Origin of the sequence: Acetobacter sp. DsW_54, assembly GCF_002153575.1 — a bacterium.
GTDB classification, from domain to species: domain Bacteria; phylum Pseudomonadota; class Alphaproteobacteria; order Acetobacterales; family Acetobacteraceae; genus Acetobacter; species Acetobacter fabarum.
The window spans coordinates 1-57,671 of sequence record NZ_JOPD01000031.1 but is presented as its reverse complement, the minus strand read 5'-3'; the positions used below and the strand labels follow the sequence as shown (position 1 = coordinate 57,671).

The window sequence follows — 57,671 nt, the reverse complement described above, 5'->3', positions numbered from 1 at the left end:
CTGCTTTTGCCGCCACAGCCGCGCCAGAAGCCGAAATTACGGTGGATCAGGCCCGCACGGCTCCTATCCCCATTATCATCCCCGATTTTGGGGGCGGTCTTGGCCAGCAGATGGCCGAAGTACTGACCAACGACCTGAACAACACGGGCCTGTTCAAGGTTATTCCCGGCTCGTCCACTGCCGCCAAACCCGACTTTGCCACCGCCAAGGGCCTTGGCGCGCATGCGCAGGTTACGGGGAGCGTTACGGGGAGTGGCGCATCCGTGCGGGTGGAAATCCGGCTGTGGGATGTGCTGAGCCAGCAGCAGATTCAGGGTACGGCCTACACAACATCTTCCGCCAACTGGCGGCGTATCGCCCATATTGTGGGCGATGTGATTTACGAGCGGATGCTGGGTGAAAAAGGGTATTTTGATACCCGTATCGCCTTTATTTCCCGTTCTGGTCCACGTGGGCACCAGCGCACACGGCTGGCCATTATGGACCAGGATGGCGCCAATGCCCGCATGCTCACGGCCGGGAACTGGCTGACGCTGACGCCCCGCTTCAGCCCCGCCAAGGATCAGGTCGCCTTCATGTCCTACGCCAATAACCGGCCGCGGGTGTATCTGTTCGACCTCAACACAGGTCGGCAGCAGATTCTGGGTGATTTTCAGGGGATTTCGTTCGCGCCGCGCTTCTCGCCCGATGGGCGTTCGGTCCTGCTGTCCGTCACCCGTAATGGTGGGTCGGACCTGTATTCGGTCGATCTGGCCTCGGGCGCGCGCAGGCAGCTTACGGCTTCGGGCGCGATTGACACCAGCCCGTGCTACAGCCCGGACAGCTCGCAGATTGTTTTCAACTCCGACCGGGGCGGCAGCCCGCAGCTGTACATCATGCCTGCAGGCGGGGGGAACGCGCAGCGCATTTCCTACGGGCAGGGCACTTATGGCTCCCCCGTATGGTCCCCCCGTGGAGACCTGATCGCCTTTACCCGCATTGCCGGGGGCATGTTCTCCCTTGGGGTCATGCAGCCTGATGGCACGGGTGAGCGGATCATGACCGAAGGCTTTACGGTGGAAAGCCCGAGCTTCTGCCCCAACGGGCGCGTGCTGGCCTATTGCCGCCAGAGCCGCGCCGGCGCGGGTGGGAGCGGATTCAGTTCCATTATCGGCATGGTCGATATTACGGGCTTTAACGACCGCGTTATTCCGACGCCAGAAGGGGCATCCGACCCGGCATGGTCCCCCCTGAACGGGTGAAGGATTATTCTCCCGCTCGGCTTTGGGGCGGGAGAAGTTTTCATAATTCCGCCCTAATTTTCTTTATAATTTCGTAATTTAGGGTTATTGTGCTTGGGGCCGGGGTGTGTTGTTTGGGTATCAGTCAAGGTATGGCTGGTATGAGAAACAGAGAACATGCTTGACCGGCCGCATAAGCTATGGCTTACGGCGGAATGGTCTCCAAAATTCGTCGGCTCTTCGAAGGGTTCGGAGGGGAGCAGAAGAATACGCGGAGATACAAGGTTATTAACTTCTTTTTCTCCGAATAGCCCTAAGGCTAATTCTCAGGATCCGACACATGAGACTGAAAGTTGTTGCTGCGCTTGGTATGGTTGCTCTTCTGTCAGCCTGTGCGCACGAAAATGCAAACACGGGTGCTTCCACCGGCGCGGCTGTTCAGCCGTCTGGCCCGGTGCCGGGCAGCGAAGCTGATCTGGTCGCCAACGTGGGGGACCGCGTATTCTATGACCTGAACAAGAGCGGCCTGAGCGCAGACGCCAAGACCACCCTGCAGAAGCAGGCTGACTGGCTTGCAAAGTATCCGCAGGTGAACGTTGAAGTTGCAGGCAACTGCGATGACCGCGGCACCGAAGAATACAACATTGCTCTGGGTCAGCGCCGTGCAAACGCCGCTCGTGACTATCTGGTGGCAAAAGGCGTGACCTCTTCGCGCATCTCCACCATCTCCTACGGTAAAGACCGCCCCACCGCTCTGGGCGACACCGAAGAAGCATGGGCACAGAACCGTAACGCCATTACGGCTGTGAAGTAAGATTTTCAGACATTATCTGAAATCTGACTGATTAAACGGAACAGGCCGGGCCCCAAAGCCCGGCCTGTTTTGTATTTCGTGTCTTGTTTTGCGGGACGGAATGATGGAATCCTTGCCCGTTTCTTATCGATGGGGTGAGGTTTTCAATGAAGTCCCGGGTTAAAGCAGTACGCGTTGTTCGCCATGGTCTGGTGCTTTCGGGCTTGGTGGCCGTGCTTATGGGCACAACCAGCCCCATGGGCCATGCACAGGATGTTACCAGCCGGGAAGGCATTGCCCTTCAGGACCAGATTCTTGCCCTCAAGCAGGCCATGAGCCAGATGCAGGCCTCCCAGAGCGAGGGCGGGGCACTTCCCCCCCCATCTGCCTCTGCGGGTGGGTCATCGGCTGTGAATGGGGATCTGGTCTCCCAGCTGCTGGAGCGGGTCAGCACGCTGGAACAGCAGCAGCGCGACATGCGTGGCGAAATTGACCAGTTGACCAATGACCTCCAGCAAAAAACAGCAGCCCTGTCCAAGCAGGTGGCGGATAGCCAGTTTGCCGCGCAGGCTGGGGCAGGGGGCAGTGCAGCCCCGGCAGCCGCAGCCTCTGCAGAGCCTGCGGCACGCCCCACTACGCCCGATGCCCTGCTGAGCGCGGGCAAGGCGGCCCTGCAAAAGCGGGATTACGATACCGCGCATGACAATGCCGAGGCCGCCCTTAAAAGTGCCAAAGGGGCATTCAAGGTGGATGCGCAGTTCCTGCTGGCCCAGTCCCTTGCCGGGCAAAAGCAGTATCGGCAGTCTGCCGTGGCGTATTACGATGCGTATCGTCAGTCACCCAAAAGCGCTCGGGCCCCTGATGCCCTGCTGGGTGTAACGGCCTCGCTTCTGGCGCTGGGGGACAAAAAATCCGCGTGTGAAGCACTGGGCAAGCTGAATAACGAGTTCCCATCCCCCGCACCCCGCGTGGCCCATGCGGCGGAAATATACGGGCGTAAGGGTGGCTGTAACTAATGCTCCAGCACGTACCCTCGGGTTATCGGGGGTAGGGGGATTGCCGGTCCGGTTTGAACAGCGCCCGGTTTTTTCTGACCAGCCGGTTCCGCCGCAATGGTTTGTGGCATTGCTGGACACCCTTGGCCCGTGGGGTGCGGATGCACCGGGGAGCCCCCCGGTTGCACTGGCTGTTTCTGGTGGGGGGGACAGTCTGGCGCTAGCATGGCTGGCCCGGCACTGGCGGCGCAATCTGCTGGCCCTTGTGGTGGACCACGGGTTACGCCCCGAATCCGGGGCAGAGGCCCGGCTTACGGTGGAGCGCCTGCACGCCATGGACGTGCCCGCCCGCCTGATAACCCTGACCGACCTGACCAAAGGCCCTGCCATGGCCGCACGGGCGCGCAAGGCCCGCTATGCCCGCATGGTGCAGGCCTGCCAGCAGGCTGGCTGTGTGGACTTACTCCTTGGCCATCAGGCGGATGATCAGGCCGAAACCGCATGGATGCGTTCCAACGCGGGGAGCGGGCCGGATGGGCTGGCAGCCATGGGCTGGATCAGCCACACGCCGGATGTGCGGCTGGTAAGGCCATTACTGGGCGTTTCCCGCGTGGCCTTGCGCCAGACATTGCGTGCGGCCGGGCTGGCCTGGGTGGATGACCCGTCTAATCAGGACCTGCGTGCCGAGCGTGTGCGGGTCCGCTTTGCCTTGCAGGAAAATGGCCTGTCCGAGCAGTTCTGGTGCCTTGCCATGGATGCAGGCGCGCAGCGCATGGCGCGTGAGAGGGTGCAGGCCATGGCACTGGCGCAGACCTGCGCATTTTACCCCCATGGCTGGGTTGGGCTTGGGCAAAACCTGCCCGAAGCGGCTACTTTGTCGGGGCTGATCCGCACGGTTGGTGCGCAGCAGTACCCCCCTGCACCGGCTGCCGTAGCGCGGCTGTACAAAAACGGGGGAGCGGGCACACTGGCTGGCACCCAGCTTGCCAGCTGGCGCGATGAGTGGTTTCTCATCCGGGAGCTCGCTGGTGTGAGCGCGCCGGTAGCGGCTAGCCCCGGCGTTGTATGGGATGGCCGCTTTGTGCTGCGCGCCCCTTCTGCCCTGCTGCGTTGCGGAGTATATGTGGGGGCTGCCGGTTACGGGCTGGCGCGCAAGGTCCGTGCCGGGTGGCCAGCCCTGTTCTGTGCCGGGCTGCCCGCCTTGTGGTGGCAGGGGCAGCGGGTTGCGGTGCCGCATCTGGGGTGGTGCAGCACGGCAGACTGGGCAGATGTTTTTTTTGAGTTCAGACCGCCTGTTCCCGTAACCGGAATGGGTGTGTACGGGTGCAAAAAAGTACACAACAAGGACTATGTGGGGCCTGTGGGCTAGGAAAACGGTTCAGGCATCCCATTTATAAGAGCAAAGGTTGCTTTTTTCCCCGGGCGCCGGGCAAGATGGCAGGACACTCCGGCGCTTTACGCACTAGAAGTATGGACACTCGGGCAAGATGAACAATTTAGGTCGCAATCTGGCGCTTTGGGTCAGCATTATCCTGCTACTGCTGTTACTGGTGAACATGTTCCAGCCGGGCACGGCGCAGCATGCCGCCCAGCAACTGGCATATTCCGATTTTGTGGCCGATATTGATTCGGGGCATGTCCGGTCTGTTGTCATGCAGAACCACAATATTTCCGGCACGCTGACCGACGGCACCGCGTTTGAGACCTATGCCCCCATGGACCCCTCCCTTGTCTCGCGCATGGTGGGTAAAGGGGTGGAGGTTGTAGCCAAGCCACTGGAGCAGGATGGTAGCCCGCTGCTGCGCTACTTCCTGAACTCCCTGCCCATTATCCTGCTGGTCGCGGCATGGCTGTTCATGATGCGGCAGATGCAGGGTGCGGGTGGTCGTGGTGCTATGGGCTTTGGCAAGTCCCGCGCCAAGATGCTGACCGAAAAGCATGGCCGCGTAACGTTTGAAGACGTGGCCGGCATTGATGAAGCCAAGGGCGAGTTGCAGGAAATTGTGGATTTCCTCAAGGACCCGCAGAAGTTCACGCGGCTGGGCGGCAAAATCCCCAAAGGTGTGCTGCTGGTTGGCCCCCCCGGCACGGGTAAGACCCTGCTGGCCCGCGCCATTGCGGGTGAGGCCAATGTGCCCTTCTTCACCATCTCCGGCTCCGACTTTGTGGAAATGTTTGTCGGTGTTGGCGCATCGCGTGTGCGGGATATGTTCGAACAGGGCAAAAAATCCGCACCGTGCATTATCTTCATTGACGAAATCGACGCCGTGGGCCGCCATCGTGGTGCGGGCATGGGCGGCGGTAATGATGAGCGCGAACAGACCCTGAACCAGATGCTGGTGGAAATGGATGGGTTTGAAAGCAATGAGGGCGTGATCCTGATTGCCGCCACCAACCGCCCCGACGTGCTGGACCCCGCATTGCTGCGCCCCGGCCGGTTTGACCGGCAGGTGGTGGTACCCAACCCCGACGTAAGCGGGCGTGAAAAAATCCTGCGGGTGCATATGCGCAAGGTGCCGCTGGCGTCCGACGTGGACCCGCGCATTATTGCCCGTGGTACCCCCGGCTTTTCCGGTGCGGATCTGGCCAATCTGGTCAATGAGGCCGCACTGTCCGCTGCCCGCCTTGGGCGCCGCACGGTGTCCATGCGCGAGTTTGAAGACGCCAAGGACAAGGTGCTGATGGGCGTTGAACGTCGCTCGCTGGTGATGAGCGAGGACGAGAAAAAACGCACCGCCTACCATGAGGCCGGGCACGCCATTACCGCCGTGCTGGTGCCCGAGAGCGAGCCCATTCACAAGGCGACCATTATCCCGCGTGGGCGTGCCCTTGGCATGGTCATGCGTCTGCCCGAGGACGACCGTCTCTCCATGAGCAAGATGAACGCCATTGCCCACCTTGTGGTGGCCATGGGCGGGCGTGTTGCCGAGGAAGTGGTTTACGGCAAGGACAACATCTGCAACGGCGCAATGGGGGACATTAAAATGGCCACCCGTGTTGCCCGCAGCATGGTGACCGAATGGGGCATGAGCGACAAGCTGGGCATGATCGCCTATGCGGATGAAGATCAGGGCAACAGCTTCTTTGGGGCTGCCCGCAATTTTTCTGAACAGACGGCGCGCGATATTGATGTTGAAGTCAAACGCCTGATTGATGAAGCCTACGTGCAGGCCCGCAACTACCTGCATGACCATGTGGACGAGCTGCACCGTCTGGCCGAAGCCCTGCTGGAATACGAAACCCTGACAGGTGAGGAAATCCGCCAGATCATGCGCGGCCAGCCGATTGAACGGCCGGAAGAAGCAGATGATGGCCCGGTTAACCGCCGCGCCTCCGTGCCGCAGGTTACGGGGGAAGCGCCAGCCCCCACCCCGGCGGAAGATGGCGGCGCTGTTCCCGCCCCCCAGGCCGGTTAATGGCAGGGTGCGGCAGTAAACGGATATGAAGCAGAAGAGGCGGCACCCGGTGCCGCCTCTTTTGTATGGTGGGGACAGTAAAAAAGGATAAGGCGATGTGGCACAGGCTGGTTGAACCCATGGGGTTCCTGTTTGGACCAATGGCGCAGGAGGCCATACGGCAAGGCGTGGCCCTGCCATTCCAGAACAGTACTGCCGCGTTTACAGCCGTTTTGCTGATTGAAGGGGATAGCGCTTCTGGCCCCGTGCCTGTGGGCGCTGTACCGCATGCGTGGCTACCTGTGATGCAGCGCCTTGTTTCCCCCGTGCCCGATGCCGGGTTGCCTGCGGGGCCGCTGGTTATGGGAATCCTGAATACAACACCAGACAGCTTTAGCTGTGCAGGCCAGCACTACCATGCAGGTTCTGCCCTACAGGCGGCCGAACAGATGGTGCGTGATGGGGCCGGTGTGCTCGACATTGGGGGTGAAAGCACACGCCCCGGTGCCGCTGTTGTCTCCCCCCAGCAGGAGTGGGAGCGGGTTGGCCCGGTGCTGGAGGGGCTGCGCCAGAGCATGCCCGATGTGCCGCTCTCGGTCGATACGCGGAACAGTCTGGTTATGGAGCGTGCACTGGCTGCGGGTGCGCGCGTGATCAATGATGTTTCCGCCCTTGGGCACGACCCGGCTGCCCTGCCTTTGCTGGCAAAGCAGCAGTGTGGCGTTGTGCTCATGCACATGCGCGGCACCCCCCAGACCATGGAGCAACACACCCATTATACCGATGTGGCCTGCGATGTAGTGCGGGAACTGGGGCAGAGGGTGGAGGCCGCGGTGGAAGCGGGCATTGCCCGTGAGCGGCTGATGGTGGACCCGGGGTTTGGCTTTGCCAAAACGCAGGAGCAGAATGTTGTTCTGCTGCGCCGTATTCTGCTGCTGGCCAATCTGGGGTGCCGTGTGGTGTGTGCTCTCTCGCGCAAACGCATGATTGGTACGCTAACAGGTGTGGCAGACCCCGCCTTGCGTGATAGCGGCACGGTGGCGGCCTCCCTTATGGCCATGCCCTTTGGTAACCCGTTGCTGCGGGTGCACGCTGTGGCCAGCATGGCGCAGGGGGTTCGGATCTGGCAGGGGGTGCAGGGTGGGTAAGCATGGTGCGCCAAAAATGTTTTTTGTGGCCTGAACACGGTTTCTTCCAACCCAAAACCGTTTTAGGAAAGAGCAGCAGGACAGGACAGAAGTTTCCGCCAGCAACGGCCAGAGTATTCAGGTCCATTGCCGATTGCGGAATGGAATGAGTATTATGAAGCGATTTTTTGGAACAGACGGTATTCGCGGCACTGCCAATGTTGCGCCCATGACGGTGGAAATTGCCCAGAAGCTGGGGCAGGCGGCGGGGCTGCATTTTCGGCGTGGGGACCACCGGCACTGCGTGCTGCTGGGCAAGGATACCAGATTATCCGGTTATATGATCGAGAGTGCTCTGGTTTCCGGCTTTTTGTCCGCTGGTATGGATGTCACACTGGTTGGGCCGTTGCCCACACCCGCCATTGCCCTGCTGACCCGCTCCCTGCGGGCCGATCTGGGGGTCATGATCTCCGCTTCCCATAATCCGTTTGGTGATAACGGGATCAAACTGTTCGGCCCCGACGGGTTCAAGCTCTCCGATCAGGATGAGCGCACGATTGAAAACCTGATGGTGACCGACCTGCATGCGGATATGGCAGACCCGGCCCAGATCGGCCGCGCCTCACGCCTGAATGATGCCGCAGGCCGGTATATTGAAAGTGCTAAATCCTCCTTCCCCCGCAAGTTGCGGCTGGACGGCATGAAAATCGTGATCGACTGCGCCAATGGCTCGGCCTACCGGGTTGCCCCCACAGCACTGTGGGAGCTGGGGGCGGAGGTTATTCGCATCGGGTGTGAGCCTAATGGTGTGAATATTAACGAACAGTGTGGCTCCACCCACCCCGAGGCGCTGTGCAAGGCCGTGGTGCAGCATGGTGCACATATTGGTATTGCTCTGGACGGGGATGCCGACCGTGTGCTGATCGCGGATGAAACCGGGCGTCTGATTGATGGGGACCAGATTCTGGCCCTTATCGCCCGCTCATGGACAGCGGAAGGGCGTCTGGTGGGCAATGCCGTGGTGGCCACGGTTATGTCCAACATGGGGCTTGAACGGTTTTTGGAAAAAATGGGCGTGGGCCTTGAACGTACCGCCGTAGGCGACCGCCATGTGGTTGAACGCATGCGGGAGCGTGGGGTGAATGTGGGGGGCGAGCAGTCGGGCCATATGGTGCTGACCGACTTTGCCACAACGGGTGATGGCCTGATTGCCGCCTTGCAGATTCTGGCCGTTCTGGTCGAATCCGGACGCCCGGCGAGCGAGGTCTGCCGTCTTTTCCAGCCCTTCCCGCAAAAGCTGCGTAATGTCCGTTACGCTGGAGCCTGCCCGCTGGATACGGATGAAGTGCGTGAACGCCAGCATGAGGTGGAACGTATATTGGCCGGTCAGGGCCGCCTGCTGTTACGCCGTAGCGGTACGGAACCGCTGGTGCGTGTTATGGCCGAGGCGGAAGATGCCGCCCTTGTGGATGAGGCCGTAAGCAAAATGTGCGCTGTGCTGGAAAAAGCAACCCAGCCAGCCTGAAGCCGGAAAGCCCCTCTGCATGACCCACCCCGCCCCCCAGCGCCCGAGAGTTCTGTCCATAGCAGGGAGTGACTCTGGCGGAGGGGCGGGTATTCAGGCCGACATCAAAACCATTACGGCGCTGGGTGGGTATGCCATGACCGCCCTAACCGCCCTGACGGCCCAGAACACACAGGGCGTGCAGGATATTCTGCCTGTGCCGCCACAGTTTATTCGCGACCAGATCCGCTGTGTTGTGGATGATCTGGGGGTGGATGCCATTAAAACCGGCATGCTGGGGGGTGTTGTGCAAACGCAGGCCGTGGCGGCAGAAATTGCCCGGACTCGCGACAATACCCCTGATCTTGTTGTTGTGGTGGACCCGGTCATGGTGGCCAAGGGGGGCGCTGCCCTGCTGGCGGAGGATGCTCTGGCCTGCCTGCGTACAACGCTCTTGCCCCTTGCAACCCTGATTACCCCCAACCTGCCTGAGGCGGAAAAGCTGACAGGGCTTACCATTCATACGGTGGAGGATATGAAGGCCGCAGCCCTATGGCTGCACCAGCATACGGGGGCGGCGATTCTGCTCAAAGGCGGGCATCTGGCGGGGGAAGCGTTGGTGGATGTGCTGCTGGATGGGGCGGGAACGCGCGAGTTTGTGGGGCAGCGTATTGCAACCCGGCACACCCATGGCACGGGCTGTACGCTGGCCAGCGCGCTGGCAACAATACTGGCGCAGGGACTCGCCATGCCAGATGCGGTCCGGCAGTCCTGCCAGTATGTGCATGATGCTATTGAGCAGGCCCCCGAACTTGGCAGGGGGGCGGGGCCATTATGGCATGCCCATGCCTGGTACCCTGCAACCCGGTCCTGAAGAATGCTGGCTCCCTATGGGAACATCCAGTGTGGAGCAGGTGGTTTATTAGTCCCCAACAGCCTGTAGCAGAGCAGGCTCGGGCAGCACAGGCCGGTGTGCAAGGGGGGCCATCAAGGGGGTGGGAACAGGCTGTGTCTGTGCCTGCGGGTCATGCAGAATGTACCCGCGGCCCCATACGGTGGAAATAAGGTCTTCCGCACCCACGGTCTGGAGTTTTTTGCGCAGTTTGCAAATAAAGACGTCTATAATCTTGATGTCTGGTTCATCCCGGCCACCGTATAAGTGGTTGAGGAATGTTTCCTTGGTCTGGGCAATGCCCTTGCGCAGCACCAGCAGTTCCAGAATGGCAAATTCCTTGCCGGTCAGGTGGATGGGGCGGTTGCCGACTGTAACCGTGTGGTTGTTCAGGTTCAGGGTCAGCGCGCCAACCTGGGCAACCGGGTGGGCGTATCCGTTGGAGCGGCGCAGAATGGCCTGTGTGCGGGCAATCAGTTCAGCGGATTCAAACGGTTCGGCCAGATAATCATCAGCCCCCAGTGTAAAGGCCCGTATCTTGGCGTCTGGCGTATCAACGTTGGAAAGAATGATAACGGGTGTTGTGATCTTGAGCGTGCGCAGGGTGTTGAGAATGGTGTACCCGTCCATGTCCGCCAGGGTCATGGTAATAATGGCAAGCCCATAATCGTAATTTCGCAGCAATTCTATGGTGTTTTGGCCAGAGCGGGCCAGATCCGCCGCAAAACCTGCTTTTTTCAGGGCGGAAAGAATGGCCCGGCTGGAGGTAAATTTGTCCTCGGCAAATAGAATGCGCATGACTGGCCTCACATAGCTGCAGGTATGGGGTGATACACCTTGAGGTTGTATTGGCTCGCTCTGATGATACTTTTACGTGTTTTTCTGAAAAAATAAACACAAATTCATATTATTTTTATTATTTCGATAATAACAGATATGTGACTGGCGTATAGCTTGACCCGACATATCGGAAAAAAAACATAGCGTTCTTTGGAACAGACTATACGGGCAAAAAGTTCCCTATGGGATAAATAATAAAGTATTATAAAGTAATTTTTTTGCGAACAATAAATAGTCATGTTGAGTGTATTTATTATTTCCTAACAAAATCTGTGTTTATAAAAAGTTTACAAATTCAGTGCTTCACTCTTCCCGCTTCCGGCTTGATATGGAAAAGGTCAGTCTTGGACCCGATGCATAGGGCACGCGCCCACCACGGAGCAGGAGCAGGAATCGGTCATGTTGCTGAAAACCGAAGCCGATACGGCACAACTGGCCAGAACTCTGGCAGGCCTTGCCCGTGCGGGGGATGCCATTTTGCTCTCTGGTCCGCTGGGGGCGGGCAAAAGCGTGTTCGCACGCGCGTTTTTGCGTAACTTCTGCGCCGCACCGGATATGGAGGTGCCAAGCCCCACCTATACGCTGGTGCAGGCCTACGACTCCCCCACAGCCACGGCCTACCATTTTGACCTGTGGCGTCTGGGCAGTGTGGAGGAGCTGGACGAACTGGGGTGGGATGATGCGTGCGAGGGCGTCATGCTGGTGGAATGGCCCGAACGGCTGGAGGACATGACCCCCCCCGATGCGCTGCACATCACCCTTATGGTCGGAGCGGATGGAAACCGCCGTGTCACTCTGGCTGGCTGGGCGGACCGCCTTCCCCCGCAACCGGCCACACTGCTGGAGCCCGGGGTATGAAGCTCGCAACCATTCCAGCACATCTGCCTTTTTTGGACCATCTGGCGGCGCGCTGGATAGAGGCCGCCGGGCATGACCCGGAGGCCATGGGCGAGGGGACCATTGTGCTCCCCGGCCGCCGGGCCGCGCGCGCGTTAACCGAGGCCTTTCTGCGGCGTATGGATGGGCGCAGCATGCTCCTGCCCCGCATCATGCCCATAGGCGCTCTGGACGAGACCGAACTGGGCCTGTCCGCCTGTGGTGGGGCAGAGGCGCTGGCGCTCCCCCCCGCCGTACCAGCCATGACCCGCCTGGCCGTGCTGACACTGTTTGTTTTAAAGGCGGATAACGCCTTTGGTACCCGCCCCACGCTGGATCAGGCATGGCCGCTGGCCCGCGCTCTGGCTGAACTGATGGACGAGGCGGAATGGGCTGGCGTCAACCTGCTCGAGCGCCTGCCCGATGCCGTGCAGGAGGATTACGCCCAGCACTGGCAGACCATTCTGGGTTTTCTGAACATTGTTACCGCACAATGGCCTGTGTGGTTGCAGGAGCAGGGGCTGATCAACCCCGTGGCCCGGCAGGTGGCCCTTCTGGGCGCACAGGCGCGGTTGTGGCGGAACATGGGGGAGCAGGGTTACACCGCTCCGCTCTGGGCGGCCGGGTTTACGCATGCCATGGCCCCCACGGCCAATGCGCTTCAGGCTATTCTGTCCTGTCCGGGGGGCAGGGTCGTATTGCCGGGGCTGGATACGCTCATGCCCGAGGAGGTGTTTGCCGCCCTGCCAGATAGCCACCCGCAGGCGGGCATGAGCCACCTGCTCGCGGCATTGCAGGCCCGGCGGGAGGATGTGCAGGTCTGGAACGCGCAAGGGGGTGAGCCTGAACGCGCGGCCGTGCTCTCCCGCGTGATGCTGCCTGCCGCAGCATTGGATGACTGGGCAAAGCCCGGCCCGGTCGCACTGGCCCATGTCAGCCGGTTTGAGGCCGCAGACCAGCAGGAAGAGGCCGTGGCCATCAGCATGGTCATGCGTAACGCCATCGAGCAGCCCGGCCACCGCGTGGCCCTTGTCACGCCCGACCGTGGGCTGGCGGCCCGGGTGGCCACAGAGCTGGAGCGATGGGGCATTCTGGCCGATGACAGCGCAGGCGCCACACTGGCGGATACGCCCCCCGCCGTGCTGCTGCGGCTGGTGGCGCAGATGGTGGATAGCCAGTTTGCGCCTGTTGCTCTTTTATCCGTGCTCAAGCACCCGCTGGTGGCGTGTGGTCTGGCTCCGGGCGTCTGCCGTGCCTCGGCCCGCCTGCTCGATCGTGTGGTGCTGCGTGGTCCTTCTCCCGCTCCGGGGTTTGCGGGGCTTTGCGCCGCCGTAAGGGATAGGCTGGAACCAAAGCGCGAAAAAGACCGCCAGCGCATGACGCAGGGCGAGAGCGCGGACCGCCCCTTTGGCCCCGAACCCCTGCCGGCCTTTATGGAGCGTCTGGCCCATTGTCTGGCCCCTGTTCTGGGCTGGGAGCAGGCCGAAGGTGCGGTGCTGGCCGGGGGGGAGGGGGCGCGGCATCAGGCCAGCGTGCCCGACCTGCTCGAAGCCCTGATTGCCACGGTGGAACGCCTTGCCAGCACGGAGGAAGAACCCGCCGCCGCCCGGTTGTGGAAAGGGGAGGACGGCAGCCTGCTGGCCTCCCGGCTGAGCGAGCTTATGCTGGCAACCGCCCTGCTGCCCCCCCAGCCGCCCGCCGTGCTGGATGGGTTGCTTACGGCGGTTCTGGCGCAGGAGCGTGTTGCCACCCGCCGGGGCAACAACCCGCAGGCCCTGCATCCGCGGGTGCTGATCTGGGGCCTGTTTGAAGCGCGCCTGCAAACGGCGGAAACCGTTATACTGGGTGGTCTGTCCGAAGGGGTGTGGCCCCCCGCCCCCGATGCCGGGCCGTGGATGAGCCGCCCCATGCGCAAGCGGGTTGGCCTGCCCCCGCCCGAGCAGGCCGTGGGGCAGGCGGCACACGACTTTTTTGCCATGGCAGCCGCGGCGGAACAGGTTGTTCTGTCCTCCGCCCGCAGGCGTGATGGTGCACCTGTGGTGCCTGCGCGCTGGTTAACCCGGCTGGATGCTTTTCTGGCTGGCTGGGGGGGCAGTGTGCCCGAGCACCCGGTTCTGTCCTGGCTTGCACGGCTGGACCAGCCGCAGGGGCCGGCATTGCCAGTGGCCCCACCCCGGCCCACGCCGGATGTTTCCCTGCGCCCCCGCCGCCTGAGCGTGACGGAAATAGAAACATGGATGCGCGACCCTTACGCCATTTACGCCCGGCACATCCTGCGGCTTGAGCCTTTGCCCGAGCTGGAGGAAGGGGCCGATGCCTCCGATTACGGCATGATCGTGCATGACGCGCTGGAACGCTGGGTTAAAACCCACGGCGTGGACTGGCCGGTAGATGCCCAGCGCAAGCTGGCGGAGGTGTTCAAAACCTGCCTGGCCGAACAGGCCCTGCGCCCGGCTTTGCAGGCATGGTGGGCACCCCGGCTGGAGCGCATTGCCGCATGGGTTGCACATGCGGAGCAGCAGCGCCGTGCCACCCACGGTGTGCCGCAGGCTATTCTGACCGAAATTGCAGGCAGCGTGCTGGTCCCCGATGCTCCGGGGGGGCCGTTCCGCCTTGTCGGGCGGGCAGACCGGGTGGAACTGGGTGCGCAGGGGCGTGTGATTGTGCAGGACTACAAAACCGGCATGCTGCCAGCCATGCGCGATGTTCTGTCCGGCTGGAGCCCGCAACTACCGCTGGAGGCCGCCATGCTGCTGCGCGGTGGCTTTGCCGATGCTCCCAATGTGGCCGACATTGCCGGGCTGATCTACTGGCGTCTGACTGGCGGGGCCGAACCGGGGGAGGAGGTGGCCGTATCCTCCAAGGAGCACGACAATCTGACTGATCTGGCCGAACAGACATGGCAGCGCCTGCTGGCGCGCATTGCCGCGTACGACCAGCCTACACAACCCTACCTCTCCCACCCCCATCCGGGGCAGGAACCACGCTTTGCCGATTATGCCCGTCTGGCCCGTGTGCCGGAATGGAATACCGGCCGTATGGAGACCGAAGCATGACCTACCATACGGCTCAGGGCGCGCTGGATGCCGCCATTGCGCAGGCCAACCAGCAGCAGGCCATGGCGTCCGACCCCACGGCATCGGTTTTTGTGTCCGCTTCTGCAGGGAGTGGTAAAACCAAACTGCTGATAGACCGCCTGCTCCGGCTGATGCTGCCACGGGTGGAAGTGGGGGGTGACGTTGTACCCGGCAGCGACCCTGCGCGCATTCTGTGCCTGACCTTTACCAAGGCTGCCGCAGCGGAAATGGCCATTCGCCTGCAAACCCGCCTTGGCCGGTGGGTGACCCTGCCGGATGACCGGCTGAATGCGGAACTGGCCGCTCTGGCCGTGCCCTGCACCCAGCAGACCCGGCGCAAGGCACGCGCCCTGTTTGCGGAGGTGCTGGACCTGCCCGGTGGCATGCGTATTGGCACCATTCATGCCTTCTGCCAGTCGCTCCTGCGGCGCTTTCCGCTGGAAGCCGCCATGAACCCGCATTTTACGGTCATGGAGGAAACAGACGCGGCTCTGGCGTTGCAGGGCTGTGTGGAGAGTGTTCTGGGCGGGCAGCCCGCCAGCACGGTGGCTCCGCTGGCCGGGCAGATCGGGCTTGGAGATTTTATTGCTCTTGCGGGCATCTTGCGGCGCAACGAGCACGCACAGGCCGTGCGTGCCCGCGTAAGCGCTCACCCCGAACAGGCGGAAGGTCTCATGTGCCGGGTGCTGGCTTTGCCGGAAACAGCACTCAGGCAGCCCGATGAGGCTTTTCTGCTGGCCGTCTGCACCGGGTTTGCGGCCGAGCCTACCCTGCGCGCGGGCCTGCGGGCCATGGCGGAGGAGGGATCGGCTACAGTCAGGACCAACGCACTCGCCCTGCTGGACTGGCTGGCCCTGCCCCCCACGGAGCGTGCCGCGCAATGGGCGGTATGGCGCAACGGGTTGCTGACCAAGGATGGCAAACTGCGCAGCCGTGGCCTGCTCTCGGCCAAACTGGCAGAAAAATATACCGATCTGGCCGATGCGCTGCAAAAGGAGGCCGAGCGCATACTGGCGGTGGAGGAGGGCATGAATGCCCGCCAATTGGCCCGCCTTGGTGTGGCGCTGCTCAAAATGGCGGCTCCCGTGGCCAGCATGTTTGACCAGCGCAAAGCCATGCAGGGCCAGATGGAGTATGATGACCTGATCCACCGCACACTCCTGCTTCTGCGTGAGCCGGGGGCCGCATGGGTGCTGTACAAGCTCGATGGCGGTATAGACCATCTGCTGCTGGACGAGGTGCAGGATACCTCCCCCCAGCAGTGGCGCATTGCAGGGGACCTGACCGAAGAGTTTTTTGCAGGCGAAGGCGCACACGCGGCGGAGGAAGGCCCCAGAACGGTTTTTGCCGTGGGGGACTACAAACAGTCCATCTACCGTTTTCAAGGCGCGGACCCGGACGAGTTCCGGGCTTGGCGGGCTACATTCAAACAGCGTGCGCAGGCGGCGGACCTGCCCTGGCGGGAGCCGGAACTTACAGTTTCCTTCCGCTCCACAGCGCCGGTCCTGCAACTGGTTGATGCGGTTTTTGCCGACCCACAGGCCGCGCGTGGCGTAGCGGAGGAGCAGGGCCGCCCCCTGCGCCACATTACGGCCCGCCCCGGTCAGGGGGGGCGGGTGGAACTCTGGCCTCTGGCGGAAGCACAGGATGCGCAGGACAGCATAAGCCCGTGGGAACCAGCCGCAGTGAATGCCACCCGGCAGAGCCCACGGCAAAAACTGGCGGATGCGCTGGCCAGCACCATTGCGCGTGAACTGGCAGCCCTCCCCCAGCCGGGGCAAAAACCGCTGACACCGGCGGACGTGCTGGTGCTGGTGCCGCGCCGCTCCTCCTTTGTGCCGCTGCTGGTGCGCGCCCTTAAGGGGCACAACATTCCCGTGGCCACACTGGTGCGCACGGGCCTTGCCGACCAGCTTGCGGTGCAGGACCTTATGGCCCTGTGTGCTGCGCTCCTGCTCCCGCAGGATGATCTGACACTGGCCTGTGTGCTGACCTCCCCGCTGGGTGGCCTGTCCGATGACAGCCTGATGGCCCTTGCCGTAGGGCGCTCCCCCGGTGCCCCCCTGTGGACCATCCTGCGTGAGCGCCATGCGGAGCAGGCGGACTGGACACAGGCCTGGCAGATGCTCAACGCCCTGTTTGGCCGGGTGGATTACCTTACCCCGTATGAACTGCTGTGCGCGGCTCTGGGCCAGCAGGGCGGGCGGGCACGCCTGCTGGCGCGGCTGGGGCCAGAGGCTGCGGAACCAATAGACGAGCTGCTCTCCGCCGCGCTGCGTTATCAGGAGCAGCACCCACCTTCCCTTCAGGGGTTTGTGCATTGGCTCAGACATTCGCAGGAGAGTGTCAAGCGCGAGGCCGAGGCCGGTGGCAATGCCGTGCGGGTCATGACCGCACATGGCTCCAAGGGGTTGCAGGCCCGGCTGGTTATTCTGCCCGATACGGTGGGTCTGCCCCGGTTTGAGGACAGGCTGTTCTGGAGCACGGACAAAAAAACAGGGGTGCAGGTGCCCATTTACGTGCCGCGCAACGCCCTGTCAGTCGGGTTGACCCGCAGCCTGTACGAAACCCTGCGTGAAAAGACGATAGAGGAATACAACCGCCTGCTCTACGTGGCCCTGACCCGCGCGGCGGACAGGCTGATCGTGTGTGGCTGGAAACCCGGCCGCACCGTACCGCCAGAAAGCTGGTACGAGTGCTGCCGCCTTGGTTTTGAGCGCGCAGGTGCCCAGCCGCGCGACTGGAGCGTGGGGGACTGGTCGGGCAAGATTTTGGTGCTGGAGGAGCACGCAGTCCCCGCCAGCCTGTCCGCCCCCGCAGCCCCTGTTGCGTCTGCCGCGCAGGATGCCCCTGTGCTCCCGCCGCTCCCCGGCTGGATGGGGCAGGCCCCACACTGGCGGCCCGGCCTGCCGGAAGCGGAAGGACCACTGGCCCGGCCACTGGCCCCAAGCCGGCCGGATGATACCATGCTTGGCCCGCTCCCCCCCGCGCGTTCCCCGCTGGATGTGGCGGCCATTACCCCGCTCAAGGCGCGGGAGGCGGCCTTGCGCAGGGGGAATCTGGTGCATGCGCTTTTGCAGTTCCTGCCCGACCACCCTGCCAGTGCGCAGGAGCAGCTTGCCACGGACTGGCTGGCCCGCCCGGCATCGGGGTTGTCCACGCCGGAGGCCGCCCGGCTTGCCGCGCAGATTGTGGCAGTGCTGCGTATGCCCGCACTGGTGGACCTGTTTGCCCCCCATGCCCGGGCGGAGCAGCGGCTGGCGGGTATTGCTGGCGGGCAGGTTATTGTGGGGCAGGTGGACCGCATGTGTGTCATGCCTGACCGGGTTATTGTGTGCGATTACAAAAGTGGTCGCCACGCGCCCTCCACGGTGGAGCAGACGCCGGTGCTGTACCTGCGCCAGATGGCGGCGTACCGCGCCCTGCTGCAAGGGTTGTGGCCGGGGCGGGAGGTTGTGTGCGTGCTGGTCTGGACCGAACTGCCCCGTGCCGACCGGCTGCCGGAGCACCTGCTGGACAGGCATGCTCCGCAACCTTGCGCGGGCGTGGCATCTTGACCACGGCGCAGGCCACCTTAAGTGTTAGCTAAGCCCGGTCTGCTGGTGCGCACCCTGTGCAGTGCCCGCAGACCTGTTAACTAGGACAGCATGGGGTGCGCAGGCACCCGGTAGTTAAGGAAAACATGTCATGAGTGAACATACGCTTGCTGTCAGCGATTCCAGCTTTGATGCTGACGTGCTCAAGGCGTCTGGCCTTGTTCTGGTCGATTTCTGGGCCGAATGGTGCGGCCCGTGCAAAATGATCGGCCCGGCACTGGAAGAAATCGGCAAGGACATGCAGGGCAAGGTGACGGTTGCCAAGGTCAATATTGACGACAACCCCGTAACCCCCAACACCTACGGTGTGCGGTCCATCCCCACCCTTATGCTGGTGCGTGATGGCAAGGTTGTGGACACAAAGGTTGGCGCACTGCCCAAAAGCCAGCTCAAGGCATGGGTTGAAGGCGCGCTGTAAGCCACACCCATACGCGCAGGTGGGGCACGTTCAAACGCGTGCCCGCCTGCGTGGATATGGCCACGTTTTTTCATAATCACTTGGCAGATTGGCGCCGCCCGCGTAATGCAACCACGCAGGCGGGCTGGGTCCGCATCGTTAGTCTCGTGCAGTCACAGGGTTCAAAATGAGCTGGATCACCGAATACGTCCGTCCTAAAATCCGCGGTCTTCTGCGCCGTGATGTGCCGGATAACCTGTGGACCACCTGTGATTCGTGCTCCCAGATGGTCCTGACCAAGGAGCTGCGCAAGGCGCAGAATGTCTGCCCCCATTGCGGGCACCACATGCGCGTGCTGGTGAATGACCGGCTGGCATGGACCTTTGATAACGGTGAGTTCACCCGTATTGAACTGCCATTGGCCCCCGTGGACCCGCTCGGCTTCCGGGACCAGAAAAAATATACCGACCGCCTGAAAGATGCACGCGCCAAGAGCCATCTGGACGAGTCCCTTGTTGTCGCGCATGGCACCATTGGCGGGCATAACGCCGTTGTGGGCGTGATGGCGTTCGAGTTCATGGCTGGCACCATGGGGGCCGCCTTTGGTGAGCGGTTTGTGGCTGCTGCCCGTCTGGCCATCCTGCAAAAATCCCCGCTGGTGGTGTTTACCGCTTCCGGTGGTGCGCGCATGCAGGAAGGGGTGCTGAGCCTGATGCAGATGCCCCGCACAACCGTTGCGGTGCAGATGCTGCGTGATGCGGGCCTGCCGTATATTGTGGTGCTGACCAACCCGACAACGGGTGGGGTTACGGCCTCCTTCGCCATGCTGGGGGATGTGCAGATCGGTGAGCCCAATGCCCTGATCGGTTTTGCCGGCCCCCGCGTTATTCAGGACACGGTGCGCGAAAAACTGCCCGAGGGCTTCCAGCGTTCCGAATATCTGGTTGAGCATGGTATGCTCGACATGGTTGTGGCCCGTAAGGATATGCCCGCTACCCTGTCGCGCCTGATCGGCCTGCTTACCCATGCTCCGGCCGATGTTAAGGCTCCCCCGCCCAAGCCCGTTGCAGCACCTGCTGCGGCAGCCGAGTAAGCCCCTCCGTGGGTCAGGTGCAGGCTGGGGAGAGAGCCCCGGTGCCCGAATTTACCGGTCGCACGGGGGAGGTTCTGCAACGGCTGAACCATCTTTACCCCGCGCTGATCGACCTCTCCCTCGGGCGGCTGGAGGCTCTGCTGGCCCGTCTGGGGCACCCGGAGCGCAAGCTGCCGCCGGTTATTCATGTGGCCGGTACCAATGGCAAAGGCAGCACCTGTGCGACCCTGCGCGCCATAGCCGAGGCAACAGGGTGGCGTGTGCATGTCATGACATCCCCGCATCTGGTGGATGTAACCGAGCGGTTCCGTGTGGCAGGCAAGCTGGTCAGCGAAGCTGAACTTGTGGCCACGCTGGAGGAAATCGAACGCATCAACAATGGTGCCCCCATTACCGTGTTCGAGGTGCTGACCGCCGCAGGCTTTATGCTGTTTGCCCGCCACCCGGCGGAACTGGCCATTATTGAGGTCGGCCTTGGTGGGCGGTACGATGCTACCAATGTGCTGGAACACCCCGCAGCCTGTATTGTGACCTCCATCTCGCGCGATCATGAGGCTTTTCTGGGGGATTCTCTGGCAGCAATCGCGGGGGAAAAAGCAGGCATTTTCAAACCCGGTGTGCCAGCGGTTACGGGCTGCCAGCCTGACGAGGTCATGCAGGTTCTACAGGAACAGGCGCAGGCTGTGGGGGCTGTTCTGGCCCGCCGTGGCGTGGAATGGACGATTGCGCCCCAGCCCCCCCAGGGCAATGCGGACAAACCCGCCGGGCTGTGCCTGAACGATGCCAAAGGCACGCTCGCGCTGCCTATGCCCGCCCTGACCGGCCCGTGGCAGATGGAAAACGCCGGTCTGGCGGTGGAGGCTCTGCGCCTGTCCGGGCTGGATGTGCCACAGGCCGCATGGCAGGGTGTGGGGCAGGTGCAATGGCCTGCCCGTATGCAGCGCCTGCACGGCAAACTGGCGGCCATGCTGCCCGCCGGATGGGAATTATGGCTTGACGGAGGGCACAACCCCGGAGCCGGTGCCGCTCTGGCGCAGGAACTGGGCCGCTGGAAGGACCAGCCCCTGCACATACTGGTGGGGATGAAGCAGACCAAGGATGCCTCGGGTTTTCTTGGTCCGATTTTGCCTTATGCGGATGACCTGTGGGCCATTTGTGAGCCCGAGCAGCATCTGGCCCTGCCTGCGCAGGCTATTGTGGACGCATCAGGCGGCAAGGCCCATACCGGCCCCACGCTTGCCCGCGCGCTGAGCGCACTGGCTGCCAATGCGGCAACCAGTCCCCAACCCGCACGCGTACTGATCTGTGGCAGCCTGTATCTGGCGGGTGTGGCGCTCCGGCAGGATGGCTGGGTCATGACATAAGACCTGCCGCTCTGGTGGCAGTGGTTGCCGGGCAGGTAAACGGCACAACAGGTCCGTGGCCTGTGCAGTATAAAAGCGGGGTATATTGCCCACACTGCCATTTGCCGCGCTGCCAGTAGTGGCAAATGCCTGAGTGGTCAGGTGCGAACAGTTTTTTTGCAGGAAAGAATGGTGCCCCCATTCAGATTTGAACTGAAGACCTACCGCTTACAAGGCGGTTGCTCTACCACTGAGCTATAAGGGCACATGCACATATTCTGCGCTAAGGCCGGACTATAAGCGATAAAAGGGTAAGAGCGTCAAGTCCTGTTTTTTGGAATAATCGCGGTTTTTTTGGCCCATACACATATTGCATCGTTTTCGTGGGTGGCGCATCTAGGCGGACATGCCGCACGTTTCCCCAAGCCCCGCTCCCGCCCTGTTTCTGCACGATAGCCAGCGCCGCGCGACCGTGCCGTTCCAGCCGCTCGATCCCGCGCATATCAAGGTCTATTACTGTGGCCCCACGGTGTATGATCTGGCCCATATTGGCAACCTGCGCGCCATGCTTACGGCGGATGTGCTGGTCAGGCTGCTGCGCACGCTCTACCCCCGTGTTACATTCGTGCGCAATATTACCGATGTGGATGACAAGATTACCGCCCGCGCCCGCGCCAATGGGGAAGATATTGGCGCGCTTACCCAGCGCACCACGGCGGAGTTCCATCAGGATCTGGCATCCCTTGGCGTGCTGCCCCCCGACATAGAACCCCGCGCGACCCATAATATTGGCGAGATGCAGGCCATGATCGCCCGGCTGATTGAAAACGGGCACGCATACGCAGCACAGGGGCATGTGCTGTTTTCGGTCGGGTCGTTTCCCTCTTATGGCGCACTTTCCGGCCGTAACCCGGACGAGCTGGAAGCGGGCGCACGTGTGGAAGTGGCACCTTACAAAAAAGCACCGGGTGACTTTGTGCTGTGGAAACCATCAGATGCAGACCAGCCGGGGTGGGATAGCCCGTGGGGCAGGGGGCGTCCGGGGTGGCATATTGAATGCTCGGCCATGTCGCACCGTTATCTGGGCGATAGTTTTGATATTCATGGCGGTGGGTCGGACCTGCTTTTCCCGCATCATGAGAACGAACGCGCGCAAAGCCTGTGCTGCTTCCCGCATAGCCAGTTTGCTAATTACTGGGTGCATAACGCCATGCTTCTGGTGGACGGTGAGAAAATGTCCAAGTCACTGGGCAATTTCCTGACCATCCGCGATGTGCTGGCGCAGGCTCCGGCGGAGGCATTGCGTCTGCTGCTGCTGGGCACGCATTACCGCTCCACCCTGAATTACACGCAGGCCGGGCTGAATGAGGCCCGCAAGACGCTGGACCGGTTCTACCGCGCCCTCTCCAGCGTGCCGGATGTGCCCGCAGCCCCTGTGCCGCAAACCGTACTGGCCGCACTGGAGGAAGACCTGAATACCCCCAAAGCCATTGCCGAACTGCATGTGCTGGCGAACCAGGCCATGGGCGGGGACCGCGAGGCCGCAGGCGCGCTCAAAGCCGGTGGGGCGTTAATGGGTCTGTTGCAGGGGGACCCGGCGCAGTGGTTCCGTGGAGAGTCTTCTGCCGAGGAAGATGCCGCGATTGAAAACCTGATAACGGAGCGGCTGGCCGCCAAAAAAGCGCGGGATTTTGCAAGGGCCGATGCCCTGCGCGACCAGTTGCAGGCACAGGGTATTGTGCTTGAAGATACAAAAGACGGCACAAACTGGAGGCGCGCATGACCGGGCGGGACGGCGGGGCACCGCTGGAGCCTTTGGGCAACACACCTGTTGTTATTCTGGTCAGGCCACAAATGGCTGAGAACATTGGCACCACGGCCCGTGCCATGGCCAATGGTGGCCTGTTCCACCTGCGCCTTGTCAGCCCGCGTGATGGCTGGCCGCAGGATCGGGCATGGCGCACGGCCTCGGGTGCAGACAGGATTCTGGAAGCCGCCACGGTGCATGACAGTGTGGATGACGCCATAGCCGACCTGCACCATGTGTACGCCACCTGCCCCCGGCCACGCCATATTGTAAAAACGGTCATGACCGCGCGTGGCGGTGCGGCGGAACTGCGTGCGGCAACCCAGCGCGGGCTCAAGGTCGGGCTGATGTTCGGCCCCGAACGCGCCGGACTGGATAACGAGGACATGGCACGCGCGGACGCGCTGATCCGTTACCCGCTTAACCCGACCTTCATGTCGCTCAATCTGGCGCAGGCGGTCATGATCATGGCGTATGAATGGTGGATGGCGGCAGACGCAACACCCCCCCGCACGCTCATGACCAACGAGACCCACGTAGCCACCAAAGGTGAGCTTGAGAACTTCATGAGCCATCTTGTGCGTGAGCTGGATGGATGTGGTTTTTTGCGGAACGCGCAAAAACGCCCCGGCATGGTCCGCAACCTGCGGCACTTTTTTACGCGTGGGGAAGTTACAGAGCAGGAACTGCGCACCCTGCATGGTGTTGTGCGCGAACTGGCACACCCCCGCCGGACGGAGGACTGACCACCCCGCAAGGGGGCGGTTGGCCCCTATCCGTCGCAGGTTATGCAGCGGGTAGGGGGGTGTGGGTGCGGCCTGCTGTTACACAGCCCACACCCGGTTACCGCGCAGGTGTTAGTCTGCGGCCAGTGCCATGTGCTGCTGGCTCATGGCGCGGGTTACGTGGTCTTCCACCGCAGCGGTAATCTTGTCTGCCTGTTTGGCAAAAATATGATCCGCTTCGGGGTAAACACGGTAGTCCACTGCAACACCTTTCTGGGTGTTCAGCTTATCAACCAGTTTGTGGATGGCGGGCTCGGGGGCCATGTCATCCTTGCCACCGGCAATCATCAGCCCGCCGCACGGGCAGGGGGCCAGAAAGCCGAAGTCATAATGGGCGGCTGGCGGCGCAATGCTGATCCAGCCGGTAATTTCTGGCCGGCGCATCAGCAGCTGCATGCCCACGAACGCCCCGAACGAATACCCGGCAATCCACAGACCGCTGGCGTTGGGGTTGATCATCTGCATCCAGTCAAGGGCTGCTGCGGCATCGGAAATTTCGCCAATGCCCCCGTCAAACCGCCCTTGCGAGCGGCCAACCCCACGGGAATTGTAGCGCATGACGGAAAAGCCCATGTTCTCGAACGTGCGGTACAGGGCGTATGTAATCCGGTTGTTCATGGTGCCGCCGTGCAGCGGGTGGGGGTGCAGCACGAGGGCAAGCGGGGCGTTGGGCTCGTTTGAGTGGTGATAACGTCCTTCAAGACGTCCATCCGGGCCGGCAAACATAACCTCAGGCATGTAGGTTCCGCTTGATCTGGGAAGGGCGTCCGCGGGCATGACGCTTCCGGGTTTGATAATTGCCCCGGCGGGGAACGATGCCACGTTCCGGGTCGGAGCATGCGGGCAGACCAAAGGCCCGCAAACTTTAACTCTCAGTCAGCCTGTCTCCCTTTTCCGTTTCTGGGGGAAAACGGAAAAAGGAGCGCATTACAGACACATGGTGTCCGTCCCACGACCAGAAAAGGGTGTGCGGCACACTCCGGCGTTGACCTTGCGCAAAACGCAGGCATAATCGTGCGGGCTGTTGTCCGTGAATGCTGCGCATGCGGGAAAACCCGTTTCCAGCCTGCCGTCTCCATTGTGCCCTGTGGTGCTGACCATACGGCACTCTATAGCGGCTTGGGGGCCAGAATTTCCACATAAATCGTGACAATGGCCGTACTGCACGGCCTGCAAAAAGCGCAGTTCTGGTATGGTTACGGGTAGAAAAAAAGCATGAATGATAAAACAGACGATAGGGCAAAGGATTTTCCTCAACCCGTCTATCTGGATGCCAACGCGACCGAACCCCTGCGGCCCCAGGCGCGTGCGGCCATGCTGGAGGCGGCGGACCTTACGGGGAATCCATCTTCCGTGCACCATGCGGGGCGGCGCGCACGCGCCGTGCTGGAGGAGGCGCGCAACACGGTAGCGCACCGGCTTGGTGTGGCTCCGCTCAACTGCGTGTTCACCTCTGGCGGCACGGAGGCCAACGTGCTGGCCATGCACGGGCTTGGGCAGGGGCGGCGTTTTCTGGTTGGTCGCACCGAGCATGATGCCGTGCGCAAGGGTGTGCCCGATGGGGCAGACCGGGCATGGCTGGAGGTGGACAGCCACGGGCAGGTTCGTCTGGACCTGCTGGAGGCAGCCCTGAGTGCGCCGGGTGCTCCCGCCTTTGTCTGCCTCATGCTGGCTAATAACGAAACGGGTGTGCTCCACCCCGTGGCCGAGGTTGCCCGCCTGTGCCGCCAGCATGGTGCACATCTGCATGTGGATGCCGTGCAGGCCGCAGGCCGCATGGCTGTGAATGTGGAAGAGCTGGGGGCGGATAGTCTGGCCTGCTCCGGTCACAAAATGGGTGGGCCAAAAGGGGCTGGTGCCCTGCTGTTGCGCGGCCCAGCCCCAAGGCCACTGGCCCCGGTGTTTGAAGGCGGCGGGCAGGAGCAGGGCCGCAGGGGGGGCACCCAGCCCCTGCCCGCCATAGCAGGTCTTGCCGCAGCGTTGTGTGATGCTCTGGACAACCCGCGTGATCTGGCCCCCCTGCGCAACCGGCTGGAGCAGGCTGCACAGGCCGCAGGAGCTTTGGTGTGTGGCGCAGGGGCTCCACGGCTGGGCAATACAGCATCCCTTGTGCTCCCCGGTCGGCGCGCGCAGGGGCAGCTTATGCGGCTGGACCTGGACGGGCTTTGTGTTTCCGCGGGTTCGGCCTGTTCGTCGGGCAAGGTAGCGTTCTCCCATGTGCTGGAGGCCATGGGGCTGGGGGAACAGGCGGGGCAGGCCATACGCGTGTCCCTGCCATGGAACGTGCGGGAGGCGGATGTGGAGCGGTTTGTGCAAAGTTACGCACGCATGGCGGCCGGGGCTGGTCTGGCTCTGGCGCAATAGGGGGCCGGGTATGGCGGCATTGTATTTTGACCACGCGGCAACCACGCCATGCGACCCGCGCGTGCAGGCGGTTCTGCTGCGCGCTCTGGCGGAGGAAAACGGCAACCCGCATAGCACCACTCATGCCAGCGGCACCCGGGCGGCCCATATGGTGGAACATGCCCGCGCGCAGGTTGCTACCCTGTTGGGGGTAGAGGCGCGCGAGATTGTTTTTACCTCGGGAGCGACCGAGTCCAATAACCTTGCCATCAAGGGAGCGGCACGGCATCTGGCGGCACAGGGCAGCCCGCGCCGCCGGGTTATAACTGTCGCGACCGAGCATAAATGCGTACTGCAAAGTGTGGCGGATCTGGCGCGTGAAGGGTTTGAGCCGGTTGTTCTGCCGGTTAACTCCCTTGGGCAGGTGGAGCCGGAGGTGCTGGCCCGCGCTTTGGCAGAGGCCCCCACGGCTGTTGTATCCATTGCCGCAGCTAATAACGAAACCGGGGTTCTGCAGGACCTTGCCACGCTGGGTGCGCTGGTCGCGCAGGCGGGGGCGCTGCTGCATACCGATCTGGCGCAGGCGGCAGGTAAAATTGCGCTGGACCTGCATGCCCTGCCCGTGGCTCTGGCCTCCATTTCCAGCCATAAGCTGTATGGGCCAAAGGGGGCGGGGGCACTGTTTGTACGCCGCCGCCCGCGTGTGCGCCTGACCCCCCTGTTCTCTGGTGGTGGGCAGGAACGGGGGCTGCGTTCTGGCACCCTGCCGGGCTTTTTGCTGGCAGGGTTTGGGGAAGCCTGCCAGATTGCCAGCATGGATATGGCGCGTGATGGTGCGCATCTGGCCGACGTGCAGGCGGTGTTTCTGGCCCGTCTGGGGCCGCAGTTGCCCGGATGTGTGGTCAATGCGCAGGAGGCTGCGCGCCTGCCGGGTATTTTCAGCCTGCGCCTGCCGCCTGACCTGCGCGCGGCAGAGGTTCTGGCGGTTATGCCCGGGCTTGAGGTTTCCCTTGGTTCGGCCTGCTCTTCGGCCGAACTGGCTCCCTCCTACGTGCTGGAGGCCATGGGGCTGAGCTTTGATGAAGCAGGAAGAAGCTTGCGTCTGTCCCCCGGACGTTTTACCTCCACCGCCGAAGCAGAACGCGCGGCGGACAGTCTGGCACAGGCTGCCCTGCAGGTGCGGGCCACACCCCGGCGGCCCATGCCCGCAGCCTAAGGCCCGGACCATACAGGCCGCCGCCGCCATGATATTTTTTGGCAGGATGAAAACCAATGCCCCAGATGACGTTTGTTGAGCAGGACGGAACAGAACGCACGGTCGATGCCCCGGTTGGCCTGTCCGTGCTGGAAATTGCCCATAAGCACGATGTGGACCTTGAGGGCGCGTGCGAGGGGTCGCTGGCCTGCGCGACCTGCCACGTTGTGGTGGACCCCGCATGGGCAGACCGGCTGGATGCCCCGACCGATGATGAAGAAGACATGCTCGACCTTGCGTTCGGGCTGGAAAAAACCTCGCGCCTTGGCTGCCAGATTGTCATGACCGAAGCCCTTGATGGTCTGGTCGTGCGCCTGCCCAGCAAGGCCTGATAGCAAAAAGGGAAGGAAAGCCCGCCCATGCGTATTCTTGTTGCCATGTCCGGAGGGGTGGATAGTTCCGTGGTGGCTGCCCGCCTTTTGGAAGAAGGGCACGAGGTTGTGGGCGCGACCCTTCAGCTCTACGATTCCAGAGGGGCGGCCAAAAAGGGCGCGTGCTGTGCGGGGCAGGACATCCGCGACGCCCGCGCTGTGGCCGACCGTCTGGGATTCCCGCATTATGTGATTGATGCGGAACGCCGGTTTCAGGATAGCGTGATCGAGCGCTTTGCCGATGCTTATGCGGCGGGGGAAACCCCGGTCCCCTGTGTTGCGTGCAATCAGGGCGTCAAGTTTACCGACCTGCTGGGACTGGCGAAGGAAATCGGGGCCGATGCCATGGCCACCGGCCATTACGTTCGCCGTGTGGAAGGCCCGCAGGGTGCGGAACTGCACCGCCCGGTGGACGAGGCGCGTGACCAGAGCTGGTTCCTGTTTGCCACAACACGCGACCAGCTTGATTTTTTGCGCTTCCCTCTGGGTGACATGCCAGACAAGGCCGCCGTACGGCGCGAGGCCGAGCGGTACGGGCTGGTTGTGGCAGGCAAGCCAGACAGCCAGGACCTGTGCTTTGTCAGCGATGGCTCCTACGTGGATCTGGTGGAGCGCATGCACCCCGAAATGGCCGGTCCGGGCGAGATTGTGGACCAGTCCGGCCATGTTGTGGGCGCGCATGAGGGCGTGATGCGCTTTACCGTGGGCCAGAGCAAACGGCTGGGGAATGCCGCCCGCCTGCAGGGCGAACGCCAGATGGTGGTGGGCGTGGAGCCGGGCCGCAAGCGTGTTATTATTGGCCCGCGTGCGCATGCGTTTGTCAGCTCCCTGTCCGTGCGGGATGTCAATTGGCTGCTGGACCCCCCGGCTGAAGGCCTTGTCTGCAAGGTGCAGATGCGCGCGCGTGAAGAGCCGCGCACGGCCCGTGTGGTCCCAACCCCCGATGGCGCAACCGTGCTGCTGGACGAACCCGCCATGCCCGCTCCCGGTCAGGCCTGTGTGTTTTATCAGGGGAGCCGTATTCTGGGCGGCGGGTTTATCCGCCGGACGGACCAGCAGGCTACGGCTTAAACAGAACAGGAGAGCACGCACATGGCGGAAGGTCGTCTGGTTATTGGTACGCAGCGTTATTCGTCATGGTCCCTGCGCGGCTGGCTGTGTGTGCGTCTGGCCGGGCTGGATGTGGGGGTGGAGGTTGTGCCGCTGGCCGGTGCAGGGCAGACCGCAGCCCTTAAAACCCTCTCGCCCAACGGGTGCGTACCGTATCTGGAACACAGGGGGGCCGTGGTGTGGGACTCGCTCTCCATTGCTGAATACTGTGCCGAGCACCATGCCTTTTTATGGCCGGAGGACCGGGCAGTGCGGGCATGGGCGCGCTCGGTGGCGGCGGAAATGCACTCCGGCTTCAGGGCCGTGCGTTCTGCCCTGCCCATGAATCTGGGCCGTAATCGCCCGCTGGCCGCGCCTCTGGCCGAAGATGTGCACAAGGATATAGCGCGCATTAACGCCATCTGGACCGAAGGGGCCGGCCGGGGCGGGCCGTTCCTGTGCGGGTCGGGCATGGGGAATGCGGATGCCATGTTTGCCCCTGTTGTCTGCCGTTTTCTGTCCTACGACGTGCCGGGGCTTTCCAGCACGGCGCAGGCTTACATGCAGGCCGTGCGCCAGCACCCGCTGATGGTGGAATGGTACGCTGCTGCTGCGCGTGAGCCGGTGGAATGGCAACTGGATATGTACGAAACCCTGGCCTGAACACACCATGGCGGGCAGCAGGGCAGCAGGCATGAGCGTGCGCAACCCGCAGCAGGGCAACGGAGTGGGTGGTTCCCCCGCAGTGTCCACTCCCCCCTTGCGGGTGCTGACTGTTCTACCCCCGCGTGAATGTTTTGCCCCTGATGAGGCCGGGGCCATAGCCCTGCTGGTGCACCGCATGGCCGGGGCGGGCGAAGTGGTGGCGGGCAGCCCCCCCGCAACCAGCCCGTATGATGATGTGCCTTTTGCGCCCGTGCCGCCTGTTCTGTTCCCGTTCAGCCATGCGGGGCGTTACCGTGCTGGCGTGGTGCGGTTGGTCCGCAGGCTGCGCCCCGATCTGGTGGAGGTGCATAACCGCCCGGATCTGGCGTGGGCCATAAGCCGGCGCTTTCCCCACCTGCCGCTGGTGCTGGTGCTGCATAATGACCCGTGCAGTATGCGCCTGATCAAAACGGCCCGTAAGCGCATGTTGCTGGCCCGCAGGGTGGCTGTTGTGGTGGTGTCCGAGTGGTTGCGGAACCGTTTTCTGGAGCAGGGCGTGCAGGCGCAGGTTAGCGTGCTGCCCAATGGGCTGGACCTTGCAGCATTGCCCGCCCCCGCTCCTGTAAGGGACAATCTTGTGCTGTTTGCTGGCCGCGTTGTGGCAGACAAGGGGGTGGATGCCTTTGTGCAGGCCTGCGCCACCCTGCTGCCCCGCTACCCCACATGGCGGGCGCAAATTATAGGGGCAGACAGGTTTGGCTGTATGTCCCCCCAAACCGAATTCCTGAGCAGAATACAGGCGCAGGCTCAGGCCGCAGGGGTGCAGATGCTAGGCTACCAGCCCCATGCGCAGGTTTTGCAGGCCATGAGCCACGCGGCCATTGTGGCCGTGCCCAGCCGGTGGGCCGAACCTTTTGGCATGGCCGCATTGGAGGCCATGGGCTGTGGGGCCGCGTTGGTGACATCACGCAAAGGGGGGCTGCCCGATGTGGCCGGGCAGGCAGCACTTTACGCCAACCCCGATGACCTGCCCTCCATGGTGGAGGCGCTTGACCGCCTGATGTCCGATACCGAACTGCGCAGCCGTATGGGGCAGGCCGGGCGTGCGCGGGCACAGATGTTTGATAGTGCAGTGCTCCGCACCAGACGCCATAACCTGCATGCAAGGCTTGTGCAGGTCTGGCCCGATACAGGAGCACTCGGGCAGCTTTAAGGGGCGGTGTGCCGTGGAGTGGGTTTTTCAGCCCTGTTCGGTTGCGCGCCAGCCGCAGGCGTGCAGGGCGGGGCGCATGCCCGCGCGTGGGGGTGCGGTTACGGTAACACCGTTATCAATGGGTAGGTACAGGCTTCTGGCCAGCAGGTGCAGCCCGGCCGCGTGGGGCTTGCCGTAAAGCGCGTCCCCCACAATGGGCCAGCCCATGGCGGCACAATGGACACGGGCCTGATGGGTGCGCCCGGTTTCCAGCTCCAGTTCCAGCCAGCTTGTCTGCCCGTCCCGGCCCAGAACTCGCCATGTGGTGGCCGCAGGAGCCCCCTTGTCCGCCACCTGCACGGACCAGCCCGCTCTGGTGCTGGTTTTGAGCAGTGGCAGGTCAATCCGCCCGGTGGGTGCCTGTGGTCCACCATCCACCACGGCCCAGTAGGTTTTGCGTGCGGTTTTGTTGGCAAAGGCTTCCTGCATGGCCAGCAGGGGCTGTTTGCGCAGGGCTATGGCAAGGCAGCCCGATGTATCCGCATCCAGCCGGTGGGCAAGCCATGGGCCATCCTTGCGGCGGGAAAGCTGGGGGAACCAGTCCTCCACACAGGCACCCCCACCGGGGCCGGTGTGCACGGGCAGGCCCGCGGGTTTGTCAAGAATAACCACATGGCTGCTCTGGTAGAGCAGGGGGGGCAGGGGGGCAGGCATACGGGGTTTTAGTCTTCTTCGCGGTTGGAGCCGATCAGCACCTTGCGGCGGCCGACATTGTCTGCCCGGCTGATAATTCCTTCCTTTTCCATCTGCTCAATCAGCTTGGCCGCGCGGTTGTAGCCAATGGACAGGTGGCGCTGGATGAAGGAGGTGGATGCCTTGCCCTCACGCGTGACAATGCTTACCGCCTCGCTGTACATGTCGGCTTCGGCGTTTTCGTTCCCGCTGGCACGGCTGCCAGCGCTGGAGGAGGCGCCTTCCTCCATGGGTTCGGCCAGTACGTCCTCGTCGTAAATGGGCTCGCCCTGTTCCTTGAGGAAGTTGACAACCTGCTCCACTTCGCTGTCGGCCACAAACGGGCCGTGCACGCGGGTAATGCGCCCACCACCCTGCATGAACAGCATGTCCCCCTGCCCCAGAAGCTGCTCGGCCCCCTGCTCGCCCAGAATGGTGCGGCTGTCGAACTTGCTGATCACCTGAAACGAAATACGGGTGGGGAAGTTGGCCTTGATGGTGCCGGTAATCACATCCACCGAAGGGCGCTGCGTTGCCATGATGACATGAATCCCCGCCGCACGCGCCTTCTGGGCCAGACGTTGCACGCAGGCGTCAATCTCCTTGCCTGCGGTCATCATCAGGTCGGCCATTTCGTCAATAATGACCACAATATAGGGCATGGGGTCCAGGGCGACGGACTGTTCCTCAAACACCGGGTTGCCGGTTTCGGGGTCAAAGCCGGTCTGTACGCGGCGGACGACTACCTCCCCGTCTGCCCGGGCTTCGGCCGCACGGGCGTTGTAGCCTGCAATGTTGCGCACCTGCAGGTGGGCCATGGTGCGGTAGCGGCGGTCCATTTCCCGCACAACCCATTTGAGCGCGTTAACCGCCTTGGGGGGCTCGGTCACAACCGGGGTGAGCAGGTGGGGGATGCCGTCGTAAATGGAGAGTTCGAGCACCTTGGGGTCAATCATGATCAGCCTGCATTCATCGGGCGAATGCCGGTAGAGCAGGGAGAGGATCATGGCGTTCACGCCAACCGATTTGCCCGAGCCGGTGGTGCCCGCCACCAGCAGGTGGGGCATGCGTGCAAGGTCGGAGAACATGGGTTCGCCCGCAATATCCTTGCCCAGTGCCAGAGGGAGCTGGCCTGTATCTTCCCGCCATGTGGGCTGGTTGAGCAGTTCGGACAGGTAAACCGTCTCACGCGTCTGGTTGGGAACTTCAATCCCCATCACGTTGCGGCCCGGCACGGTGGCAATGCGTACGCTCAGCACGGATAGCGAGCGCGCCACATCGTCCGCCAGCCCGATAATGCGGGCCGAGCGGATACCCGGTGCGGGTTCCAGTTCATACAGTGTTACCACGGGGCCAGCGCTCATGCCCACAATGCGGCCCTGCACGCCGTAATCGGCCAGAACCTGCTCCAGCATGCGGGCGGTGGCGTTGAGCAGCTCGGGCGAGGGGCCGGTATGGGCGTTGCTGGGGGCTGCGCGCAGCAGGCTCATGGGGGGGAGTTCCCACCCGCCTTTGCGGGTGGGGGTGCTGCGTTCGGGGGTGGCGTGCGTGCTTTCGGGCTGGCTGGCACCGGAGAACAGGCGGCCCAGCAACCCGCTTTTGGCGGGTTTTTCCGGTGCGGGGTGCGGTGTTGTGGCGGTGGGCAGGGTAAAGGCGGGTTCGGCCTTTGTGGCTGGCAGCGGGGTTATGGCCGTTGCCCGTGCAGGGGTGCCCGGCGGTGCATCCAGTGGTGCGGGGGTAAGGGCATGCGGGCTGTGCTGGCTGTTGTCCTGCGTGCCGTGCAGCACCAGTGCCGTGCCTGTGGCATGGTGGGTGGCGGGCTGCGGAGCGTGATAGGGGGCGAGGTCGTGCTCGTCCTCTTCATCATCAAACAGCGGGCCGGAGGGTAGGGTGCTGCCATAAAATGCGTCTGCCGCAGGCTGGGTAGCCTGTGCGGTGTAGGCGCTGGGCTGTGCGCTGGCTGCCGGGGCGGTGGGGTGTGGCTTGTGGCTGGCATAGTAGCGGACAAACCGCCTGGCCAGCCTGCCCGGCAGGCACACAACAAACACAAATGCCCGCCAGATGGCATACCATTCATCACGCCGCAGGCCGGTGCCAAGGGCAAGCAGAAGCCCGGCAAGCAGCCCGCCCAGCAGCCAGATAACCATGCCCCCCGCAGGCCCTATGGCGGCCATGCCCGCGGCAATGGAGGTCTGGGCAATGGAATGCCCGACACCCCCGCCAATACCGGCCTGTGTGGGCCATTCCATATTGGGCAGGGCGGTAAACAGCAACGGAATGGCGGCAAGCAGGGCCCCGGCTACGGGGAGCAGGCATAAAATGGCAGCCACCCGCATGCCAAAGACCATCCATGTTTCATGCCCAAGCAGGCGGTGGCCCATAAAGCGCCACCCCCATGCCAGCAGAATAAGCACCGGTACCGTGGCCCCCAGCCCGATTCCCTGCAACAGCGTATCGGCTACAAACGCGCCGGTTATGCCCAGCAGATTGGTAGGGGGCTGGTTGGTGGCGGTGTTAAAGGAGGGGTCGGTCGGGTTGTAGGTCAGCAGGGCTGCCAGCAGGGCACAGGCCAGAATGCAGAGCGCAATGCCGCCCCCTTCCTCCATGCGCAGGCGCAGGGTACTTTTGTGGGGGGCGGGGGAACTGGTGGTATTTAAAGGGCTTGTGCGCGCCAAGGGTGCCGGTCCTGACTCCAGAGGCCGCGCCTGCTCCCTGCATTGGGCAGGAATCGTGTGCGCGGGTGGTTGTAAAGGGTGACTGCTTTCTTCTTAGCAGCCCTGCCGCGTATTGCGAACCGCATCCTTTGCACAAGATTGCGGCCAGAGGCGGGCGGTGTTGAACCCATGTTAAAGAGGCATGCCCACAGGTGGGAGCATGGCCACCCGGCGTGGCAGGCATGGGCGTATGGGGTGTGTACGGCTTGTTCCGCGGCGGGGGATCGACAATATTAGGCAGCTCATACCCATTGTGCGGATACGGCTGGCACTTTGCGCCTTGGCCTGTGTGGGGTGTATGCCGCATGGGGCCGGGCAGTCTGGGGCGGGGCTGTGGTGGTCTGGGTAAGGGATTGTCGCGTGCACAGGCCAGTATCATGGCGGATGTCTGTTCCTTGTTTATCTTCCGCTCCAGGGTGTGCCGTGTGAATGGATGCAAGTAATTTGACCAGTGTTTTGCAGGCTATGCAGTCCTCCCCCTTCCTGCGGCATATGCTGGCACCCTGCTTTGTTCTGCAACAACCCGGTTCCGGGCGGCCTGTCTGTGTTCAGCCCGATGGGAGCATTGCCTGCTCTGCCGAACCGGTTGAGCCTGCTCAGGCATGGTTTTACGCCCGGTTTGCACTGGAACTGTCCGCCCTTGTGCGTGCCTGTTGCCCGCCTGCGGGGGCAGGTCTGGCGGAGGGGGGCAATGGGCAGTGCATGGCGCGCCTGCTGCTGGCTGCGGCAAGGGTTACGGCCTGTGCCTGGCAGACGGGGCCATTCTGCCCCCCCGGTGGGGCCGTACCCATACCATGTACATGGGGGCATGGTCTGGCGGGGAGCACGGCGCCTGATGCCACCCAGCTTGCACAGTGCTTTCCGGAACTGGCTTTTTTTGTAGTTCCCGCCTTGCGCCCGCATGGAGTGGATGTGCCCGCCCTGCAGGCATGGGCCTGTGCCGCATGGCCGGTGTTGCAACCCGCGGAATGGCTGGTTGTAAGCGGAGGGGACGAACGGCTGGACCCCGGTGCGCAAACCGGCCTTAACCGGTATGGGTGCCAGCCTCTCCCCCGGTATGGGGAGCTGGATTTTTCCTCCTCCACCGCATCCACCCCAACACTACCCGCGGCACGGGCCATGCATCAGGCGGCTACCCGGCTGATCCGCCTTGCGGTGGAAGGGCAGGGGGCCGAAGCCGTTGTGGAAGAAGCCAAGACCTTTCTGGCGGGGTTTTACCATCTGGATGGAGCCGGGCGGGTTGTGCTCGCGCCATCAGGGACCGACTGCGCTCTGGCCGCCACGGCGGTCATGGGGCTGCTGAATACACCGCTGACAACCATCGTCCCCGGTGTGGAAGAAACCGGGAGCGGCGTGCCGCTGGCGACCTGTGGCCGCCATTTTGCCCACCGCACCGCGCGGGGGCTGGCTGTGCAGAAGGGCATGCCCATAGACGGGTTTATGCGGGATGCGGAACATGTTGCGCTGGAACTGCGTGGCAGCAACGCGGAGCGTGTGCCCGATAACGCCCTGTTTGCCGCCTGCCAGCAGCATGTAGCCCGCGCGGTTGAGGCGGGGCGGCGCGTGCTGCTTTACATGCTGCATGTTTCCAAAACCGGGCAGCTTGTGTTGCCCGCCAGCAGGGTGCGCGCCCTGTGTGCGCAATACCCCGGTCAGGTGGATGTGCTGGTGGATGCCTGTCAGGCCCGCCTGCGGCCAGAGCTTGTGCACCAGTACGTGGCGTGGGGCTGGGCGGTTATGGTTACGGGGTCCAAGTTTTTTACCGGCCCACCGTTTAGTGGCGCACTGTTCCTGCCCGATAGCTGGCTGGCCCGCCTGCACGGCACAGCCTGCCTGCCCGCCGGTCTTGCGGCATATGCCTCGCGGGCTGAATGGCCGGACCTGCCTGCCTGCCGCACCCTGCCTGCGGGCCTGAACGCGGGCCTGTTCGTGCGCTGGAGTGGAGCACGGGCCGAAATGGAGGCATTTGCCGCCGTGCCGGATGCGCAAAAGGCAGAGCGGTTGCAGCAGTTCATGCAGGGGGCCGCAGCCGCGCTGCGTGCCTGCCCGTTTGTGCGCCTGCTGCCCTCGGTGGCGTTGTCCACCCAGCCGGAGGCAGATGCGTGGGACAGCCTGCCGGGCATTTTTGCCTTTACTGTAATGCACGACGGTTGTGCGCTGGATTTTGCACAGGCCAGGCTGGTGCATGGCTGGCTGCTGGCGGATCTGACCCCCTACCTGCCCATGGACCTGCGGGGGGAGGAACATGCCCTTGCGGCCTTGCCCTGCCATGTGGGGCAACCGGTTGCCCTGACCACGGCGCAGGGTGTTGAGGCAGGCATGGGCGCGCTCCGTGTTTCAGCCTCTGCACGGCATATTTCGGGCACGGGAGGGAGCTATGCGGCTGCCCCCGCCGTGGCAAAAGGGGCCTCCACGGCAGACCACCCCGTAGCGTGGATGCTGGCCAAGCTGGGCCTGATCCTGCGGTATTGGGCGGACCTTGCCCATGCACAGCCACCGTGCCACCCGCATGCGGTCCGTGCCAGCCTGTCCGGCGGTGGGTGTATGCCCGGGCAAGCCCCTGCTCTGGGCAGGCTGGGCATTTCTGCTCTTGCGCTCGGGCAAAGCTGATTCCACAACAGAGGCATGAGCGAACACATGATTGCCGAAAAAGCCTCATCCTCTTCTCAGGACCATTTTCTGGATGGGCCTGAACTTCCAACCGGTATTACCCGCTTCTGGCTGATCCGCCATGCTCTGGTGGAAGAAAACGCCCGTATGCGCATGTATGGCAGCATGGACGTGCCGCTCTGCCCCGACAGCCTGATTGCCCAGAAGCCCATGTACCGCGCGCTGGCCCAGCGTCTGCCGCAGGATGCACAGTGGTTCATAAGCCCGCTCTCTCGCACACGGCGCACCGCACAGGCGATTGAGGAGGCCGGGTACGGCCCCCGCCCACTCACTGTGGAGCCGGACCTGATCGAGCAGAATCTGGGCACATGGCAGGGGCTGGAATACAAGGCCCTGCCTGCGCATCTGACCCTGCCCCCCCACCCCTTCTGGCCCGTTGCCGCCAGTGACTGCCCCCCGGAGGGGGAGAGCGTGATTGAGGTATGCAGCCGTGTTGGCCGCCTGCTGGACCGGTTGGCCAGAACACATGCAGGGCGCAACATTGTGGCCGTGGCCCATGGTGGGGTTATTCGTGCGGCTCTGGCGCATGCGCTGCGCATACACGCCGAAACCGCGCTGCATTTTTCGGTCCAGAACCTCTCCCTGACCATTCTGGAGCGGCTGGATACGGGCTGGCGGGTGGTTACGGTAAACGAGTTGCCGGGTATCTGAACACCGCGGTTTCTGGCATTCAGGTCAAACAGGTGGCTGGCCGTGCGGGCAGCCGTTATTCCCAGACGGATATTTCCCAGACGGAGGGCTTTGGTCCATGTCTTTCTCTCCCTCACACGCCGGGGCGCTGGCCGCCACAGACCAGTTGTTTTTTGCTCAGGAGCAGGCCCAGCTTAGCCGGGATGACGCCGAAAAGCTGACCCGCACGGCGCTGGACGGCATGGACGATGGCGAACTGTTCCTTGAATACCGTGAGAGCGAATCCATAGCACTGGATGACGGGGTTATCCGCTCCGCCTCCTTCAACACCAGCACGGGCTTTGGCCTGCGCGCGGTGCTGGGGGAAGAGACAGGCTTTGCCCATTCGGATGAGATGAGCCGCTCCTCCCTGCTGCGTGCGGCCGGTGCTGTGGGTGCGGTGCGCGCGGGCCGCTCGGGGGTTATCGCCCCCCCACCACGCCCCACCAACCAGCGGCTCTACACGGATGCCAACCCGCTGGGGGATACGGATTTTGCCGCCCGGTCCGGTCTGCTTTCCAGCATGGATGCCTACGCACGGGGCAAGGACCGGCGCGTGGTGCAGGTTATGGCCTCGCTCTCGGGCGAGTGGCAGGCCGTGCAGATCATCCGTGCCGATGGCGCGCGCGTGGCCGACCTGCGGCCACTGGTGCGGCTGAATGTGTCGGTTGTGGTGGAGCATGATGGCAAGCGCGAGAGCGGGAGCTACGGCCTTGGCGGACGTTACGAGATTAACCGCCTGCTGAATGAGGAAACATGGCAGGGTGCGGTGGACGAGGCCCTGCGTCAGGCGCTGGTGGCGCTGGAGGCACAGGCCGCCCCGGCAGGGGAAATGGAAGTGGTGCTGGGTGCTGGCTGGCCCGGCATTCTGCTGCACGAAGCCGTAGGCCACGGGCTGGAAGGCGATTTTAACCGCAAGGGAACATCCGTTTTTGCCGGGCGTATTGGCACCCGCGTGGCCTCCCCCGGGGTGACGGTTATAGATGACGGCTCCATGCCGGACCGCCGTGGCAGCCTGACCATAGATGATGAAGGCACACCCACAGGCCGCACGGTGCTGATTGAGGATGGTATTCTCAAAGGCTATTTGCAGGACCGGCTGAACGCACGGCTCATGGGGGTTGCCCCTACGGGGAATGGCCGCCGCCAGTCCTATGCGCATATGCCCCTGCCACGCATGACCAACACCATTATGCTCGAAGGTAACGCCACCACGGAGGAGATGATCCGCTCCGTCAAGCGTGGGTTGTATGCCGTGCATTTTGGTGGCGGGCAGGTGGATATTACGTCGGGCAAGTTCGTGTTTGCTGCCTCCGAAGCGTATCTGATCGAAAACGGGCGCGTTACGGCCCCGGTCAAGGGGGCAACGCTCATTGGCAGCGGGGCAGAGGCCATGACCCAGGTTTCCATGATCGGGGGGAATCTGGAGTTAGACCCCGGTATTGGCACCTGCGGCAAGGCTGGGCAGGGCGTGCCGGTGGGTGTTGGGCAACCCACCCTTAAAATGACCGGGCTGACCGTGGGCGGCACGGCGTAAGGGCTGCACCAGTTGGTTATGGCCTGCGGTGGGCTGTTCCTGTTGCGCGCCCTCTCATGCTAGAGCGTGTGCCTTGGGTTCTGCCCGCCTGATGCGGGCCGAAGGATAGGGACAGGAAAATGGTCGAGAGCGGATTTCGGAGTTCTTTCATGCGCGAGGCCGCGGCACGCGGTTTCATTTTCCAGTGCACGGATGCGCAGGCACTGGACGCACTTATGGAACGGGAGTCCATTTCGGCTTATATCGGCTTTGACCCCACGGCAGACAGCCTGCATGTGGGCGGGCTGATCCAGATTATGATGCTGCGCCTGCTGCAAAAGCATGGCCACCGCCCCATCGCCCTTGTGGGCGGCGGCACTGCCCGTATTGGCGACCCTTCCTTCAGGGAGGAAGCGCGGCGGCTGATGACGGATGACATCATCCAGACCAACCTTGCCGGCATAGAAGGGTGTCTGCGTCAGTTCCTGACCTTTGGCACGGGCCCTTCGGATGCCCTGCTGGTCAATAATGCCGACTGGCTGGACAAGCTGGCCTATATTGACCTGCTGCGCGATGTGGGGGTGCATTTTTCCATTAACCGCATGCTGGCCTTCGACTCCGTCAAGAATCGTCTGGAACGTGAGCAGGGGCTGACTTTTCTGGAGTTCAACTACTCGATTCTCCAGTCCTATGACTTCCGCGAACTCAGCCGCAAATACGGGCTGGTGCTGCAACTTGGCGGCTCCGACCAGTGGGGCAACATTATCTCTGGCGTGGAACTGGTGCGCAGGACGGATCAGAAATCCGTCATGGGGCTGACCACTCCGCTGCTTACCACCTCCTCCGGCGCAAAAATGGGCAAAACGGCCAGTGGGGCGGTGTGGCTGTCCGAAAAACGTCTGCCTGTGTTTGATTACTGGCAGTTCTGGCGCAACACCGAGGATGCCGATGTCGGGCGCTTCCTGCGCCTGTTCACGGACCTGCCGCTTGAGGAATGTGCACGGCTTGAGAGCCTGCCGGGCGCGCAGATTAACGAAGCCAAAAAGGTGCTCGCGACCGAAGCCACGGCCCTGTGCCACGGGCGCGAGGCCGCTCTGGCTGCAGCCGAAGCCGCCCGCCAGACCTTTGAGGAAGGTGCGCTGACAGCCGCTGACCTGCCGGTGCATGAAGTGACCCAGCCTGACCTTGCCGCAGGGATTCCCGTTTTCCGCCTGCTGGTGGAGGCAGGGCTTGCCAAAACCAATGGCGAGGCACGGCGTTTGGTACGGGGCGGGGGCGCGCGCCTCAACAATGCCGTGATAGCGGATGAAAATCGCCTGATTGTGGAGCACGATAGTGTAGATGGCGCCATCAGGCTTTCTGCTGGCAAAAAACATCATGTGCTGGTGAAGGTAGGGTCCTGAACGCCAAGCCACCAGCAGGAGAGACAATGTTATGAAACGTCTTGTGTGCGCTCTGGCAGCATTGGGTTCTTTAACCGTTCTGGCAGGGTGTGCAGGCCCTGGTGGCCCCGGCCCACGGCCACGCCCGTACTATCCGTATGGCTATGCTGGTTCCAGCATACGGTATGATGACTATTACGGGTATGGCGGTGGGTATGCTGGTGGTGGCTGGTCACGCCCTGCACCGCGCCCCCCCATGGGCAGGCCGGGTATGGGGCCTGGCCGCCCCGGTGGTGGCAATAATAATGGAGGGGGCTGGTCCCGCCCCGGCGGGGGTGGTCGCCCGGATGGTGGCGGTCGTCCCGGTCGTCCGGGGGGAGGTGGCCCCGGCGGTGGCGGCCAGCGCCCCGGTGGCGGTGCACAAGGTGGCGGTGGTCCATCCGGGGGTGGTTCGCCCGGTGGTGGCCATGGCGGCGGTCAGGGTGGTCCCGGCGGTGGGGGTGGCCCCAATCAAGGCCCCCCGCGCGGCTGAGCCACTTTGGGCTTTGCCTGATTGGGGTATGTCTGCAAAAGGCTCCGCCAGAGTGCGGGGCCTTTTTTGTATGGGAGGGGAGAATACCCAAACCCCGTGAGGGGCAGGCGGGCTACTTTTCTTTCAGGTCGCTCGGAAGCCTGAAAAAAAACCATGCCATATGCGTGGGGGAGTTGCTGGTGCTGCTGGACAGGATTGAACTGTCGACCTCTCCCTTACCAAGGGAGTGCTCTACCACTGAGCTACAGCAGCACTGCTTGCGGGGTTCTAGCCTTTTGGGCGCACCACCGCAAGAGTGGGGTGAACAAAAAAAGACGAAAATTAATCGTCCCTATGCGTTTTTTCCATACGCTCGTGCTGTTCCTGCGCCTCAATGGATAAGGTAGCGATCGGGCGGGCCTCCAGACGCTTCAGGCCGATGGGCTCACCGGTTTCCTCGCAGTAGCCATAGCTGCCGTTTTCAACCCGCTGGAGAGCAAGGTTGATCTTGCCAATCAGCTTGCGGGCACGGTCACGGGTGCGCAGTTCAAGCGCACGGTCCGTTTCCACGCTTGCGCGGTCGGTAATATCAGCTTCATGAATGCCACCTTCGGAAAGGCTGGCCAGGGTATCCCCCGCCTCTTTCAAAAGATCAGCGCGCCATTTGAGCAGTTTCTGCCGGAAGTATTCCGTCTGAAGAGGGTTCATGAACTCTTCTTCTTCTGACGGGCGATAATCTGGCGGTAAAGTAATCATGTCAGTCGTCAGCCTTTGCAATGACAGGAAACCTGCCTTGAAAGAATGACGCGGCTTATAGCGGCATCATGCCCGTGCGCCAAGAATTTTATGCACAGATGCCAGAAGAAAAGCAGGAAGGTCGGTCAGTAAGATAAAAGAAAAACTGATATTCGGAAAAAGTAATAAACAGAAAACATCCGATTATTAAAATTTCAATAAAATCCGATATGTGGCGCGCTACCCCTGCCACACGGGTTTTTGCTTTGGCGCAACAACTGGCCCAGCGCGGGGGAGGTCCTTACCTTCACGCATAAAAAAGGGGCCGTGCGCGCACGACCCCTTGCATACACTCTGGCGTATGTTGCCCGATTAGAACGGGATTTCATCATCCAGATCACCACCGCCGGAAGCATCCCAGCCGCCAGACGGTGCGCCACCGCCACCACCACGCTGCGGGGCAGGCAGGCGGGAGGATGCGCCGCCGTTACCGCCATTGCCATAGTCCGAGCCGCCGCCGGTGTTGTAGCCGCCGTAGCTGCTGCCACCGTTGCCGCCCCCAAAGCCGCCCCCGCCAAAGCCGCCGCCACCTTCGCCTTCACCGCCGTTGCGGCTGTCCAGCAGAACCAGTTCGCCACGGAAGCGGTCCACAACCACTTCGGTCGTGTAGCGTTCCTGCCCGCCCTGATCGGTCCATTTGCGGGTCTGCAACGCGCCTTCAAGGTACACCTTGCGGCCTTTGCGCAGGAAGCGTTCGGCAACGTCGGCCAGCCGGTCGTTAAAAATGACAACGCGGTGCCATTCGGTCCGCTCGCGCTTTTCGCCCGAGGCGCGGTCGTTCCATGTGTCGCTGGTAGCGAGGGAGAAGGACACGATTTTCTGCCCGCTCTGGCTGGAGCGGACTTCCGGGTCTTTGCCCAGATTGCCGACCAGAATGACCTTGTTAACGCTTCCAGCCATGGTTCTCTTCGCCTTCTGTAACCTGTGAGTTCGTTTTGTTCCGGTCTGTGTAGCGCAGCACGGGGGGCGTGGTCCACCTATTGTGCGGGTGGCTCACGCCATACTTTACGCCAGCCGCCAGATGGACAGGCGCGCGGCACCGTGCTGGCGTTCTGCCAGCAGTTCGTGCGGGCAGGCGGGGGCGTCCTCGGCGTCATTTGCAAAAGGCAGGGGTTCGTCGCGCCCGGTTTCAATCACGGCTATGGCGTTGGGGGCAATCCAGCCTCTGGCTTTCAGGGCGGCCAGGGCCGTGCCGGGCAGGTGCTTGTGGTAAGGTGGGTCCAGGAACACCAAGGTTGCAGGCGTTGCGCGGGCGGCTGGTGGAACGGTGACATCCCGCGGGTACACCGTGCAGCGTTCTTCCCACCCGCAGGCATGGATATTGGCGCGCAGGGCGGTGAGGGCCTGACGGTCGGTTTCAAAAAAAACGGCTCTTTCCGCCCCGCGGGACAAAGCTTCCAGCCCCAGAGCGCCCGTGCCTGCAAAGGCGTCCAGCACATGGGCACCTTCCAGCAGGGCCGCCCCACCCCACGGGGCATGGGCCAGTACGTCAAACAGGGCTTGGCGCACACGGTCTGCCGTGGGGCGTGTGGTGCCGCCAGCGGGGGCGGCCAGCACCCGGCCTTTGCGTGCCCCGGCAATAATGCGCACCATCAGCGGGCCTTGTGGCGGGCAGGGGCGGGCGGCTGGGCGGTTTTTTCCGGCGCTTTGGGCAGTTGGTCACGCAGGACGCGGGGCGGAATTTCCTCCAGCTCACCTTTTTGCAGCGTGCCAAGGGGGAACGGCCCGTAGCTGGTGCGGATCAGGCGGCTGACATGCAGGTTAAGCCCGGCCATAACCTTACGGATCTCGCGGTTCTTGCCTTCCTTGAGCGAGACAGTGAGCCACGCGTTATCGCCCTTGCGCGAGTCGAGGGCTGCAATAATGGGGCCGTAACGTACGCCTTCAAACACGCAGCCATGGGCGAGGGAGGCCAGCCGCGCCTCGTCCACCACACCAAACACGCGCACGCGGTAGCGCCGCAGCCAGCCGTTGGAGGGCAGTTCCAGCCTGCGGGCCAGTTCGCCATCATTGGTCAGCAGCAACAGCCCTTCGCTGTTCAGGTCAAGCCGCCCGACGCTGATCACGCGGGGCATGCCTTCGGGCAGGGAGGAAAAGACGGTTGGCCGCCCTTCGGGGTCCTTGTGGGTTGTTACCAGCCCGTCGGGCTTGTGGTAGCGCCACAGCCTTGTGCGCTCCGGGGTTGCAACCGGCTGGTTGTCCACCAGAACAATATCGCCATCGGTGACAAAGGTTGCCGGGTGCGTAACAGCCTGACTGTTCAGCCGCACGCGCCCTTCCTCAATCATGCGCTCTGCATCGCGCCGGCTGGCTACCCCTGAACGGGCCAGCCATTTTGCAATGCGTTCTCCCCGCGCTTCCTGTGTCACGCCTGTTCTCCTGCTGCCTGTACGAAGGCCTTGAAAAGTGTTCTGTCTGCCGGGTCTATGCCAAATTCCGGGTGCCATTGCACCCCAAGGCAAAAACGGTGGTCCGGGTCTTCTATGCCTTCTATCACGCCATCTTCGGCAATGGCATTTACCCGTCCGCGTCCGGGGGTGCCAACGGCCTGATGGTGGGCGGAATTAACGGCAATGCGTGTGGCCCCGCCGGTTATGCGGGCCAGAAGGGTGTCGGGCTGGATGTCCACGCCGTGGCTTGCCTCATCCCGCGGGTTGGGCTGCTCATGTGGCAAGGTTGTGGGGTTTGTGTCGGGCAGATGCTGGATGAGCGTTGCACCAAGGTTTACGGCAATTAACTGCATGCCCCCGCATATGCCCAGCACGGGTATGTTGCGCTGCAACGCGGCGGCCAGCAGGGCGCTTTCGGCCCGTGTGCGGCGCGGGCGCAGGGTTACGCTGGGGTGGCGTTCGGACGCACCATAAAGCAGGGGATCAATATCAAACGCGCCACCGGTTATGAGTAGCCCGTCCAGCTTGGCTACGTATTCCAGCCCCAGCTGCGGGAACAGGGGCAGGGCTACCGGCAGGCCACCTGCGGTGGCTACGGCGCTCAGATAATTCTCGCGCAGGGCGCACCACGCAAAGCGGGAGTAACGCTCCGCGCCGCCGTCTTCCAGATCAAGGGTAATGCCAATAACGGGGCGCTCTGCTGCCATAAGCCTGTGGTCCTGCACAAAAAGCCGTTGGAAAACTGGAACTGCTTCGTGTCAGGTGCCACAGGTGCGTAAATTTTGCATCTTTTCCCGTTTGCCCCGTGCTGGGGCTGGTGCTTTGGAGCCGCTTCTAGCGGGTCAGAAACACCGGAATGCTATGGGGCATCATATGACTGCTCACAACCGGCCTGGTGGCAGGGGGGGAGGATTCGCCGGGGAGCCTGTCTGCAACAGCAAGACCAAACCCCATTGCGGCCGCGGCCAGAATGAAAGACAGAGAATGCATGGTTCCGACCTTTCCAGCCAAGAGTTGAGAGACGGTCAGGCCATAATCCGCACCGCACGCAAAGTGCATTGCGCTGTGCACGGATAATGGCGACTTTAAGGCAGGATGACAAAGTTATGGTGAGGTTTGCAAGAAGAATATGATGGTGCAGCCCCCGACCTGCTCAGACATGCGGATACCCAGCCATGAAAGGCGCTGCAATGGTGCGTGATACGCCCCTCCATTCCGGCAGGGAGTCGGGTATGGAGTTGGCCTTGCAACAGGCCCGTATGGCCGCCACACGGGGGGAGGTGCCAGTGGGTGCCGTGCTGCTGGATGCGCAAGGTACGGTGCTGGCACAGGCCGGTAACCGGGTGGAAGAACTGCAAGACCCCTCTGCCCATGCGGAAATGCTGGTCATGCGTGCCGCCGTGCACCAGCGGCAGGGCCGCAGGCTGGCGGACTGCACTCTGGTTGTGTCTTTGGAGCCGTGCCCGATGTGTGCGGCGGCCATGGCGCATTTTCGGGTAGGGCGGCTGGTTTTTGGGGCGTATGACCCCAAGGGTGGAGCGGTGGAACACGGCCCCCGCCTGCCTTACCGGGCCGAGGCCCTGCACCGCCCGGAAATTATAGGTGGCGTGCGTGAGTGTGAGGCTGGAGAGTTGCTGAAAAGCTTTTTCCGGACCCTGCGGGGCGAGGAGCCTCTGCCCCCTGCATAAAACCCTGTGGGTAGGGTGGGTTAAAGGCTTTTTTTTTCCGAAAAGGAAACCATGTTAGCTTACAGGGCGTAAGGTGATGCAGGTTTTGGCAGCCGTCTGGTGCAGGTGGCCGCCAGAGCTGGCCGTGGTCACCCGAAACGAGTCCTGCTTGGGTACAACAAGGAACAGTCAAGATCGTGATGTCGGAAAAATCTGTGACAAACGTTTGCACGCGTGGCGGTCGCCGCAACTGGACCAAGGCTCTGCTGGCTGGCTGCATGCTGGTTTCCGCCGCCGGGCCGTGGGCTGGCGGTGTGTCCTGGGCGGATACGTCCAGCATGATCAAGCCCAGCGGCCCCGCCCAGCGGATTCCCGATTTTGTGGAGCTGGTCAAACAGGTCAAACCGGCGGTGGTGTCCATTACCTCCATGATCCGCTCCGACACCATGGAAGGTGAAGGCGGTGGCATGGGTGGCGGGCCTTTTCCGTTCCCCTTCCCGTTCCAGATGATGCCCCAGCCCTCCAAGCAGCTGATTGAGGCGCGCGGGTCTGGCTTTGTTATCTCGGCCGATGGGTACGTGGTGACCAACAACCATGTGGTCAAAGGGGCAACCAAGGTCAGCGTCACACTGGATGACGGCACAACCCTGCCTGCCAAGGTGGTCGGTCGCGATGGCAAGACCGATCTGGCTTTGCTCAAGGTTACGCCCACACAAAAACTGCCCTTTATTGAACTCGGCGAGTCCGATGACGTACAGCCGGGGGAATGGGTGATTGCCGTTGGCAACCCCTACGGTCTGGGTGGCACGGTGACGGCTGGTATTGTCTCGGCCCGTGGGCGTGACATCAACGAAGGCCCATACGACAACTTCATTCAGGTGGATGCCCCCATTAACCGCGGCAACTCCGGTGGCCCGCTCTTTACGCAGGACGGCAAGGTGGTGGGGGTTAACACCGCCATTCTCTCCCCCTCTGGCGGGGGGTCGATTGGTATTGGTTTTGCCATTCCGTCCGATACGGTGCGCAGCGTTGTGGACCAGTTGCGCAAGACCGGCCATGTGGTGCGCGGCTACCTTGGCGTAAACGCTCAGGTTATTTCCCCCGTTATGGCCAGCGCGCTTAACCTGCCGGCCCCCGCTGTTGCGGGTACGCCGCCCGCAGGTGCGCTGGTGGCCAGTGTCAGCCAGGACAGCCCGGCCGAAAAAGCGGGTCTCAAGGCTGAGGACGTGATTACCGACTTTAATGGCCAGAAAATTGCCACCCCGCATGATCTGGCCGTGCGTGTGGCGGCAGTGGCGCCGGGCACGCAGGTAACAATCGGCTTTGTGCGTGCAGGTAAGGCACAGACCGCCACCACCAAAATTGGCAATCTTGCCAGTGCTACGGGGGATGCGGGCAAAACGGCGAGTACCGCAGGCGGGCAGCATCTGGGTGTGGCTCTTGCCCCGCTTAACCGCGATACGCGCCAGCAGCTTGGTCTGCCGCAGGATACGCATGGCGTTGTGGTGAGCGATGTGGAGGCAGGTTCTCCTGCGGATCAGGCCGGGATTCGTCCGGGGGATGTCATTCAGTCTGTTGGTGGCCAGCAGGTGGATATGCCCAAGGCGGCCGTCAGTCTGGTCAAAACGGCTATGGCGGCCAAAAAACCGGTGCTGCTGCGTATTCTGCGGGATGGGCAATCCCTGTTCATTGCCATTTCGCCCGATGGCAGTACCGCAGGCCTGCCAGCGGATAACGGTGCTGGTAGCGGTGATGATGATGATAACTGAGGCAGACTTGTCCTGAGTTATCAGCCAAAAAAGGCCGGCTCCTGTGGAGTCGGCCTTTTTTTAATACTTTAGTCCTGTGCGGTTAGGCGGTCCGCTCAGTCCGCTTTCTGCCCCGAGGCGATGTTGAGCAGAGTCGCAACCGAGAGAATGCGGATGCGATGGTTTTCCGCGCTGGCAATCAGCATGCTGCGGCGGAAAGCGCTAATGGTCCGGCTTACGGTTTCAATGGTCAGGCCCAGATAATCGGCAATATCCACCCGTGTCATGGGGACAGAAGCCATGTTTTCTGCCTCCTGCCGCCGGTTTGCGGTCTGGTGGAAGGCGCGCATCCGGTCGAGCAGAAAGGTGGCAACTTTTTCGCGCGCGGTTTTGCGCCCCAGCAGCAGCATCTGTTCCTGCGCTTCGGCCAGTTTGTCGGTTACGGCGGCTAACAGGCGGCGCTCAAATGTTGGGTAATCGCTCAGCAATGCCTCAAGCTGGGGGCGGAGGAAGCGGCACAGCCGCACATTATCCACCGTTTCTGCCCCAAAAGAGTATGTCTGCGCTGTGCTCAGGCCCAAAAACTGGCCTGCATCGGCAAAACCCGTAATCTGCCTGCGTCCATCGGGGAGGGATTTGAAGAGTTTGACCGTGCCGCGCGTGACATTGAAAAACGCCAGTGCAGGCTCTCCTTCTTCAACAATTGTTGTGCCCGGTGGCAGCAGTAACTGGCGGGAGGAGTGGGCCAGTGCGGCCAGTCCTTCCTCATCCATGCTGCTGCACAGGCTTTTGTTCCGGATGTCACACACAAGGCAACGCATGACATCCATATCCGCTTTGGGGGTATGAACTGCCCCGCCAGCGGGCGCGAAGGCAGATGTCTGGGGAGAAGATGTCATGCGATAAATCCAGAAAACCGTTTAGTATTAACCGGTTGCGGTCTGTTATAACGGTTGGGGCCGTAAAAGGTCGCCCCGCAGCATTGAGCTTTTGTTGACATAAATCAATCATGCCAAGGGATTATTTTAATTGCAGGCCAGAACTGCAAAAAAGTCGAAACCGGGGTCTGTGGTTAAAATGACACAGTTTTGACTCATCTTTGACCAGTATGCGCCAGACTTGATCTAAATCAAGGTTGCATGAGCGATGGCGTGGTCTTTCCGGCACAGAATTACAGTGCAGTGGAAGAGACAAAACACAATGGTCAAGTTCCGTTCCTTTCTGACAGCCACAGTGGCTGGTGTGGCCGCCCTGACCGGTGCGGCACAGGCGCAGACAGCAACCCCCAATGCTGCTTACGTCAATGCCCCGGTCATGAACCACATCCCGGACGCGCAAAAGCCCTCTGGCCACTGCGGTATCTTTGAAACCTGCGCCAGCACCAAAATCGGTCTGGGCAAGGGTGACTTCATGGTGCGTCTGTCCGGCGTTGGCGTTCTGCCGCAGGACCGTGACAGCAGCGTGAAGGTCGCTGGCGTTGGCCACATGAACGGCACGCACCTGTCCACCACCAACCAGGCTATGCCGGAACTGACGGTTGAATACTTCATCACCGACAACCTGTCTGTTGACCTGATTGCAACCAGCACGCACCACCGTGTGAACGCAGTTGGTGGCGCGCTTGCTGGTGTGAGCGGCCGGCAGGTAACGGACGTTGGTTCCGCTTGGGTGCTGCCCCCCACTCTGACCTTCGCTTGGCATTTCCGTCCGCACAAGCGCTTCAACCCGTATGTGGGTGTGGGTGCAACGGCTATGTGGTTCCATAACGCACGTGGGTCGGGCCAGCTTGGGCTGACCAAACTGAATGGTGGTTTCACCGGTGGCCCGGCTGTGAACGTTGGTTTCGACTATCAGCTGGTCGGCAACTGGTTCTTCAACGCCGACGTCAAGCAGATGTTCGTTCGTATGCACGCATGGGCTGAAAACAGGGCCGAAACCCTCAAGGTTCGTGCTCATGAATCCCTGGACCCCACCGTGGTGTCCGCCGGTATTGCATACCGCTTCTGATCTAAGCTGATGAGCGCGGATCCCGTCTCTGACCTGATTTCCCGCTACGGCGGGAATCTGCCGCGCTATACCAGTTACCCGACCGCTGCGAGTTTTTCGGATGCGGTCGGGGCTCAGGACGTGGGAAGCTGGCTGCGGACGCTGCCAGCAGACCTGCCTGTTTCCCTGTATTTTCATGTTCCATTCTGTGATGAGCTCTGCCGGTTCTGTGGGTGCAATACCTCAGTCATGCGGCATGAGGACGGGCGCGTGGCCTATGGTGACCTGCTGCGCGAGGAAATGCGCCGGGTTGTAGCCCTAACGGGCGAGCAGCGCGTTGTGCATCATCTCCAGTTTGGCGGTGGTACGCCCACCACATTGCCGCCGGCCTCGCTCCGGCAGCTTATGCGTGCCGTACGCACGTTCTTCCGTTTTTCCGATGACGCCGAACTGGCGATGGAAATGGACCCCCGCCATGTGCCCGAAGGTTATCCGGCACTCCTAGGTGATCTGGGGTTCAATCGCATCAGCCTTGGCGTGCAGGACCTGGACGAAAAGGTGCAGGAAGCCTGCGGTCGTCACCAGTCCTTTGCGCAGACCAAAAGCTGTATTGAGCAGGTACGCGCCGCGGGCGTTACGGGCGTTAATATCGACCTGATTTACGGCCTGCCCTACCAGACGGTAGAAAGCGTGGGTGAGACGGCCCGCCAGATTGCCCTGCTCCGCCCAGACCGGCTGGCCGTGTTTGGTTATGCCCACATTCCGTGGAAGCAGAAGCGCCAGAAGCTTATTCCTGAAAGCGCGCTACCGTCCTCTTCGGAGCGGCTGGCCCAGCGTGCGCAGATTGATGCCGTGTTGCAGGCGGCCGGGTATCAGGCCATTGGGCTGGACCATTACGCCCTGCCGGATGATGCCTTGGCCAAAGCTGCCAATGCCGGCACTCTGCACCGCAATTTTCAGGGTTACACAACGGATTCCTGCCCGGTGCTGCTGGGTATGGGGGCTTCGGCCATTTCCATGACCCCCGCAGGGTTTGCCCAGAATATTCCTACCGTTGCAACCTATGCCCGCGCACTGGCCGATTCGGCAGAACTGCCGGTTATGCGTGGGGTGGCCTGCACAGCGGAGGACCGCTACCGCGGGGCCATTATCGAACGTATTATGTGCGATCTGGCGGTGGACCTGCGCTCAAACCACATTCCCGATAACCCGGGTATGGATGGATTTGTAGAGGAGCTGGCCAGCCTGCATCTGTTCGAGCGGGATGGGCTGATTACCCGCGCTGACAGCCGTATAGAGGTGACAGAAAAAGGGCGTCCGTTTTTGCGGAATGTCGCCGCTGTTTTTGACACGCGGCAGAAAGAACTGGCCGCTGCAAGCACAGGCAAAGCGCCTGCTCCCCGTTTTTCTGGCGCGCTGTAAGGCAGGCCGTTCAAATTGGCATTTCTGCCATGCAACTTGATCATCGGGTTGTTTTGGCGCATGGAAGAACAGCTTCTGAACCGCAGAGGCAATGCTGCAAAAAGCCCGGCACCTCTGGTTCTCCAGCATATTTCTGTTTTATCGGAAGGATCGGACAACATGCGTCCTGATGCTCCTTTGCCCGGCCAGACCGGGTCTTTTACCCTGCCGGACAGGTTGCGCCACACACCCGCGGCCACATACCCATTCGCGCACTGGATGCTTGAAAACGTTCTGGAACCCCCTGCATGCGACGCCCTTGTGGACTGGAACCCGGGGGAGAGCGCCATTGCAGGGGATGTTGGCGGGCGGCGGGAAACGCGCAATGCTTTCCGCGTTTTTGTGGACCCGGCCGTGCGTGCAAGGGATGCCCGGCTGGACCGCATGGCCACGCTGCTGGATAGCGACCCCATGCGCCAGACGTTTGAAGCCATATGCGGCAGCCCACTGGATGAGGCCGCCCTCAGGCTGGAACTGTGCCTGGATACGGATGGATTCTGGCTCGAACCCCATACCGACATCGGGGCCAAAAAGCTGACCCTGCTTATCTCTCTTTCCACGGGGGAGGATGCGCAGCAATGGGGCACGGACCTGATGACACCGCAGGGCGAATCTGTTGCCCGTGCATCTGGCGTGTTCAATTCGGGGGTGTTGTTCATCCCCTCAGACAAGACATGGCATGGCTTTGTGCAGCGCCCGATCCGGGGTACACGGCGGACCCTGATCGTCAATTTTGTCGATAAAAACTGGCGTGCCGTGCACGAACTGGCCTTTGGACCGCGTATGGCCCGGGCCTGACCTTTCCTGTTTGGCGGAAAAGGCGCAAAACGGGCCGGGGTGCCCGTTTTTTGCAATTCTGTGACAAATCGGGTTTAGGAAAGCTACAGAAATTTCAACGGGGATAAAACGGGAATGAGTGAACCTGTGCGTGAGTCGATGGAGTTCGATGTTGTCATTGTTGGCGGTGGCCCCGCCGGACTGGCTGCCGCCATTCGCCTGCGCCAGCTTTCGCCGCAAACCAGTGTCTGCCTGATTGAAAAAGGGAGCGAGATCGGGGCGCATATTGTATCCGGCGCCGTGATCGAGCCGCGCGCACTGGCCGAACTGCTGCCCGACTGGCGCGAACGCGGTGCGCCGCTGGATACGCCTGTAACGGCGGAAGATATGTTCTACCTGACCGAAACAGGCAGTATTCGGGTGCCCATGCTCGACAAGGTCATGCCGCACATGGCCAACCACGGGAATTATATTGTCAGTCTGGGCGAGGTCTGCCGCTGGCTGGCCGTGCAGGCCGAGGAACTGGGGGTGGAAATCTACCCCGGTTTTGCTGGGGCCGAAGTGCTGATCGAACGCAACCGCGTGGTGGGTGTGGCCACGGGGGATATGGGTGTGGGGCGTGACGGCAAACCCGGCCCCAACTACCAGCCCGGCATGGAACTGCGTGGGCGCTACACCCTGTTTGCAGAAGGCTGCCGTGGCTCCCTGACCAAGCAGGTCATGGCCCATTACGACCTGCGCAAGGATGCAGACCCGCAGACCTACGGCCTAGGCATTAAGGAAGTGTGGGAAATCCCGGCAGAAAACCATCGCCCCGGTCTGGTGCAGCACAGCTTTGGCTGGCCGCTGGACAACGGTACGTATGGTGGCGCGTGGCTGTACCATTTTGGCGAAAACCTTGTGTCCTATGGCTTTGTTATCGGGCTGGATTACGCCAACACATGGCTCTCCCCGTTTGAGGAAATGCAGCGCGTCAAGCTGCATCCGGCTTTCCGCCAGCATCTGGAAGGGGGGCGGCGTATTTCCTACGGTGCGCGTGCCCTGTCCGAGGGTGGTTTGCAGTCCATTCCGCGCCTGACCTTTCCCGGTGGTGCGCTGATCGGGGATTCGGCAGGGTTTTTGAATGTGCCCAAAATCAAGGGCACGCATACGTCCATGAAGTCGGGCATGCTGGCGGCGGAAGCCGTGGTGGATGCCATGAAAACCGACCGTGTAGAGCCGGGCTCCTATACGCAGAAGGTCCGGCAGTCCTGGCTGTGGCAGGAACTACGCACCGCACGCAACATTCGTCCCGCCTTTGCCCGTTTTGGGGCCATGGGTGGCGCGGTGTACGCGGGGCTGGATGCCATGGTGCTGCGTGGACGCGCCCCGTGGACGCTCCACTTCAAACATCAGGATAACGAAACACTGCGCGCGGCTGATCTGTGCGCAAAGCCGTTTTACCCCAAACCCGATGGCAAGCTGACGTTTGATCGTCTGTCTTCCGTCTTCCTGTCCGCCACCAACCATGAGGAGGATCAGCCGGTACATCTGCGGCTTAAAAATCCGTCCTTGTGGAAAACGGTCAACTGGGATGTGTTCCACGCACCAGAGGCGCGTTATTGCCCGGCAGGTGTGTACGAAGTGGCGGATGAGCAGACAGCACCACATCTGCAAATCAATGCCCAGAACTGCGTACATTGCAAAACGTGTGACATTAAGGACCCCACCCAGAATATAGACTGGACCACGCCCGAAGGGGGTGGTGGGCCGAATTATCCGGCTGGTATGTGAATTTCGGTCAAAGTACGATAAAGAACCGTCCGAACCATCCTGCGTCTGCAAGCGAAAGAAGTCATGAAGATACTCGTACCTGTAAAGCGGGTTGTTGATTACAACATCAAACCGCGCGTCAAGGCGGATGGCAGCGGAGTGGAAACCGCTGGCGTCAAGATGTCCATGAATCCGTTTGACGAAATTGCGGTGGAAGAAGCCGTGCGCCTGCGTGAAAAAGGCGCTGCTTCGGAAGTCGTGGTTGTGTCCATTGGTGTGCAGCAGGCGCAGGACACCCTGCGTACCGCCATGGCCATGGGCGCTGACCGGGCCATTCTGGTGCTGACCGATGAAAGCCCCGAACCTCTGGCTGTTGCCAAGGTGCTCAAAACACTGGTCGAAAAAGAAGGCCCCTCGCTGGTTGTGCTGGGCAAACAGGCCATTGATGATGACATGAACGCAACGGGCCAGATGCTGGCCGGCCTGCTGGGCTGGGGTCAGGGCACCTTTGCCAGCAAGGTTGATGTGGTCGATGGCCGCGTGAATGTCAGCCGTGAAATTGATGGCGGCACGGAGCAGGTCTCCCTTACCCTGCCAGCCATTATCACGGCCGACCTGCGCCTGAACGAGCCGCGCTACGCCTCCCTGCCCAACATCATGAAAGCCAAGAAAAAGCCGCTGGAAACCATTCCTGCCGCTGACCTTGGTGTGGACATGGCCCCGCGCCTGACGGTTGTTTCCGTTGCGGAACCCGCAGAACGCCAGGCGGGGATCAAGGTTGGCTCTGCAACAGAGCTGGTGGAAAAACTGCGTAACGAAGCAAAGGTGATCTGAACATGACCGCTCTTGTTCTTCTGGATCATGAAGGCGGCCAGATCAGGAAGGCAGCCCTTTCTGCTGTAACCGCCGCAACCCGTCTGGGTGATGTGCATGTGCTGGTCGCCGGGGATGCCGCTCTGGCACAGGCTGCAAGCCAGATTGCAGGCGTGTCCAAGGTGCTGCATGCGGCAGATGCCCGCTATGCGCATGAACTGGCCGAGCCTCTGGCAGCCCTGCTTGTCTCCCTTGCTGGCAGCTACGACCATATCGTGGCCGCTGCGGGTGCTACGGGTAAGAACGTGCTGCCGCGTGCTGCTGCCCTGCTGGACGTGCAGCCCATCCCTGATGTGGTGAGCATTGTGGACGCGCAAACCTTTGTGCGCCCGATTTACGCTGGCAACGCACTGGCGACCGTGCGTTCCTCCGACGCCAAAAAAGTCCTGACCGTGCGCAGTGCATCGTTTGATGCTGCCCCGGCCGAAGGTGGCAGCGCCCCGGTTGAGGCGGTTGCAGCGGTAGATAGCCCTGACGTGTCCCGCTTTGAAGCCGTTCACCTGTCTGACTCCGCCCGCCCTGATCTGGAATCGGCACGCGTTGTGGTGTCCGGCGGTCGTGGCATGGGTAGTGAGGAAAAGTTCCACGCGCTGGACCCGCTGGCCGATGTGCTGGGTGCTGCTGTTGGCGCTTCCCGCGCTGCAGTCGATTCCGGTTTTGTGCCTAACGAATTGCAGGTCGGCCAGACCGGCAAGATCGTGGCACCGGAACTGTACATGGCGTTTGGTATTTCCGGCGCAATCCAGCATCTGGCAGGCATGAAGGACAGCCGCGTGATCGTGGCCGTGAACAAAGACCCCGAAGCCCCCATCTTTCAGGTGGCGGATTACGGTATTGTGGGCGATCTGTTTGAGGTTGTGCCGCAGTTGGTGGAAGAGCTTAAAAAATAAGCGCATCCCCATAATCGCGTGCTTGAAAAGCCCGTATGCCCTTGTGGCGTACGGGCTTTTTTTATGGGGTTATTCCGCGCCGTAAGCCGCCATGAACACCCGGACGGCGGCATGAATCACTTTTTCTTCCTCCTCCGCACTGTTTTCCGGGTTCAGGTTAAAACGGCGCAGATGGGCGATGCGTGTCTGGCACAGGGCAAAAAACTGCTCGGCGGCAAAAACCGGGTCTTCTGTCCGCAAGGTGCCCAGCGCTTCCTGTTCGCGTATCCAGTTGGCCAGTGTGGCAATGGCGACTCGGGGACCATTTTCCCAGAACACGGCCCCCAGCTGGGGGAAGCGCGGCGCTTCGGAGACAATAATCCGGTAGAGCATCAGGCTGTCAGGCTGGGTAATCAGGCGCACCATGGCGCGGGCCACGGCGGTCAGCGTTTCCCGCGCGGGCGAATCCTCCCGCACGGGGGCAAGAGCCACGGGCAGTTTTTCGCGGCAGCATTGTTCCACAAATGCGGCAAACAGGTCGGCCTTGTTGGTAAAGTAGTTATACAGCGTTCCCTTGGATACAGCGGCCTGCCGCGCAATGGCGGACATGCTTGCGCCCTCGTAGCCATGTTCGGCAAAAACCGCACTGGCTCCAGTCAGAATCTGCTGTCGTTTGGTCTCGGACTCTCCCGTGCAGGGGGAGCAGGAGGGCGCGGGGAGGGGAGGAGATAGGGCCATGGATCTTCGGGCTTTGGAGACTTGTGATTGACGCGGTAGGGAAAGACGATAGGGTATGCCCTGACCGAACTGGTCGGTCAGCGTAGCGGTTATAACGCATATTAAAGCAGGCGCATAATTTCGACGAGGGTAAGCGGGTGGCAAGAAGGAATGCACGGCGGGCGGGCGCACTGGCAGCCGGTTTTATTCTGGCAGGTTGTGCTGTAGGGCCAGACTATAAAAAGCCCCAGGCGTGGTCCCCCTCACAATGGCAGAAAGCGGCAACGCAGGAGCGCACCAGCGCGCTGAGTGTGCCCACGGAGCAGGAGCCGGACGCGCAGTGGTGGTCAGTGTTCCATGACCCGGAACTGACCTCGCTTGAACAGCGTCTGGCCGCCCAGAACCTGGACGTGCTGCAGGCATCCGAGCAGCTTGCCGTCAGCCGCGGGCAATTGCTGCTGGCCGGTGCGGAGCGCTTCCCAGACCTTGCAGCCTCTGGCTCGTATAGCCGCGTGCAGCACAGTAGCAAGCAGTTGCAGCGGATCGTGGAGCGGATTGGTGAACATTCTGCTGGCTCCCAGCTGGGGGAAATGCTGACCAGCCAGTCTTCCGAGGCCACCATACCGCTGCTGAACAACTGGCAGGATGGTGTGCAGGCCAGTTGGGAGGTGGATCTGTGGGGCCGTGTGCGCAGGCAGTACGAGGCCGCCAAGTCCTACACCAACGCCACCATGGAAGAACGCCGGGGGATTCTGATCGCCCGCCAGTCCGAGCTGGCATCGGATTACATGACACTGCGCAGCCTGCAGGAGCAGTTGCGCATTACCACGGCCAACCGCGATGCCGCAGCCAAACTGCTGCAACTGAGCCAGTCGCGCTACAAAAGCGGTCTGGTGAGCGAACTGGATGTGGATAGTGCCCAGTCCGAGCTCCAGCATACCAATGCCCTGATCCCGCAGTTTGAGCAGCGCATTGCCATGCAGATCAACGCCATCAATCTGCTTATGGGCATGCCCCCGGGTGGGTTGAACACCGAACTGGTGCAAACAGCGGGCATTCCGCTGGTGCCGCCAGCCGTGCCTATTGGCCTGCCATCCGAACTGGCACATCGTCGCCCCGATATTCGTGAGGCTGAAGCCGAACTGCATGCGGCCACGGCCGAAGTGGGGCAGGCCATGGCGGACTTTTACCCCAAGGTTACGATTGATGCGGGCTTTGGGCTTCAGTCCTTCTCGTTCCGCGATATGGGGATGTGGAGCTCACGCATGTGGAATGTGGGGCCGTCCATCACGATCCCCATTTTTCAGGGCGGGCGCCTGACCGGCCAGTTGCAGATGAAAAAAGCATCGCAGAGGGCCGCAGCCCTGCGGTACCGCAAAACGGTGCTCAATGCCTGGAGCGAGGTGGATAATGCACTCACCGCATATCAGGCAGAGCAGAAGAAGAACCAGCGCCTGAGCAGCCAGGTGGCAGCAGACAAGCGTTCCATGGAGCTGGCGCAAAGCCAGTATAAGCATGGGCTGCAGAGTTACCTGCAGGTGCTTGATGCACAGCGCAGGCTGCTCTCTTCCCAGACCAGTCTGGCGGATAGCACAGCGAGTATCGCAGATGATCTGGTGCGTCTGTATAACGCGCTGGGCGGGGGATGGGAGAGTACCTTCCCCGTCTCCAAGCCCAAACACGCCTAACGGCTTGGGCACACAGGATATTTCAAACCAGGAGCGGGCTATGTGGCCCGCTTTTATTTTGCATTAGGAACGTTAATTTTCAGGATTGGCGGTTTTCTGGGGTTTTTTGTTTAGGTTAT

47 protein-coding genes and 2 tRNA genes (1 of these 49 running past the window's edge) are annotated in these 57,671 nt (G+C 62.0%); 36 read left to right on the top strand and 13 right to left on the bottom strand.

Annotated features, from left to right (window positions below; all coding sequences use genetic code 11):
- The 8 genes from tolB to thiD form a co-directional block, all read left to right on the top strand.
- Nucleotides 1-1,241: the 3' portion of a Tol-Pal system beta propeller repeat protein TolB gene (gene tolB, locus HK20_RS10845; protein WP_086647073.1), read on the top strand. Its footprint begins 124 nt before the window's first position; the window shows 1,241 of its 1,365 coding nt (coding positions 125-1,365); the start codon falls outside the window, past its left edge; it ends in the stop codon at nt 1,239-1,241.
- A gap of 319 nt (nt 1,242-1,560) precedes the next feature.
- Nucleotides 1,561-2,034: a peptidoglycan-associated lipoprotein Pal gene (gene pal, locus HK20_RS10840; RefSeq protein ID WP_086647072.1), complete on the top strand. Its 474-nt coding sequence runs from the start codon at nt 1,561-1,563 to the stop codon at nt 2,032-2,034.
- A gap of 146 nt (nt 2,035-2,180) precedes the next feature.
- Nucleotides 2,181-3,029: a hypothetical protein gene (locus HK20_RS10835; RefSeq protein WP_369823059.1), complete on the top strand. Its 849-nt coding sequence runs from the start codon at nt 2,181-2,183 to the stop codon at nt 3,027-3,029.
- Entirely contained in the window at nt 3,016-4,377 is a 1,362-nt protein-coding gene (gene tilS, locus HK20_RS10830; RefSeq protein ID WP_233129188.1) for a tRNA lysidine(34) synthetase TilS, read from the top strand. Before HK20_RS10835 ends, tilS begins: the two co-directional genes overlap by 14 nt.
- A gap of 118 nt (nt 4,378-4,495) precedes the next feature.
- Complete coding sequence (ftsH, locus tag HK20_RS10825; protein ID WP_086647070.1) at nt 4,496-6,424, top strand: ATP-dependent zinc metalloprotease FtsH; 1,929 nt, start codon at nt 4,496-4,498, stop codon at nt 6,422-6,424.
- A gap of 95 nt (nt 6,425-6,519) precedes the next feature.
- Nucleotides 6,520-7,551, top strand: a complete 1,032-nt coding sequence (gene folP / locus HK20_RS10820; protein ID WP_086647080.1) for a dihydropteroate synthase — start codon at nt 6,520-6,522, stop codon at nt 7,549-7,551.
- 145 nt (nt 7,552-7,696) lie between these two features.
- Nucleotides 7,697-9,055 carry a phosphoglucosamine mutase gene (glmM, locus tag HK20_RS10815; protein ID WP_086647069.1) on the top strand — a complete coding sequence of 453 codons (1,359 nt, stop codon included), beginning with the start codon at nt 7,697-7,699 and terminating at the stop codon, nt 9,053-9,055.
- 19 nt (nt 9,056-9,074) lie between these two features.
- Entirely contained in the window at nt 9,075-9,908 is an 834-nt protein-coding gene (thiD, locus tag HK20_RS10810; protein WP_086647068.1) for a bifunctional hydroxymethylpyrimidine kinase/phosphomethylpyrimidine kinase, read from the top strand.
- A gap of 48 nt (nt 9,909-9,956) precedes the next feature.
- On the opposite strand, the gene HK20_RS10805 is transcribed toward thiD, so the two are convergent.
- Nucleotides 9,957-10,724 carry a response regulator transcription factor gene (locus HK20_RS10805; RefSeq protein ID WP_086647067.1) on the bottom strand — a complete coding sequence of 256 codons (768 nt, stop codon included), beginning with the start codon at nt 10,722-10,724 and terminating at the stop codon, nt 9,957-9,959.
- 441 nt (nt 10,725-11,165) lie between these two features.
- Between HK20_RS10805 and tsaE the strand changes: the two genes are divergently transcribed.
- From tsaE to HK20_RS10775, 6 genes are all read left to right on the top strand, one after another.
- Nucleotides 11,166-11,624 carry a tRNA (adenosine(37)-N6)-threonylcarbamoyltransferase complex ATPase subunit type 1 TsaE gene (gene tsaE, locus HK20_RS10800; RefSeq protein ID WP_086647066.1) on the top strand — a complete coding sequence of 153 codons (459 nt, stop codon included), beginning with the start codon at nt 11,166-11,168 and terminating at the stop codon, nt 11,622-11,624.
- On the top strand, nt 11,621-14,698 hold the full coding sequence (addB, locus tag HK20_RS10795) for a double-strand break repair protein AddB (RefSeq protein WP_086647065.1): 3,078 nt from the start codon (nt 11,621-11,623) through the stop codon (nt 14,696-14,698). Before tsaE ends, addB begins: the two co-directional genes overlap by 4 nt.
- A complete protein-coding gene (gene addA, locus HK20_RS10790; protein ID WP_086647064.1) occupies nt 14,695-18,276 on the top strand; it encodes a double-strand break repair helicase AddA in 3,582 nt (1,193 codons plus the stop codon). Before addB ends, addA begins: the two co-directional genes overlap by 4 nt.
- A gap of 130 nt (nt 18,277-18,406) precedes the next feature.
- Entirely contained in the window at nt 18,407-18,733 is a 327-nt protein-coding gene (trxA, locus tag HK20_RS10785) for a thioredoxin TrxA (RefSeq protein ID WP_059022710.1), read from the top strand.
- A gap of 166 nt (nt 18,734-18,899) precedes the next feature.
- A complete protein-coding gene (gene accD / locus HK20_RS10780) occupies nt 18,900-19,805 on the top strand; it encodes an acetyl-CoA carboxylase, carboxyltransferase subunit beta (protein WP_086647063.1) in 906 nt (301 codons plus the stop codon).
- Between the two features lie 41 nt (nt 19,806-19,846).
- Nucleotides 19,847-21,169 carry a folylpolyglutamate synthase/dihydrofolate synthase family protein gene (locus HK20_RS10775; RefSeq protein WP_233129187.1) on the top strand — a complete coding sequence of 441 codons (1,323 nt, stop codon included), beginning with the start codon at nt 19,847-19,849 and terminating at the stop codon, nt 21,167-21,169.
- Between the two features lie 169 nt (nt 21,170-21,338).
- Here the strand turns inward: HK20_RS10775 and HK20_RS10770 are convergent.
- A tRNA-Thr gene (locus tag HK20_RS10770) sits at nt 21,339-21,413 on the bottom strand.
- Nucleotides 21,414-21,554: 141 nt separating this feature from the next.
- Between HK20_RS10770 and cysS the strand changes: the two genes are divergently transcribed.
- Together cysS and HK20_RS10760 are read left to right on the top strand one after the other, a co-directional pair.
- The gene (gene cysS / locus HK20_RS10765; protein WP_086647062.1) at nt 21,555-22,931 is read left to right on the top strand and encodes a cysteine--tRNA ligase; all 1,377 of its coding nucleotides are present in this window, start codon (nt 21,555-21,557) and stop codon (nt 22,929-22,931) included.
- Nucleotides 22,928-23,701 (top strand): RNA methyltransferase, encoded by a 774-nt coding sequence (locus HK20_RS10760; RefSeq protein ID WP_086647061.1) that lies wholly within the window; start codon nt 22,928-22,930, stop codon nt 23,699-23,701. Before cysS ends, HK20_RS10760 begins: the two co-directional genes overlap by 4 nt.
- Before the next feature lie 111 nt (nt 23,702-23,812).
- Here the strand turns inward: HK20_RS10760 and HK20_RS10755 are convergent, their stop codons facing one another.
- On the bottom strand, nt 23,813-24,478 hold the full coding sequence (locus HK20_RS10755) for an alpha/beta hydrolase (protein ID WP_086647060.1): 666 nt from the start codon (nt 24,476-24,478) through the stop codon (nt 23,813-23,815).
- Between the two features lie 477 nt (nt 24,479-24,955).
- Here HK20_RS10755 and HK20_RS10750 point away from each other — a divergent pair, with 477 nt between their 5' ends.
- From HK20_RS10750 to HK20_RS10725, 6 genes are read left to right on the top strand one after another with little or no spacing between them, the layout of a single operon-like run.
- Complete coding sequence (locus tag HK20_RS10750; RefSeq protein WP_086647059.1) at nt 24,956-26,104, top strand: cysteine desulfurase family protein; 1,149 nt, start codon at nt 24,956-24,958, stop codon at nt 26,102-26,104.
- A 10-nt stretch (nt 26,105-26,114) separates the two neighbouring features.
- Complete coding sequence (locus HK20_RS10745) at nt 26,115-27,299, top strand: cysteine desulfurase family protein (protein WP_086647058.1); 1,185 nt, start codon at nt 26,115-26,117, stop codon at nt 27,297-27,299.
- Nucleotides 27,300-27,355: 56 nt separating this feature from the next.
- A complete protein-coding gene (locus tag HK20_RS10740) occupies nt 27,356-27,670 on the top strand; it encodes a ferredoxin family 2Fe-2S iron-sulfur cluster binding protein (RefSeq protein ID WP_086647057.1) in 315 nt (104 codons plus the stop codon).
- 27 nt (nt 27,671-27,697) lie between these two features.
- A complete protein-coding gene (gene mnmA, locus HK20_RS10735; RefSeq protein WP_086647056.1) occupies nt 27,698-28,780 on the top strand; it encodes a tRNA 2-thiouridine(34) synthase MnmA in 1,083 nt (360 codons plus the stop codon).
- Nucleotides 28,781-28,801: 21 nt separating this feature from the next.
- Nucleotides 28,802-29,461 (top strand): glutathione S-transferase, encoded by a 660-nt coding sequence (locus tag HK20_RS10730; protein ID WP_086647055.1) that lies wholly within the window; start codon nt 28,802-28,804, stop codon nt 29,459-29,461.
- Between the two features lie 7 nt (nt 29,462-29,468).
- Nucleotides 29,469-30,656, top strand: a complete 1,188-nt coding sequence (locus HK20_RS10725; RefSeq protein WP_233129186.1) for a glycosyltransferase family 4 protein — start codon at nt 29,469-29,471, stop codon at nt 30,654-30,656.
- Between the two features lie 27 nt (nt 30,657-30,683).
- Here HK20_RS10725 and HK20_RS10720 read toward each other — a convergent pair whose 3' ends face one another.
- The gene (locus tag HK20_RS10720; protein WP_086647054.1) at nt 30,684-31,349 is read right to left on the bottom strand and encodes an RluA family pseudouridine synthase; all 666 of its coding nucleotides are present in this window, start codon (nt 31,347-31,349) and stop codon (nt 30,684-30,686) included.
- An 8-nt stretch (nt 31,350-31,357) separates the two neighbouring features.
- Nucleotides 31,358-34,042, bottom strand: coding sequence for a DNA translocase FtsK (locus tag HK20_RS10715; RefSeq protein WP_255375222.1), 2,685 nt, complete (start codon nt 34,040-34,042; stop codon nt 31,358-31,360).
- Nucleotides 34,043-34,510: 468 nt separating this feature from the next.
- Here HK20_RS10715 and HK20_RS10710 point away from each other — a divergent pair, with 468 nt between their 5' ends.
- The 5 genes from HK20_RS10710 to HK20_RS13000 all read left to right on the top strand — a co-directional run bounded on the left by HK20_RS10710 (nt 34,511) and on the right by HK20_RS13000 (nt 40,850).
- Nucleotides 34,511-36,691: a hypothetical protein gene (locus tag HK20_RS10710; protein WP_086647053.1), complete on the top strand. Its 2,181-nt coding sequence runs from the start codon at nt 34,511-34,513 to the stop codon at nt 36,689-36,691.
- A gap of 15 nt (nt 36,692-36,706) precedes the next feature.
- A complete protein-coding gene (locus HK20_RS10705; protein ID WP_086647052.1) occupies nt 36,707-37,402 on the top strand; it encodes a histidine phosphatase family protein in 696 nt (231 codons plus the stop codon).
- Nucleotides 37,403-37,499: 97 nt separating this feature from the next.
- A complete protein-coding gene (gene tldD / locus HK20_RS10700) occupies nt 37,500-38,957 on the top strand; it encodes a metalloprotease TldD (protein WP_086647051.1) in 1,458 nt (485 codons plus the stop codon).
- Nucleotides 38,958-39,076: 119 nt separating this feature from the next.
- Complete coding sequence (gene tyrS, locus HK20_RS10695) at nt 39,077-40,339, top strand: tyrosine--tRNA ligase (protein WP_086647050.1); 1,263 nt, start codon at nt 39,077-39,079, stop codon at nt 40,337-40,339.
- Between the two features lie 31 nt (nt 40,340-40,370).
- Nucleotides 40,371-40,850, top strand: coding sequence for a hypothetical protein (locus HK20_RS13000; protein WP_086647049.1), 480 nt, complete (start codon nt 40,371-40,373; stop codon nt 40,848-40,850).
- Nucleotides 40,851-41,027: 177 nt separating this feature from the next.
- Here HK20_RS13000 and HK20_RS10685 read toward each other — a convergent pair.
- From HK20_RS10685 to HK20_RS10660, 6 genes are all read right to left on the bottom strand, one after another.
- Nucleotides 41,028-41,102: transfer RNA gene (locus HK20_RS10685), tRNA-Thr, on the bottom strand.
- A gap of 69 nt (nt 41,103-41,171) precedes the next feature.
- Complete coding sequence (gene dksA, locus HK20_RS10680) at nt 41,172-41,585, bottom strand: RNA polymerase-binding protein DksA (protein ID WP_086647048.1); 414 nt, start codon at nt 41,583-41,585, stop codon at nt 41,172-41,174.
- 351 nt (nt 41,586-41,936) lie between these two features.
- Nucleotides 41,937-42,524, bottom strand: coding sequence for a single-stranded DNA-binding protein (gene ssb, locus HK20_RS10675; protein ID WP_086647047.1), 588 nt, complete (start codon nt 42,522-42,524; stop codon nt 41,937-41,939).
- Between the two features lie 105 nt (nt 42,525-42,629).
- On the bottom strand, nt 42,630-43,217 hold the full coding sequence (gene rsmD, locus HK20_RS10670) for a 16S rRNA (guanine(966)-N(2))-methyltransferase RsmD (protein ID WP_086647046.1): 588 nt from the start codon (nt 43,215-43,217) through the stop codon (nt 42,630-42,632).
- Nucleotides 43,217-43,993: a pseudouridine synthase gene (locus HK20_RS10665; protein ID WP_198943920.1), complete on the bottom strand. Its 777-nt coding sequence runs from the start codon at nt 43,991-43,993 to the stop codon at nt 43,217-43,219. The genes rsmD and HK20_RS10665 overlap by 1 nt, the downstream gene beginning before the upstream one ends.
- On the bottom strand, nt 43,990-44,721 hold the full coding sequence (locus HK20_RS10660) for a gamma-glutamyl-gamma-aminobutyrate hydrolase family protein (RefSeq protein WP_086647044.1): 732 nt from the start codon (nt 44,719-44,721) through the stop codon (nt 43,990-43,992). Before HK20_RS10660 ends, HK20_RS10665 begins: the two co-directional genes overlap by 4 nt.
- Nucleotides 44,722-45,204: 483 nt before the next feature.
- Between HK20_RS10660 and HK20_RS10650 the strand changes: the two genes are divergently transcribed.
- Both HK20_RS10650 and HK20_RS10645 read left to right on the top strand, forming a co-directional pair.
- Nucleotides 45,205-45,702: a nucleoside deaminase gene (locus HK20_RS10650; RefSeq protein ID WP_086647076.1), complete on the top strand. Its 498-nt coding sequence runs from the start codon at nt 45,205-45,207 to the stop codon at nt 45,700-45,702.
- A gap of 179 nt (nt 45,703-45,881) precedes the next feature.
- Nucleotides 45,882-47,450: a Do family serine endopeptidase gene (locus HK20_RS10645; RefSeq protein ID WP_086647042.1), complete on the top strand. Its 1,569-nt coding sequence runs from the start codon at nt 45,882-45,884 to the stop codon at nt 47,448-47,450.
- A gap of 95 nt (nt 47,451-47,545) precedes the next feature.
- On the opposite strand, the gene HK20_RS10640 is transcribed toward HK20_RS10645, so the two are convergent.
- Complete coding sequence (locus tag HK20_RS10640) at nt 47,546-48,328, bottom strand: Crp/Fnr family transcriptional regulator (protein WP_233129184.1); 783 nt, start codon at nt 48,326-48,328, stop codon at nt 47,546-47,548.
- A 301-nt stretch (nt 48,329-48,629) separates the two neighbouring features.
- Between HK20_RS10640 and HK20_RS10635 the strand changes: the two genes are divergently transcribed.
- The 6 genes from HK20_RS10635 to HK20_RS10610 all read left to right on the top strand — a co-directional run bounded on the left by HK20_RS10635 (nt 48,630) and on the right by HK20_RS10610 (nt 55,168).
- The gene (locus HK20_RS10635) at nt 48,630-49,436 is read left to right on the top strand and encodes an OmpW family protein (protein ID WP_086647041.1); all 807 of its coding nucleotides are present in this window, start codon (nt 48,630-48,632) and stop codon (nt 49,434-49,436) included.
- Between the two features lie 9 nt (nt 49,437-49,445).
- A complete protein-coding gene (gene hemN, locus HK20_RS10630) occupies nt 49,446-50,837 on the top strand; it encodes an oxygen-independent coproporphyrinogen III oxidase (protein WP_086647040.1) in 1,392 nt (463 codons plus the stop codon).
- Between the two features lie 159 nt (nt 50,838-50,996).
- The gene (locus tag HK20_RS10625; RefSeq protein ID WP_086647074.1) at nt 50,997-51,674 is read left to right on the top strand and encodes a 2OG-Fe(II) oxygenase; all 678 of its coding nucleotides are present in this window, start codon (nt 50,997-50,999) and stop codon (nt 51,672-51,674) included.
- Nucleotides 51,675-51,788: 114 nt separating this feature from the next.
- Entirely contained in the window at nt 51,789-53,426 is a 1,638-nt protein-coding gene (locus HK20_RS10620) for an electron transfer flavoprotein-ubiquinone oxidoreductase (protein ID WP_086647039.1), read from the top strand.
- A 63-nt stretch (nt 53,427-53,489) separates the two neighbouring features.
- A complete protein-coding gene (locus HK20_RS10615) occupies nt 53,490-54,239 on the top strand; it encodes an electron transfer flavoprotein subunit beta/FixA family protein (protein ID WP_086647038.1) in 750 nt (249 codons plus the stop codon).
- 2 nt (nt 54,240-54,241) lie between these two features.
- Nucleotides 54,242-55,168, top strand: coding sequence for an FAD-binding protein (locus tag HK20_RS10610; RefSeq protein ID WP_086647037.1), 927 nt, complete (start codon nt 54,242-54,244; stop codon nt 55,166-55,168).
- Between the two features lie 69 nt (nt 55,169-55,237).
- Here the strand turns inward: HK20_RS10610 and HK20_RS10605 are convergent, their stop codons facing one another.
- Nucleotides 55,238-55,885, bottom strand: a complete 648-nt coding sequence (locus HK20_RS10605) for a TetR/AcrR family transcriptional regulator (protein WP_086647036.1) — start codon at nt 55,883-55,885, stop codon at nt 55,238-55,240.
- Between the two features lie 137 nt (nt 55,886-56,022).
- Between HK20_RS10605 and HK20_RS10600 the strand changes: the two genes are divergently transcribed.
- Entirely contained in the window at nt 56,023-57,552 is a 1,530-nt protein-coding gene (locus HK20_RS10600; RefSeq protein WP_233129183.1) for an efflux transporter outer membrane subunit, read from the top strand.
- Nucleotides 57,553-57,671: the final 119 nt, after the last annotated feature.

What these genes read in the sequence shown, in the direction of transcription:
- HK20_RS13000 (WP_086647049.1), top strand. Translation starts at nt 40,371, where the DNA reads ATGAAACGTCTTGTGTGCGCTCTGGCAGCATTGGGTTCTTTAACCGTT.
- pal (WP_086647072.1), top strand. Translation starts at nt 1,561, where the DNA reads ATGAGACTGAAAGTTGTTGCTGCGCTTGGTATGGTTGCTCTTCTGTCA.
- accD (WP_086647063.1), top strand. Translation starts at nt 18,900, where the DNA reads ATGAGCTGGATCACCGAATACGTCCGTCCTAAAATCCGCGGTCTTCTG.
- HK20_RS10605 (WP_086647036.1), bottom strand. Translation starts at nt 55,885, where the DNA reads ATGGCCCTATCTCCTCCCCTCCCCGCGCCCTCCTGCTCCCCCTGCACG.
- HK20_RS10710 (WP_086647053.1), top strand. Translation starts at nt 34,511, where the DNA reads ATGGATGCAAGTAATTTGACCAGTGTTTTGCAGGCTATGCAGTCCTCC.
- HK20_RS10615 (WP_086647038.1), top strand. Translation starts at nt 53,490, where the DNA reads ATGAAGATACTCGTACCTGTAAAGCGGGTTGTTGATTACAACATCAAA.
- tldD (WP_086647051.1), top strand. Translation starts at nt 37,500, where the DNA reads ATGTCTTTCTCTCCCTCACACGCCGGGGCGCTGGCCGCCACAGACCAG.
- thiD (WP_086647068.1), top strand. Translation starts at nt 9,075, where the DNA reads ATGACCCACCCCGCCCCCCAGCGCCCGAGAGTTCTGTCCATAGCAGGG.
- ftsH (WP_086647070.1), top strand. Translation starts at nt 4,496, where the DNA reads ATGAACAATTTAGGTCGCAATCTGGCGCTTTGGGTCAGCATTATCCTG.
- cysS (WP_086647062.1), top strand. Translation starts at nt 21,555, where the DNA reads ATGCCGCACGTTTCCCCAAGCCCCGCTCCCGCCCTGTTTCTGCACGAT.
- tsaE (WP_086647066.1), top strand. Translation starts at nt 11,166, where the DNA reads ATGTTGCTGAAAACCGAAGCCGATACGGCACAACTGGCCAGAACTCTG.
- HK20_RS10620 (WP_086647039.1), top strand. Translation starts at nt 51,789, where the DNA reads ATGAGTGAACCTGTGCGTGAGTCGATGGAGTTCGATGTTGTCATTGTT.
- HK20_RS10720 (WP_086647054.1), bottom strand. Translation starts at nt 31,349, where the DNA reads ATGCCTGCCCCCCTGCCCCCCCTGCTCTACCAGAGCAGCCATGTGGTT.
- HK20_RS10640 (WP_233129184.1), bottom strand. Translation starts at nt 48,328, where the DNA reads ATGACATCTTCTCCCCAGACATCTGCCTTCGCGCCCGCTGGCGGGGCA.
- HK20_RS10635 (WP_086647041.1), top strand. Translation starts at nt 48,630, where the DNA reads ATGGTCAAGTTCCGTTCCTTTCTGACAGCCACAGTGGCTGGTGTGGCC.
- HK20_RS10835 (WP_369823059.1), top strand. Translation starts at nt 2,181, where the DNA reads ATGAAGTCCCGGGTTAAAGCAGTACGCGTTGTTCGCCATGGTCTGGTG.
- HK20_RS10740 (WP_086647057.1), top strand. Translation starts at nt 27,356, where the DNA reads ATGCCCCAGATGACGTTTGTTGAGCAGGACGGAACAGAACGCACGGTC.
- HK20_RS10625 (WP_086647074.1), top strand. Translation starts at nt 50,997, where the DNA reads ATGCGTCCTGATGCTCCTTTGCCCGGCCAGACCGGGTCTTTTACCCTG.
- HK20_RS10725 (WP_233129186.1), top strand. Translation starts at nt 29,469, where the DNA reads ATGGCGGGCAGCAGGGCAGCAGGCATGAGCGTGCGCAACCCGCAGCAG.
- HK20_RS10730 (WP_086647055.1), top strand. Translation starts at nt 28,802, where the DNA reads ATGGCGGAAGGTCGTCTGGTTATTGGTACGCAGCGTTATTCGTCATGG.
- HK20_RS10805 (WP_086647067.1), bottom strand. Translation starts at nt 10,724, where the DNA reads ATGCGCATTCTATTTGCCGAGGACAAATTTACCTCCAGCCGGGCCATT.
- ssb (WP_086647047.1), bottom strand. Translation starts at nt 42,524, where the DNA reads ATGGCTGGAAGCGTTAACAAGGTCATTCTGGTCGGCAATCTGGGCAAA.
- HK20_RS10745 (WP_086647058.1), top strand. Translation starts at nt 26,115, where the DNA reads ATGGCGGCATTGTATTTTGACCACGCGGCAACCACGCCATGCGACCCG.
- HK20_RS10760 (WP_086647061.1), top strand. Translation starts at nt 22,928, where the DNA reads ATGACCGGGCGGGACGGCGGGGCACCGCTGGAGCCTTTGGGCAACACA.
- glmM (WP_086647069.1), top strand. Translation starts at nt 7,697, where the DNA reads ATGAGTATTATGAAGCGATTTTTTGGAACAGACGGTATTCGCGGCACT.
- rsmD (WP_086647046.1), bottom strand. Translation starts at nt 43,217, where the DNA reads ATGGTGCGCATTATTGCCGGGGCACGCAAAGGCCGGGTGCTGGCCGCC.
- HK20_RS10650 (WP_086647076.1), top strand. Translation starts at nt 45,205, where the DNA reads ATGGTGCGTGATACGCCCCTCCATTCCGGCAGGGAGTCGGGTATGGAG.
- dksA (WP_086647048.1), bottom strand. Translation starts at nt 41,585, where the DNA reads ATGATTACTTTACCGCCAGATTATCGCCCGTCAGAAGAAGAAGAGTTC.
- addA (WP_086647064.1), top strand. Translation starts at nt 14,695, where the DNA reads ATGACCTACCATACGGCTCAGGGCGCGCTGGATGCCGCCATTGCGCAG.
- HK20_RS10750 (WP_086647059.1), top strand. Translation starts at nt 24,956, where the DNA reads ATGAATGATAAAACAGACGATAGGGCAAAGGATTTTCCTCAACCCGTC.
- tyrS (WP_086647050.1), top strand. Translation starts at nt 39,077, where the DNA reads ATGGTCGAGAGCGGATTTCGGAGTTCTTTCATGCGCGAGGCCGCGGCA.
- folP (WP_086647080.1), top strand. Translation starts at nt 6,520, where the DNA reads ATGTGGCACAGGCTGGTTGAACCCATGGGGTTCCTGTTTGGACCAATG.
- HK20_RS10705 (WP_086647052.1), top strand. Translation starts at nt 36,707, where the DNA reads ATGAGCGAACACATGATTGCCGAAAAAGCCTCATCCTCTTCTCAGGAC.
- hemN (WP_086647040.1), top strand. Translation starts at nt 49,446, where the DNA reads ATGAGCGCGGATCCCGTCTCTGACCTGATTTCCCGCTACGGCGGGAAT.
- HK20_RS10610 (WP_086647037.1), top strand. Translation starts at nt 54,242, where the DNA reads ATGACCGCTCTTGTTCTTCTGGATCATGAAGGCGGCCAGATCAGGAAG.
- trxA (WP_059022710.1), top strand. Translation starts at nt 18,407, where the DNA reads ATGAGTGAACATACGCTTGCTGTCAGCGATTCCAGCTTTGATGCTGAC.
- HK20_RS10755 (WP_086647060.1), bottom strand. Translation starts at nt 24,478, where the DNA reads ATGCCTGAGGTTATGTTTGCCGGCCCGGATGGACGTCTTGAAGGACGT.
- addB (WP_086647065.1), top strand. Translation starts at nt 11,621, where the DNA reads ATGAAGCTCGCAACCATTCCAGCACATCTGCCTTTTTTGGACCATCTG.
- HK20_RS10660 (WP_086647044.1), bottom strand. Translation starts at nt 44,721, where the DNA reads ATGGCAGCAGAGCGCCCCGTTATTGGCATTACCCTTGATCTGGAAGAC.
- mnmA (WP_086647056.1), top strand. Translation starts at nt 27,698, where the DNA reads ATGCGTATTCTTGTTGCCATGTCCGGAGGGGTGGATAGTTCCGTGGTG.
- HK20_RS10645 (WP_086647042.1), top strand. Translation starts at nt 45,882, where the DNA reads ATGTCGGAAAAATCTGTGACAAACGTTTGCACGCGTGGCGGTCGCCGC.